Source organism: Pyxidicoccus sp. M15 (assembly GCF_056858435.1).
Genome location: NZ_CM166495.1, coordinates 7,793,639 through 7,850,430, shown reverse-complemented (window position 1 = coordinate 7,850,430; position 56,792 = coordinate 7,793,639). Strand labels below are relative to the sequence as shown.

Annotated in this window: 44 protein-coding genes (2 of these 44 running past the window's edge); 21 read left to right on the top strand and 23 right to left on the bottom strand. The window is 70.3% G+C overall.

Annotation, left to right across the window (positions count from 1 at the left end; genetic code table 11):
- The 3 genes from ACX9TP_RS28865 to ACX9TP_RS28855 all read left to right on the top strand — a co-directional run.
- Positions 1–146 carry the final stretch of an SDR family NAD(P)-dependent oxidoreductase gene (locus tag ACX9TP_RS28865; RefSeq protein ID WP_482973852.1) on the top strand. It extends 631 nt beyond the left edge of the window, so only the last 146 of its 777 coding nucleotides appear in the window; the start codon falls outside the window, past its left edge; the stop codon is at positions 144–146.
- Positions 136–921, top strand: a complete 786-nt coding sequence (locus tag ACX9TP_RS28860) for a class I SAM-dependent methyltransferase (RefSeq protein WP_482973851.1) — start codon at positions 136–138, stop codon at positions 919–921. The genes ACX9TP_RS28865 and ACX9TP_RS28860 overlap by 11 nt, the downstream gene beginning before the upstream one ends.
- 165 nt (positions 922–1,086) lie before the next feature.
- Positions 1,087–1,491 (top strand): hypothetical protein, encoded by a 405-nt coding sequence (locus ACX9TP_RS28855; RefSeq protein WP_482973850.1) that lies wholly within the window; start codon positions 1,087–1,089, stop codon positions 1,489–1,491.
- Positions 1,492–1,515: 24 nt separating this feature from the next.
- Here ACX9TP_RS28855 and ACX9TP_RS28850 read toward each other — a convergent pair whose 3' ends face one another.
- The 3 genes from ACX9TP_RS28850 to ACX9TP_RS28840 all read right to left on the bottom strand — a co-directional run bounded on the left by ACX9TP_RS28850 (position 1,516) and on the right by ACX9TP_RS28840 (position 3,709).
- Positions 1,516–3,072 carry a ChaN family lipoprotein gene (locus ACX9TP_RS28850; protein ID WP_482973849.1) on the bottom strand — a complete coding sequence of 519 codons (1,557 nt, stop codon included), beginning with the start codon at positions 3,070–3,072 and terminating at the stop codon, positions 1,516–1,518.
- Between the two features lie 150 nt (positions 3,073–3,222).
- Entirely contained in the window at positions 3,223–3,498 is a 276-nt protein-coding gene (locus ACX9TP_RS28845; RefSeq protein ID WP_482973848.1) for a TIGR04563 family protein, read from the bottom strand.
- A gap of 7 nt (positions 3,499–3,505) precedes the next feature.
- On the bottom strand, positions 3,506–3,709 hold the full coding sequence (locus ACX9TP_RS28840; RefSeq protein WP_002638649.1) for a TIGR04563 family protein: 204 nt from the start codon (positions 3,707–3,709) through the stop codon (positions 3,506–3,508).
- 452 nt (positions 3,710–4,161) lie between these two features.
- On the opposite strand from ACX9TP_RS28840, the gene tilS reads away from it, so the two are divergent.
- Together tilS and ftsH are read left to right on the top strand one after the other, a co-directional pair.
- Positions 4,162–5,517: a tRNA lysidine(34) synthetase TilS gene (gene tilS, locus ACX9TP_RS28835; RefSeq protein WP_482973847.1), complete on the top strand. Its 1,356-nt coding sequence runs from the start codon at positions 4,162–4,164 to the stop codon at positions 5,515–5,517.
- A 181-nt stretch (positions 5,518–5,698) separates the two neighbouring features.
- A complete protein-coding gene (ftsH, locus tag ACX9TP_RS28830) occupies positions 5,699–7,615 on the top strand; it encodes an ATP-dependent zinc metalloprotease FtsH (protein WP_482973846.1) in 1,917 nt (638 codons plus the stop codon).
- A gap of 94 nt (positions 7,616–7,709) precedes the next feature.
- On the opposite strand, the gene ACX9TP_RS28825 is transcribed toward ftsH, so the two are convergent.
- Together ACX9TP_RS28825 and ACX9TP_RS28820 are read right to left on the bottom strand one after the other, a co-directional pair.
- Positions 7,710–8,405 (bottom strand): pirin family protein, encoded by a 696-nt coding sequence (locus tag ACX9TP_RS28825; RefSeq protein WP_482973845.1) that lies wholly within the window; start codon positions 8,403–8,405, stop codon positions 7,710–7,712.
- 142 nt (positions 8,406–8,547) lie between these two features.
- Positions 8,548–9,435, bottom strand: coding sequence for a LysR family transcriptional regulator (locus ACX9TP_RS28820; RefSeq protein ID WP_482973844.1), 888 nt, complete (start codon positions 9,433–9,435; stop codon positions 8,548–8,550).
- Between the two features lie 106 nt (positions 9,436–9,541).
- Between ACX9TP_RS28820 and folP the strand changes: the two genes are divergently transcribed.
- The 6 genes from folP to tsaE all read left to right on the top strand — a co-directional run bounded on the left by folP (position 9,542) and on the right by tsaE (position 15,704).
- Entirely contained in the window at positions 9,542–10,765 is a 1,224-nt protein-coding gene (gene folP, locus ACX9TP_RS28815; RefSeq protein ID WP_482973843.1) for a dihydropteroate synthase, read from the top strand.
- A 251-nt stretch (positions 10,766–11,016) separates the two neighbouring features.
- Positions 11,017–12,411 carry a phosphoglucosamine mutase gene (gene glmM / locus ACX9TP_RS28810; protein ID WP_482973842.1) on the top strand — a complete coding sequence of 465 codons (1,395 nt, stop codon included), beginning with the start codon at positions 11,017–11,019 and terminating at the stop codon, positions 12,409–12,411.
- 165 nt (positions 12,412–12,576) lie between these two features.
- Positions 12,577–13,302, top strand: a complete 726-nt coding sequence (locus tag ACX9TP_RS28805) for a pyridoxine 5'-phosphate synthase (protein ID WP_482973841.1) — start codon at positions 12,577–12,579, stop codon at positions 13,300–13,302.
- A gap of 6 nt (positions 13,303–13,308) precedes the next feature.
- Positions 13,309–13,689, top strand: coding sequence for a holo-ACP synthase (locus ACX9TP_RS28800; protein ID WP_482973840.1), 381 nt, complete (start codon positions 13,309–13,311; stop codon positions 13,687–13,689).
- A gap of 3 nt (positions 13,690–13,692) precedes the next feature.
- A complete protein-coding gene (locus tag ACX9TP_RS28795; protein ID WP_482973839.1) occupies positions 13,693–15,228 on the top strand; it encodes an NAD(P)H-hydrate dehydratase in 1,536 nt (511 codons plus the stop codon).
- Positions 15,225–15,704, top strand: coding sequence for a tRNA (adenosine(37)-N6)-threonylcarbamoyltransferase complex ATPase subunit type 1 TsaE (gene tsaE, locus ACX9TP_RS28790; protein WP_482973838.1), 480 nt, complete (start codon positions 15,225–15,227; stop codon positions 15,702–15,704). The genes ACX9TP_RS28795 and tsaE overlap by 4 nt, the downstream gene beginning before the upstream one ends.
- An 11-nt stretch (positions 15,705–15,715) precedes the next feature.
- Here the strand turns inward: tsaE and ACX9TP_RS28785 are convergent, their stop codons facing one another.
- From ACX9TP_RS28785 to ACX9TP_RS28750, 8 genes are all read right to left on the bottom strand, one after another.
- A complete protein-coding gene (locus ACX9TP_RS28785) occupies positions 15,716–17,191 on the bottom strand; it encodes a TolC family protein (protein ID WP_482973837.1) in 1,476 nt (491 codons plus the stop codon).
- Positions 17,188–18,519 carry an HlyD family secretion protein gene (locus tag ACX9TP_RS28780; RefSeq protein ID WP_482973836.1) on the bottom strand — a complete coding sequence of 444 codons (1,332 nt, stop codon included), beginning with the start codon at positions 18,517–18,519 and terminating at the stop codon, positions 17,188–17,190. Before ACX9TP_RS28780 ends, ACX9TP_RS28785 begins: the two co-directional genes overlap by 4 nt.
- Positions 18,520–18,521: 2 nt before the next feature.
- Entirely contained in the window at positions 18,522–20,762 is a 2,241-nt protein-coding gene (locus tag ACX9TP_RS28775) for a peptidase domain-containing ABC transporter (RefSeq protein WP_482973835.1), read from the bottom strand.
- A 398-nt stretch (positions 20,763–21,160) separates the two neighbouring features.
- Positions 21,161–22,027 carry a class II glutamine amidotransferase gene (locus ACX9TP_RS28770; protein WP_482973834.1) on the bottom strand — a complete coding sequence of 289 codons (867 nt, stop codon included), beginning with the start codon at positions 22,025–22,027 and terminating at the stop codon, positions 21,161–21,163.
- Between the two features lie 88 nt (positions 22,028–22,115).
- The gene (gene hutI, locus ACX9TP_RS28765; RefSeq protein ID WP_482973833.1) at positions 22,116–23,381 is read right to left on the bottom strand and encodes an imidazolonepropionase; all 1,266 of its coding nucleotides are present in this window, start codon (positions 23,379–23,381) and stop codon (positions 22,116–22,118) included.
- Between the two features lie 3 nt (positions 23,382–23,384).
- Complete coding sequence (locus ACX9TP_RS28760) at positions 23,385–24,122, bottom strand: hypothetical protein (RefSeq protein WP_482973832.1); 738 nt, start codon at positions 24,120–24,122, stop codon at positions 23,385–23,387.
- 17 nt (positions 24,123–24,139) lie between these two features.
- Positions 24,140–25,795 carry a urocanate hydratase gene (hutU, locus tag ACX9TP_RS28755; protein WP_482973831.1) on the bottom strand — a complete coding sequence of 552 codons (1,656 nt, stop codon included), beginning with the start codon at positions 25,793–25,795 and terminating at the stop codon, positions 24,140–24,142.
- Between the two features lie 165 nt (positions 25,796–25,960).
- Complete coding sequence (locus tag ACX9TP_RS28750; RefSeq protein ID WP_482973830.1) at positions 25,961–27,256, bottom strand: BON domain-containing protein; 1,296 nt, start codon at positions 27,254–27,256, stop codon at positions 25,961–25,963.
- A 346-nt stretch (positions 27,257–27,602) separates the two neighbouring features.
- On the opposite strand from ACX9TP_RS28750, the gene ACX9TP_RS28745 reads away from it, so the two are divergent.
- From ACX9TP_RS28745 to ACX9TP_RS28730, 4 genes are all read left to right on the top strand, one after another.
- A complete protein-coding gene (locus ACX9TP_RS28745) occupies positions 27,603–29,954 on the top strand; it encodes an FdhF/YdeP family oxidoreductase (protein WP_482973829.1) in 2,352 nt (783 codons plus the stop codon).
- Positions 29,955–30,160: 206 nt separating this feature from the next.
- Positions 30,161–31,201 carry a ParA family protein gene (locus ACX9TP_RS28740; RefSeq protein WP_482973828.1) on the top strand — a complete coding sequence of 347 codons (1,041 nt, stop codon included), beginning with the start codon at positions 30,161–30,163 and terminating at the stop codon, positions 31,199–31,201.
- A gap of 5 nt (positions 31,202–31,206) precedes the next feature.
- The gene (locus ACX9TP_RS28735) at positions 31,207–32,067 is read left to right on the top strand and encodes an SIR2 family protein (RefSeq protein ID WP_482973827.1); all 861 of its coding nucleotides are present in this window, start codon (positions 31,207–31,209) and stop codon (positions 32,065–32,067) included.
- A 161-nt stretch (positions 32,068–32,228) separates the two neighbouring features.
- The gene (locus tag ACX9TP_RS28730; RefSeq protein WP_482973826.1) at positions 32,229–34,727 is read left to right on the top strand and encodes a hypothetical protein; all 2,499 of its coding nucleotides are present in this window, start codon (positions 32,229–32,231) and stop codon (positions 34,725–34,727) included.
- Between the two features lie 66 nt (positions 34,728–34,793).
- On the opposite strand, the gene ACX9TP_RS28725 is transcribed toward ACX9TP_RS28730, so the two are convergent.
- Both ACX9TP_RS28725 and ACX9TP_RS28720 read right to left on the bottom strand, forming a co-directional pair.
- Complete coding sequence (locus ACX9TP_RS28725) at positions 34,794–35,708, bottom strand: peptidoglycan-binding protein (RefSeq protein ID WP_482973825.1); 915 nt, start codon at positions 35,706–35,708, stop codon at positions 34,794–34,796.
- A gap of 113 nt (positions 35,709–35,821) precedes the next feature.
- Positions 35,822–37,627: an SH3 domain-containing protein gene (locus ACX9TP_RS28720; RefSeq protein WP_482973824.1), complete on the bottom strand. Its 1,806-nt coding sequence runs from the start codon at positions 37,625–37,627 to the stop codon at positions 35,822–35,824.
- Positions 37,628–37,862: 235 nt separating this feature from the next.
- Between ACX9TP_RS28720 and ACX9TP_RS28715 the strand changes: the two genes are divergently transcribed.
- The gene (locus ACX9TP_RS28715; protein WP_482973823.1) at positions 37,863–38,591 is read left to right on the top strand and encodes a BON domain-containing protein; all 729 of its coding nucleotides are present in this window, start codon (positions 37,863–37,865) and stop codon (positions 38,589–38,591) included.
- A 141-nt stretch (positions 38,592–38,732) separates the two neighbouring features.
- Here the strand turns inward: ACX9TP_RS28715 and ileS are convergent, their stop codons facing one another.
- Together ileS and ACX9TP_RS28705 are read right to left on the bottom strand one after the other, a co-directional pair.
- Positions 38,733–42,467 (bottom strand): isoleucine--tRNA ligase, encoded by a 3,735-nt coding sequence (gene ileS, locus ACX9TP_RS28710; RefSeq protein ID WP_482973822.1) that lies wholly within the window; start codon positions 42,465–42,467, stop codon positions 38,733–38,735.
- A 34-nt stretch (positions 42,468–42,501) separates the two neighbouring features.
- Positions 42,502–43,893 carry an MBL fold metallo-hydrolase RNA specificity domain-containing protein gene (locus ACX9TP_RS28705; protein WP_482973821.1) on the bottom strand — a complete coding sequence of 464 codons (1,392 nt, stop codon included), beginning with the start codon at positions 43,891–43,893 and terminating at the stop codon, positions 42,502–42,504.
- Positions 43,894–43,926: 33 nt separating this feature from the next.
- On the opposite strand from ACX9TP_RS28705, the gene ACX9TP_RS28700 reads away from it, so the two are divergent.
- On the top strand, positions 43,927–45,306 hold the full coding sequence (locus tag ACX9TP_RS28700; protein WP_482973820.1) for a sigma 54-interacting transcriptional regulator: 1,380 nt from the start codon (positions 43,927–43,929) through the stop codon (positions 45,304–45,306).
- A 124-nt stretch (positions 45,307–45,430) separates the two neighbouring features.
- Here the strand turns inward: ACX9TP_RS28700 and ACX9TP_RS28695 are convergent, their stop codons facing one another.
- Both ACX9TP_RS28695 and ACX9TP_RS28690 read right to left on the bottom strand, forming a co-directional pair.
- Positions 45,431–46,834, bottom strand: a complete 1,404-nt coding sequence (locus tag ACX9TP_RS28695; RefSeq protein ID WP_482973819.1) for a hypothetical protein — start codon at positions 46,832–46,834, stop codon at positions 45,431–45,433.
- Between the two features lie 144 nt (positions 46,835–46,978).
- Positions 46,979–49,921, bottom strand: a complete 2,943-nt coding sequence (locus tag ACX9TP_RS28690) for a serine/threonine-protein kinase (protein WP_482973818.1) — start codon at positions 49,919–49,921, stop codon at positions 46,979–46,981.
- Between the two features lie 73 nt (positions 49,922–49,994).
- Between ACX9TP_RS28690 and ACX9TP_RS28685 the strand changes: the two genes are divergently transcribed.
- From ACX9TP_RS28685 to ACX9TP_RS28675, 3 genes are all read left to right on the top strand, one after another.
- Complete coding sequence (locus ACX9TP_RS28685) at positions 49,995–50,810, top strand: sigma-70 family RNA polymerase sigma factor (RefSeq protein WP_482973817.1); 816 nt, start codon at positions 49,995–49,997, stop codon at positions 50,808–50,810.
- 253 nt (positions 50,811–51,063) lie between these two features.
- The gene (locus tag ACX9TP_RS28680) at positions 51,064–52,125 is read left to right on the top strand and encodes a peptidoglycan-binding domain-containing protein (protein WP_482973816.1); all 1,062 of its coding nucleotides are present in this window, start codon (positions 51,064–51,066) and stop codon (positions 52,123–52,125) included.
- A 122-nt stretch (positions 52,126–52,247) separates the two neighbouring features.
- On the top strand, positions 52,248–53,318 hold the full coding sequence (locus ACX9TP_RS28675) for a hypothetical protein (RefSeq protein WP_482973815.1): 1,071 nt from the start codon (positions 52,248–52,250) through the stop codon (positions 53,316–53,318).
- Positions 53,319–53,377: 59 nt separating this feature from the next.
- Here ACX9TP_RS28675 and ACX9TP_RS28670 read toward each other — a convergent pair whose 3' ends face one another.
- Entirely contained in the window at positions 53,378–53,500 is a 123-nt protein-coding gene (locus tag ACX9TP_RS28670) for a hypothetical protein (RefSeq protein ID WP_482973814.1), read from the bottom strand.
- On the opposite strand from ACX9TP_RS28670, the gene ACX9TP_RS28665 reads away from it, so the two are divergent.
- Positions 53,490–53,720 (top strand): hypothetical protein, encoded by a 231-nt coding sequence (locus ACX9TP_RS28665; RefSeq protein WP_482973813.1) that lies wholly within the window; start codon positions 53,490–53,492, stop codon positions 53,718–53,720. The two genes, ACX9TP_RS28670 and ACX9TP_RS28665, sit on opposite strands and share 11 nt — an antisense overlap.
- A 47-nt stretch (positions 53,721–53,767) precedes the next feature.
- Here ACX9TP_RS28665 and ACX9TP_RS28660 read toward each other — a convergent pair whose 3' ends face one another.
- The 3 genes from ACX9TP_RS28660 to ACX9TP_RS28650 all read right to left on the bottom strand — a co-directional run.
- The gene (locus ACX9TP_RS28660; RefSeq protein ID WP_482973812.1) at positions 53,768–54,784 is read right to left on the bottom strand and encodes an alcohol dehydrogenase; all 1,017 of its coding nucleotides are present in this window, start codon (positions 54,782–54,784) and stop codon (positions 53,768–53,770) included.
- 157 nt (positions 54,785–54,941) lie between these two features.
- A complete protein-coding gene (locus ACX9TP_RS28655; protein WP_482973811.1) occupies positions 54,942–56,288 on the bottom strand; it encodes a serine/threonine-protein kinase in 1,347 nt (448 codons plus the stop codon).
- 51 nt (positions 56,289–56,339) lie between these two features.
- Positions 56,340–56,792 carry the 3' end of a serine/threonine-protein kinase gene (locus ACX9TP_RS28650; protein WP_482973810.1) on the bottom strand. It continues 3,393 nt past the right edge of the window, so the window shows 453 of its 3,846 coding nt (coding positions 3,394–3,846); its start codon lies beyond the right edge, outside the window; the stop codon is at positions 56,340–56,342.

Below are 56,792 nucleotides of genomic sequence, written 5' to 3'. Positions count from 1 at the left end.
CCATGCCGCTGCGCAAGGTTGGTCAGCCGGAGGACGTGGCGCGCGTCGTGGTGTCGCTCGCCTCGGACCGAATCTCCGGCCACGTCACGGGCGAGGTCATCACCGTGGCTGGTGGCATGGAAGGACGGGTGCTGCATGACACTTGACGTCGACGTGAGGCAATACAACCGCGAGGCGTGGAACCGGCAGGTGGCGAAGGGGGACCGGTGGACGATACCGGTGGGCCCGGAAGTCATCGCCGCGGCGCGGCGTGGGGAGTGGAGCGTGGTGCTCACCCCCAACAAGCCCGTGCCGCGCGCGTGGTTCGGGGACCTGAAGGGCCGGGACGTGCTGTGCCTGGCGGGTGCGGGCGGGCAGCAGGCGCCGGTCTTCGCCGCGGCCGGGGCGCGGGTGACGGTGCTGGACAACTCGCCGGCGCAGCTCGGGCAGGACCGCCTGGTGGCCGAGCGTGATGGCCTGGAGCTGCGGCTGGTGGAGGGCGACATGCGCGACCTGTCCACCTTCGCGGACGCCAGCTTCGACCTCGTCTTCCACCCGTGCTCCAACTGCTTCGTGGACGCCATCCGCCCCGTGTGGCGCGAGGCGTACCGCGTGCTGCGCCCCGGAGGCGCGCTGCTGTCCGGCATCTGCAACCCGGTCATCTACCTGTTCGACCCGGCGCTGGAGCAGCAGGGCGTCATGCAGCTCAAGTACAAGATGCCGTACTCGGACTTCACCAGCCTCACGGACGAGGAGCGCGCCCGGTACAAGGACGAGCCCCTCGTCTTCGCGCACTCGCTGGAGGACCAGCTCGGCGGTCAGACGGACGCGGGCTTCGCCATCACCGGCCTCTTCGAGGACAAGCACGTTTCCGGCGACAAGCTGTCCGACTACCTCTCCGGCTTCATCGCCACGCGCGCGGTGAAGCCCGTGACGCGATAGGCCGGAGGGCGGGAGGGCGGGCTCCGGCGTCACTCTCGGAGCCCGTCTTCTTCCGGCCCAGGACGGGGCGGATTTAACCTTTTGCCGGGCGCGGGGTTCCTACAGGCAGGAGACGACGGGAGGCTGGAGTCCCGGCGTCGTCGTGAACCCGAGGAGAACCCCATCATGCGTCTGACGTCTGCCCTGCGGTCCGCTGTCGTTGCGTCGCTGCTGTTCGCCGTTCCGGTGCTGGCCGCCGAGTCCACGCCCACGCAGGCCCCCGCGGAGCAGGGCCGCCACGAGGGCCGGGACCACAAGCGCCACAAGCACGGGGGGCGGTTCTTCCACCTGGAGAAGCGGCTGGACCGGGCGGTGGCCGAGGGGCGTCTCACCCAGGCCCAGGCCGACCAGTTCAAGACCGAGGGCAAGCAGCTCCGCGAGGAGATGAAGGCCCAGCGCGAGGCGGCGGGTGGTCAGCTCACCGAGGAGCAGCGCATGCAGATGAAGGACAAGATGAAGGCCTTCAAGGCGAAGGTGAAGAGCGTCGTCAAGCCGAAGGACGGCCAGTCCGCGCCCACGCAGAAGCTGTAGCCCCACGCGCGCCGAAGTCCCGGCTCAGGCGCCCAGGCGCCCGGTCCACGTGAAGTAGGCGCCGCGCGGGTCCTCGAACGGGTCTCGGAAGAGCGCCTGCACCTCGGCCTTCGCCACGCTGCCCGCGTCGAAGGCCTGGTACAGCCTGTCGCCCAGCAGGTACCCCAGCGCGTGGCTGACGCCGTGGAAGAGCCGGTCCTTGCGCAGGGGGAGGAGCTTCACGGCCTCCTCCGGCCCTTCGGTCTCCGCGGCCTTGTGCGCGAGCACGAAGGCGGCAATCTGCCGCTCCACGCCCCGGCCTTCGCCGAAGCGCTTGGCCCACTCGGCCAGCCCCGGACACGTGCGCCGCGGATTGACCAGCTTCGAGCCGAAGAAGCCCAGCGCCTCTTCCAGGCAGCGCGCGTAGAAGGCCTCGGACGCGCGGCGCGGCGCCTCCATGGCGTCGCCCACCGCGCAGTGCCGGACGAAGTGCGCGGCTTCCTCCGCCGCGTGGTTCAGCGACATCGACGCGAGGTACGCCGTGCGCGCCCGGGGGATGTAGCCGCTCTCCCGCGACAGGATGTGCCGCCGCAGCTGCGCCAGTTCCGCGTGCGTGAAGCGCCCGCGCCGCTGGATGCGCGCCAGCACGTCGCCGTCCGCCGCCGTCGCCACGTCCACCGAGTCCAGCGCCCGCACCACCGGGACGCCCGCCAGCCGTCCAATCAGCGAGGACATCTCCCGGAACCGCTCCGCGGCGCTCCGGTCCATCAGCGGCGCGTCGCCGGCCTCCGCCTCCAGGTAGTCCAGGAAGCTCTGCTGGCACACGACGGGGGAGGCGTTCAGCAGGCACAGCGCGCCGTCCGCGAGCTCCACCGCCTCCGCCGCGCCCACGCGCCCCTCGCGCGCCAGCCGCCACCAGACGCCTTCCGCGTTCTGGTACACGGCGAGGCCCCGCCGCGAGTCCGCGCCGAGCGCGCGCTCCACCTGCGCCGGCAGGTGGCAGGGCGCCACGTGGTACTGGCCCACCAGCACCATGACCAGCGGACGGTCCTCGGCCCGGGCCGCGCGAGCGATGCGCTCGGCCGCGTAGGCGTCCCGCAGCGCCAGCGAGCGCTCGCCCTGCGCGCGCCGGTCGATGCCCACCACCTCCAGCTTGTGCCGCCGTGCGAAGGCGAGCACCGCGCGCGTGCCCGTGGCCGAGCCGAAGCCGTTGCCGCTCGCGGAGAGCCCCAGCCGCTCCAGCAGCGCGCGCTCCGGCATCCGGCCCGCGCGCCACGCGTCCAGCGCGGCCTGGTGGCGGCCCTCCACGCACTCGAGCGCGAGCACGACGCGGCGGCCCGAGGCGAGCGCGCGCTCCACCAGCGTCAGGTACGTCTGCTGCGCGAGCGGGAGCGTGTGGTAGTCGCCGACGTACACCACGTCCGCGGCCTGCACCTGCTGGTGCACGGACGGCAGCGTGACGATGCGCCGGTAGCCGGCGGTACGCCGCCGGTAGCGCGCCTCGTAGGCGCGGAAGGCTTCGGTCTGACCGTCCACCACCCGGGCGAGCTGCGCCCTCTGGCGGCGGAACAGTGCGAGGTGCAAGGCCAGCGAGTCGCGCATGGAGTGCGCAGATCCCTCGCACGGCACTGGAGGCCCGGCAAAAAAACGGCCCTCAGTAAGGCGCCGGATGGAGCACGGGCACCGCTGTCGACCCGCGCGGCCCGCCGGCTCGGGATGCCGGTGGGCCGGGCGCGGGCCCGGTTGCTGCGACTACTTCGGCTCGTCCGAGGATGAAGCCGCGGCCACCACGGGCATGGGGGCCGTGGGAGCCACCGACGGAGCCACGGGGGCCACGGCGGGACGCGGCGGCGGGCTCAGCACGTCATTCACGGAAGGCATCTTCCGGATGTCGCCGCGCGCCACCTTCCACGCCTGCTGGACAATCCAGGACAGCGAGCGGTCCTGCCGCGTCGCCTCACGCTGGATCTCCTCCAGCATGTCCTCGGGGAAGTAGAGACTCTGCTTGCGATGGTCGGTCGTGGCCATGCCCTCGCTACTCCTCCCGCGGGTCCTGGCGCTCGTCGCCAGTCACATCGTTGACGGCCGGGAACGACTTGATGCGCTCACGGGCGATCTTCCATGCCTGCTGCACGACCCAGGACAGGGAGCGGTCCTGGCGGGTCGCTTCCTCCTGGATCTCCTTCAACATCTCCTCGGGGAAGTACAGCGACTGCTTGCGCTTGTCAGTGCCTGCCATACCTGGGTCTCCGGGGCGGATTCGAGGTGACGACCTGAACACACCGGGGTCGTTATCCGACAGACTCCCAAGAGGGTCAACGGTTTCGGAGGACTCATTCCGCGACCGCACGCTCAACCCCCGGGCGCGTGCAGTCGCACGTGACGTGTGCAGCGTGGCGCGAAAAAGGAAACGCCCCGGACCTCAACGAGGAAGTCCGGGGCGCTTCGGAAAGAGGGACCGCCGGGAGTGGATCTCCTGGCGGACCCGTGGGCCCAGAGGGGGAGGGGGGGGACCCCTAGGCCCAACACCTTGAAATTCGACCGTCCTTCAACATCCCCGGCGGCAGCGTCTATTTCCGCTACCGCGACCACGCCCATCCGGTGTGACGATCATAAGAACCGCCCCCCCTACCTTCAACCGCACGCGCCTCTGTAACCCAGCCATTCGACAATCCATTCCGGCCCTGTCAGATGCCCCGCACTCGCTCCCAACCCCCGCCGCTGACGAAGACGCTGGAGGCGGCGTACCAGCGCCTCGGCCTCGAGGGCCGCTCGGTGCTGCTCGCCGTCTCGGGAGGCGCGGACTCCACCGCGCTGCTGGTGGGCACCGCGCGCGTCGCCCCCGCGCTCCGGCTGCGCGTGGAGGTCGCGACACTGAACCATGGCCTGCGACTGGAGTCCGAGGCGGAGGTCCAGGCGGTCGCCCGCCTGGCCGCCGAGCACGGCCTGCCCTGCCACGTTCGCGAGCTGCACCTGAGCTCCGGCCCCGGCCTGGAGGCGAGGGCGCGCCAGGCCCGCTACGAGGCCCTGGAGGCCCTGCGCCGCGAGCGCGGACTGGACGCGGTGGCCACCGCGCACACGACGAGCGACCAGGCGGAGACGCTGCTGATGCGGCTCGCACGCGGCACGGCGCTGCGGGGCGCGGGCGGCATCCAGGCCTCGCGCGCGGGGCTCGTCCGCCCGCTCCTGGAGCTGACCCGCGAGGAGGTGCTCGCCTTCCTCACGGCCGAAGCTGTCTCCTATTGGACAGACCCGATGAATGCCGACCCGACCTTCTTCCGCACGCGCATCCGGAAGGACGCGCTGCCGGCCCTGTCGCGGGCGGCCGGCTACGCGGTGGAGGCGCGGCTGGCGTCCTTCGCGCGGCATGCGGCGGAGGACGACGCGCTCCTGTCGCGTCTGGCGGACGAGTCGTGGGCGCGGCTCGTGCTGGAGGACGGCAGCCTGGATGCGCCCGGCGTGCGCGCGCTGGAGTCACCGCTGCGCCGCAGGGTGCTCGCCCGGCTGCTGGACGTGGCGGGCGTGCCGGCGGATGACGCCACGCTGGCGCGCGTGCTCATCGCGGTGGAGCGCGGAGGCACGGCCACGCTGGGGCGGGGGCTGGTGCTGCGCGCCGCGAGCGGGCGGGTGCGCTGCGTGGGCCCGCCGCGGCCTGACGTCGCCACCCGGTTGCAACTGGCGGGGGTGGGCGCAGAGGGGACGCTGGAGGGCACGGGCTGGCGCTTCTGCGTGGAGCAGGGGCCGCCGCCCGCGGGCGTGTGGAGCCTGTCGCTCGCGGAAGGGACGCACTGGCCGCTCACCGTGCGGACTCGCCAGGCGGGCGACCGCGTCCGGACGGACGCGGGACAACGGAAGCTCCAGGACCTGTTGGTGGACCTTCGGGTGCCGGCGGAGGCGCGTGGCGCGTGGCCGGTGGTGGTGGATGCCGGGGGGGAGGTGTTGTGGCTCCCCGGGCTGTGGGCACCCACGCTCACAGGTGTGTCTTCCGGACACTCCCTCTGGGCGGCCCCACCCGGTCCAAGCATTCAGCGGCCCCCTTCGTTATAGGGTGGGAGCAGTCCAGCGAGTGGGGATGGCCGCGCCCCCCTAAATAGTTGAGGGCTTTTTGCTGTTGCTGATACGGTCCGACGTTGGGTTGCTCGCCTGGTGTCGGCCAAATGATGGAAATAGCTGGGGTTCTTCCCAGCGCGGCCCTCATCCCGCCGAGTACCGAAAGGGCAGCTGACACGTGCGTTCGACCTACAAGACCATCGGGCTCTGGGTCATCCTGATCGTCCTCTTCGTCGCCTTCTACAACTTCTTCTCCCAGGGCAATGACCAGGTCCAGGAGCCATCCTTCACGCAGCTGCTGTCGAAGGTGGAGGAGAAGAAGGTCAAGGAAGTCGCCGTCAAGGGCAACACCTACTCTGGCAAGTTCGTCGATACGAGCGAGAAGTTCCGTACGACGGGCCCCGCGCCGGACGCGGCCATGCTCAACCAGCTCCGCGCCAACGGCGTGGACGTGAAGTACGAGCGCGAGGAGCAGAACAGCCTCTGGCTGACCATCCTCGGACAGTGGATGCCCGTCGTATTCCTGTTCCTCTTCTTCATCTTCTTCATGCGCCAGCTGCAGGGCGGTAGCGGCAAGGCCATGACCTTCGGCAAGTCGAAGGCGAAGCTCCTCAGCGAGAGCCACAACAAGGTCACCTTCGCGGACGTGGCCGGCGTGGACGAGTGCAAGGAGGAGCTGGAGGAGATCGTCGCCTTCCTCAAGGACCCGAAGAAGTTCACCAAGCTCGGCGGCCGCATCCCCAAGGGCGTGCTGATGATGGGCCCTCCGGGCACGGGCAAGACGCTGCTCGCCCGCGCGGTGGCCGGTGAGGCCGGTGTTCCGTTCTTCTCCATCTCCGGCTCGGACTTCGTGGAGATGTTCGTGGGCGTCGGCGCCAGCCGCGTGCGCGACCTCTTCGAGCAGGGCAAGAAGAACGCCCCCTGCATCATCTTCATCGACGAAATCGACGCCGTGGGTCGCCACCGTGGCGCGGGGCTGGGCGGCGGCCATGACGAGCGCGAGCAGACGCTCAACCAGCTGCTCGTGGAGATGGACGGCTTCGAGTCCAACGACGGCGTCATCCTGATTGCCGCCACCAACCGTCCGGACGTGCTGGACCCGGCGCTCCAGCGCCCCGGCCGCTTCGACCGGCGCATCGTGGTGCCGCGTCCCGACCTCAAGGGGCGCCTGGGCGTCCTCAAGGTGCACACGCGCCGCGTGCCGCTGGCTCCGGAAGTGGAGCTCGAGGTCATCGCCCGCGGTACGCCGGGCATGACGGGCGCGGACCTGGAGAACCTCGTCAACGAGTCGGCCCTCATGGCCGCGCGCCAGAACAAGGAGCGCGTGGACCTGAGCGACTTCGAGGCCGCCAAGGACAAGGTGTTCATGGGCCCGGAGCGCCGGTCCATGATCATGACCGAGAAGGAGAAGCGGAACACCGCCGTCCACGAGGCGGGCCACGCGCTGCTGGCCAAGCTCCTCCCCGGGTGTGATCCGCTCCACAAGGTCACCATCATCCCGCGCGGCCAGGCCCTGGGCGTCACCTGGAGCCTGCCCGTCGAGGACAAGGTCAACGGCTACAAGAAGCAGATGCTCGACCAGATCTCCATGGCCATGGGCGGCCGCATCGCCGAAGAGCTCATGTTCAACGAGATGAGCAGCGGCGCGGCGAACGACATCGAGCGCGCCACCGAGACGGCGCGCGCCATGGTGTGCCGCTGGGGCATGAGCGAGAAGATGGGCCCGCTGGCGTTCGGCAAGAGCGACGGTGAGGTGTTCCTGGGCCGCGACTTCAACTCGTCCAAGGACTACTCCGAGGACACCGCCCGGCAGATCGACTCCGAGGTCCGCAGCATCGTCGTGGGCTGCTACGACAACGGCAAGCGCCTGCTGACGGAGAACCTGGAGGCCCTCAAGCGCGTCTCCGAGGCGCTGGTGGAGTACGAGACGCTGGACGCCGAGGACGTGAATGTCCTCCTCCAGGGCGGCCAGCTGACCCGTGAGCGTCCGCCCCCGCGCGTCAACGCTCCGCCGAAGGCGACCGAGAAGAAGGACAAGCGGAAGATCCTCGACGCGCTCGAGGCGATTCCGACGATGGAGCCGAAGAAGGCTTAAGTCGCTTCCTCCGAAGTCCTGAAATGACGAAGGCCCTTCCCAGCGGACCGGGAAGGGCCTTTGCGCTTTGCGGGCCTTCACTCGAGCCCGGCCCTCAGGCCAGGTCGAAGAGCAGCGCCTCGACGGGCTCGGTGGCCGTGAAGACCAGCCGCGACTCGTCGGACACGGCCACGCCGTCACCGGCCTTCAGCTCCACGCCGTTGAGCGTGGCCCTGCCGCGCGCCATCTGCACCCAGGCATGGCGGCCCGGAGCGAGCGTGTACTCGGCCGACTCGCCCGCGCCCAGCAGCGTGCCGTGCAGCGACACGTCCTGGTGCACGGTGAGGCTGCCCTCGCGCGCGTCGGGGCTGACCACCACGCGCCAGCGGCCCCGGCGCTCGGCCTCGGTGAAGAGCTTCTGCTCGTAGCCGGGCTTCAGGCCCCGCTTCTCGGGGATGATCCAGATCTGCAGGAAGTGCAGCTCCTCGTCCGCGCCGTTCATCTCGCTGTGCAGCACGCCGGTGCCGGCCGTCATCCGCTGCACCTCGCCCGCGCGCAGGAGCCCGGTGCCGCCCGTGCTGTCACGGTGGGCAATGGCCCCGCTCAAGGGGTAGGTGATGATTTCCATGTCGCGGTGGGGGTGCGTGTCGAAGCCCTCGCCGGAGATGACACGGTCCTCGTTGATGACGCGCAGGGCACGGAAGCCCATGTTGTCCGGGTCGTAGTAGCCGCCGAACGAGAAGGTGTGGTGGGAGTCCAGCCAGCCGTGGTTCGCATGGCCGCGGGCTTCGGAAGGTCGAATGGTCATCATGGTGTGCTCCTTGTCTGCGGAAGGCGTTGGCCACCAGGGCCCGTCCGTCTTCGAGAAGGAAGATGCGACAGCGCCCCCCTCCCCACCAGACGAGGAACTGGGAACCATCGTTCCACCCATTGGACGACCGCGCGGCGTCGTCTCACGCCACCGGGCGGACGGGCCAGCGCTCGCGCAGGAAGTCCACGAAGGCCGTCACCTTGGGCGAGTCGTGGCGGCTGCTCGGGTAGACGGCGTGGACCGGCACCGCGGCCGAGCTCCAGTCGGGGAGGATGTGCCGCAGGCGTCCGGTGGCGAGGTCCTCCGCGTAGTTGAGGTTGGGCAAGAGGGCGATGCCAGCGCCCGCCAGCGTCACCGCGCGCAGCATGTCCGGCTCGTTCACCGCGAGCCGCGCTCGCACGGGCACCTGCACCGGCCTGCCACCCGAGGACAGCGTCCAGGTGCTCCGCTCCAGCGCCGTGCCGAAGAGGATGCAGTCGTGCTTCTCCAGCTCCTTCGGCGCCCTGGGCGTGCCGCGCTGCTTCAGGTAGCCGGGGGAGGCGACGACGATGTGCTCGATGTGGCCGACCCTGCGCGCGATGAGGGATGAGTCGGCGAGGCGCCCCGCGCGCACCGCGAGGTCGAAGCCCTCTTCCATCAGGTCCACCGCGCGCTCGGTGCACACCAGCTCCAGCTGCACCTGCGGGTGGCGCTGGAGGAACTCCGAGACGAGCGGTCCGATGCAGCCGAAGGTGAGCGGCGTGGTGACGCGCAGCAGGCCGTGGGGGGCGGACTGCAGGCGCGTGACGGCCTGTTCCGCCTGCTCGGCCTCGGAGACGATGCGCTCGGCGTGCGCGTAGTAGGCCTGCCCCGCGTCGGTGAGGCGCAGCTTGCGCGACGTGCGGTGCAGGAGCTGCGCGCCGATGCGCTCTTCCAAATCCGACACCTTCCGGCTGACGGTGGACTTGGGCATCCGCAGCAGGCGCGCCGCCGAGGTGAAGCTGCCGGCCTGCACCACCCGCGCGAAGACGAGGAGCTCGTTGAGGTCCATGGCTCCGCATCTAATGCCCGGCAGCCGTCGCTTCGGCGAGAAGTTCAGCGCCGGGGCCGCGGGGTGGGGGTAGGGTGGAGCCCGTGCGTCCAGGAGCCCGCTCCCGATGATTCGTGCCCGTCCGATTGCCGCCGACCGACCGGAGGACCTGCTGCTGGCCTTCCAGCGGATGGGGCTGCCCGCGGCCGCCCGTGAGGACCTGCTCGCGAAGCTGCCCCACCTCCAGGTGCTGCTCACCGGGCTGACGGCGGACGCGGTGCGCTTCCTCCAGGTGCGCTCCGAGGCCACCGCGAAGTACCCCGCCTGGATTCCGGGCGACGCCCAGGCGCGTCCGGGGACGGGCCTGCTCACGGGGCGCAGGGAGCAGCTGGAGCGGCTGGCGGCGGCGGCGCACGCCAAGGGCGGTCCCGTGCTGGAGCTGGCCTCCGCGCTGGAGCGCGCCCTGTCGGCGGACAGGGCCCCGGCGGCGCTGGAGCTGGGCGGGCGCACCTTCGCGTGGGGCTCGCGCACCTACGTCATGGGCGTCGTGAATGTGACGCCGGACAGCTTCTCCGACGGCGGCCGCTTCCTCGACGCGGAGGCCGCCATCGCCCACGGCGTGGCGCTGGCGGAGGCGGGCGCGGACCTGCTGGATGTAGGTGGAGAATCCACCCGTCCCGGCGCCCAGGCGGTGGGCGTGGAGGAGGAGGTGGCGCGGGTGCTGCCCGTCATCCAGGGCCTGCGCGCGCGGACGTCGGTGCCCCTGTCGGTGGACACCACCAAGGCCGCGGTGGCGCGCGAGGCCCTGAAGGCGGGCGCGCACCTCGTCAACGACATCACCGGCTTCCGCTCGGACCCGGAACTGGCCCGCGTGGTGGCCGAGGCAGGGGCGGCCTGCTGCCTCATGCACATCCAGGGCACGCCGGCCACCATGCAGCAGGCGCCGCGCTACGACGACCTGGTGGACGAGGTGCTGTCCTTCCTGGAGGAAGCCGTGGCGCGGGCGGTGACGGCGGGCGTGCCGCGCGGCCGCATCCTCCTGGACCCGGGCATCGGCTTCGGGAAGACGTTCGACCACAACCTCTTCCTGCTCCGTCGCCTGGGGGAGCTGCGTGTGCTGGGGCTGCCGCTGCTGGTGGGCACCAGCCGGAAGGGTTTCCTGGGGAAGCTCACGGGGGGCAAGCCGGCCTCCGAGCGACTGGCGGCGACGCTGGGCTCCGTGGCCGCGGTGGCCGCCCTGGGCGGCGCGGACGTGGTGCGGGTGCACGACGTGGTGGAGACGCGGGACGCCCTCACCGTGGTGGACGCCATCCGGCAAGGATTGGAGGGTGGCTTGCTGTACAGCCGGTAATTTGGTGTGGCTTTCAGTCCTCGGGGTGTGGACTTCCGGGCACTGTCGGGGGGCACGCAGGGAGGCGGCCCCCTCGGCGAAGGCGTTGGTATCGATTTCGCAATCTGAGTGAGGCTGATAAGCCTGCATGCCTGGGTGGTTGCCCAGGGAGCACCGGGTCCGTAGCTTCGGGCCCGTCTAGAGGGCGGGGTATAAGCCCCGACGTCGAGAGGCCGGCGCAGGCCCGGCGTGGGAAAGGTGGAGCGGCACACATGGCGTACAGGATGAATATGCCTCCCAAGGAGGAGCGGGCGTCGCAGAAGCTGTTCGGTACGGACGGCGTGCGCGGCAAGGCGAACGTCTACCCGATGACGGCCGAGGTCGCGATGCAGCTCGGGCGTGCGCTCGCGTACCTCATCCGCAACGGGCCGCACCGGCACCGGGTCATCATCGGCAAGGACACGCGGCTGTCGGGCTACATGCTCGAGCAGGCGCTCGCCGCCGGCCTCACCTCCATGGGCGTGGACGTGGAGCTCGTGGGCCCGCTGCCGACACCGGGCATCTCCAACCTCACCACCTCCATGCGGGCGGACGCGGGCGCGGTCATCTCCGCGTCGCACAACCCCTACGAGGACAACGGCATCAAGTTCTTCTGGCGCGACGGCTTCAAGCTGCCGGACGAGACGGAAGGCAAGATTGAAGAGCTGCTGTCCAGCGGCTCCATCGACTCCATCCGCCCCACGGCCACGAAGATTGGCCGGGCGTTCCGCATGGAGGACGCGCGCGGCCGCTACATCGTCTACCTGAAGGCCACCTTCCCGCGCGAGCTCACCCTGGAGGGGATGACCATCGTCGTCGACTGCGCCAACGGCGCGGCCTACAAGACGGCGCCCGCGGTGCTCGAGGAGCTGGGCGCCAAGGTCATCACCCTGGGCGTCAACCCGGACGGCAAGAACATCAACCACAAGTGCGGCGCGCTCTACCCGGAGAACCTGGCGCGCACGGTGGTGAAGCACGGCGCCCACCTGGGCATCGCCCTGGACGGCGACGCCGACCGCCTCATCGTCGTGGACGAGAAGGGCAAGGTGGTGGACGGCGACGCCATCATGGCCATCTGCACGGGTGAGCTGGTGGCGCGCAAGCAGCTCAAGAAGAAGACGCTCGTGTCCACGGTGATGAGCAACATCGGCCTGGAGCGCGCGGTGGCGCGCTGGGGCGTGAAGGTGGCCCGCACCCGCGTGGGTGACCGCTACGTCGTCGATGAGATGCGCCGCAACGGCTACAACCTGGGCGGCGAGCAGAGCGGCCACCTCATCTTCCTGGACCACACCACCACCGGCGACGGCACCCTCGCGGCGCTGCAGCTCTTGGCCGTCATGTGCCGCCAGGGCAAGCCGCTGAGCGAGCTGGCCTCCATCTTCGAGCCCGTTCCCCAGACGCTGGTGAACATCGTGGTGAAGCAGAAGAAGGAGCTGGGCGAGCTGCCGGAGGTGATGAAGGCCATCAAGAGCGTGGAGCAGCGGCTGGGCAACGCCGGCCGCGTGCTGGTGCGCTTCTCCGGCACCGAGCCCAAGGTGCGCGTGCTCATCGAGGGCGAGGACGCCGCTCGCAACGAGGCGTACGCCAAGGAGATCGCCGAGGCGCTCTCCAAGTCCCTCAACGGCTGAAGCCGCGACTCCGAGCAATTCCGGCTGAGCCGGAACCCCCGAGCCATTCCGGCTGAGCCGGAATTCTGAGCGGTTGACTTCGGGACGCCGGCCGCGAAATGAAGGGCCGGCGCGTACCGGGGCCATCGACAATCCCGTGCCCGCGCGCCAAGCGAGGTGCGGTCGATGGGACAGCGACTGGGTGTCAACGTGGACCACGTGGCGACGCTGCGTCAGGCGCGGCGTACCACGTACCCGGATCCGGTGACGGCGGCGGCCATGGCCGAGCTGGCCGGCGCGCAGCAGATCACCATCCACCTGCGCGAGGACCGGCGTCACATCCAGGACCGGGACTTGCGCATCCTCCGCGAGACGGTGCAGACGCTGCTCAACCTCGAGATGGCGGCCACCGCGGAGATGGTGAAGATCGCCTACGAGCACAAGCCGGACGTGGTGACGCTGGTGCCCGAGCGGCGCGAGGAGCTCACCACCGAGGGCGGCCTCGAGGTGGCGGGCCAGCGCGAGCACGTCGCGAAAATCATCAAGAACCTCAAGGACGGCGAGATTGCCGTCTCGCTGTTCATCGACCCGGACCTGGACCAGGTGCGCGCGTCGCACAAGGTGAACGCGGACCGCATCGAGCTGCACACGGGCCGCTACTGCGAGGCGCGCAACGAGAAGGAGCGCGCGCGGGAGCTGGCGCGAATCGTCGACGCGGCCAAGGCGGGCACGAAGCTGGGCATGGGCGTGGCCGCGGGCCACGGGCTCAACTACGACAACGTGCAGGCCATTGCCCGCATCGCCGAAATCGACGAGCTGAACATCGGCCACGCGATTGTCGGGCGCGCGGTGCTGGTGGGCTTCGAGCGGGCGGTGCGGGAGATGTTGGACCTGATGCGCAACCCGGGGTAGCGCGGCATGGGAATCGTCGGCCTCGGCCTCGACATCTGCTCCATCTCCCGGATTCAGCGCATCATGGAGGGCCCGCGCGCCGAGGCCTTCCTGAACCGCGTGTACACGCAGGCCGAGCGGGCGCTGTGCGGCGGGCGGCACGACGCGGCCAGCGCGTACGCGGCGCGGTGGGCCGCGAAGGAAGCGCTGGTGAAGGCGCTGGGCGCGCCTCCGGGCATCCGGTGGAAGGACATGGAGGTGCGAAGGGACGGCGGGCCGCCGTACTTCGCCCTCTCCGGCGTGGCGCTCGAGGTGATGGAGGCGCGGGGGCTGGAGGCCTTCCTCGCGCTGTCGCATGACGCCGGCGTGGCCGCGGCCACGGTGGTGCTCCAGAAGAAAGGACAGTGAGCCATGTTGCGCGTCCTCACCGCAGCCCAGATGCGTGAAGCCGAGCAGGGCGCCGAAGCGCGCCACGGGATGCCCTCCGCGCTGCTGATGGAGAACGCGGGGCGGGGACTGGCGGAGGTGGCCCGGAGCGTGGCCGGCCCGGACGGGCGCTTCACGGTGCTGTGCGGCCCGGGGAACAACGGCGGCGACGGGCTGGTGGCGGCGCGCTTCCTCCAGGAGGGCGGCGCCCGCGTCACCGTGGCGCTGGTGGGCGACGCGGCGAAGCTGACGCCCGAGGCGAAGCGGAACCTGGCGGCGCTGAAGGCCTTCGGCGTGGTGCCTCGAGCGCTGGCCTCGTTGCCGGAGCTGGGGCTGGGGGACGTGGTGGTGGACGCGCTCTTCGGCACGGGGCTGAGCCGCGCGCCGGCGGGCGAGTTCGCGGAGGCGATTGGCGCCATCTCCCGCTGGTGGAACGCGGGGGCGAAGGTGGTGGCGGCGGACGTGCCCTCGGGGTTGCAGAGCGACACGGGCGAGGCCTTCTCGCCGTGCGTGGAGGCGGATGTCACGGTGGCCTTCGGCTACCTCAAGCCGGGGCAGGTGCTGGAGCCCGGGGCCTCGCTGTGCGGCCGGGTGAAGCGCGTGGACATCGGCATGGGCGGCGAGGCGGCGAAGGAGCTGTCCGGCCCGAGCCTCTGCGTGGTGGAGGAGGCGGACGCGCGCGGCACGCTGCCGGTGCGCAAGGCGGACTCGCACAAGGGCACGTTCGGGCATGTGCTCGCGGTGGCGGGGAGCCGCGGCAAGTCGGGCGCGGCGGCGCTGGTGGCGAAGTCGGCGCTGCGCTCGGGGGCGGGGCTCGTCACGGTGGCGGCGCGCGGGGATGCGCTGGACACCATCCAGTCGCACTCGGCGGAAATCATGGGCACGCCCCTGGAGGGCTCGGGGCCGCTGGGGATGGGGGACCTGGACTCGCTGCTGGCCGCGGCCGAGGGCAAGGATGCGCTCGTCATCGGCCCCGGGATTCCACGCGGTCCGGAGACGGGGAAGCTGATTGGCGAGCTGCTGTCGCGGCTGGAGCTGCCCGCGGTGCTGGACGCGGATGCGCTCAACGCGGTGGCCGATGATTTGTCCGTGCTGCGGCGGGCGAAGGGGCCGGTGGTGTTGACGCCGCACCCGGGGGAGATGGCGCGGCTGACGGGGAAGCCGACGAAGGAGGTCCAGGCACGCCGGCTGGAGGTGGTGAAGCAGCTGGCGTCGGGGCTGGGGGTGACGGTGGTGCTGAAGGGGGACCGGACGCTCACGGCGCACTCGGACGGGCGCGTGTTCATCAACACCACGGGCAATCCGGGCATGGCCACGGGGGGCTCCGGGGATGTGCTGTCGGGGCTGTGCGGTGCGTTCCTCGCGCAGGGCTTCCCGGTGCCGGATGCGGTGTGGACGGCGGTGTATGCGCACGGGCTCGCGGGAGACCTGGCGGCGGCGCGGCGGGGACAGCTCGGGTTGATTGCAGGTGATTTGGTGGAGCAGGGGCTCTGTGAGGTGTGGACCCGGTGGGGGCGATGAGCACCGCGACGCGCGTCAGGACGGTGCGGCTGGCGTCACCCGAGGAGACACATGCCCTGGGCGTGCGGCTGGGCGGGCTGCTGCGGCCGGGGGACTTCGTGGGGCTGATTGGCGACCTGGGCGCGGGGAAGACGCACCTGGTGCGCGGCGTGGCGGAAGGGGCGGAGGTGCCACGCTCGGAGGTGGCCAGCCCCACGTTCGCGATTGTGTATCCGTACTCGGGAAGGATTCCGCTGTACCACGCGGACCTGTACCGGCTGACGAGCTACGACGACCTGTACTCCACCGGCTTCCTGGACATGGTGGAGACCGGGGACGGCGCCTCGCTGGTGGAGTGGCTGGACCGGATTCCCGCCGCCGCGCCCCGTGAGTTCCTGCGCGTGACGCTGCGCCACGGAGGCGGGGACGTGCGCGAGCTTACGGCGGAGGCCTTCGGCGAGCGGCCGGCCGCGTTGCTCGACGCCTGGCTGAGCTGAGGCATCCCAGGTCATCGCACGCTCGCGGAGGCGCTCCGGCGCGGCGGGCTGGCCGCCGTGTCCGGGACCGCCACCGGGATGACGGCCGCGGCGCGCAGGCTCGCCTCCGCCTTGTGGTAGTCGTTGAGCGCGTCGACCTCACGCACGGCGGCCTCGGCGGCGGCCTGCTCGCGCAGGTTGACGAAGAGCAGCGAGCTCTCGCCCAGCTCGAAACGGGCCCGCTCGGACCGCTCGAGTTCCCGCGCCAGCCGCAGCTCCCGCCGCGCCACCTCCACCCGCTCACGGGCCGCGTCCAGGGCGGAGAGGGCGTCCCGCACCTCTGCTCCAGCCCGGTCCTTCTGAAGCCGGAGCTGGGTCTCCAGCCGGGCCAGCACGGCCGCGGCCTGGCGCTCCCGGCCGTTGGCTCCGCGGTTGAGGGTGGGGAGGTCGACCAAAAGCCCCAGCTCCAGCTCGGGCTTGTCCCGCTTCGCGCTGCCCGCGCCCAGGTCCTTCGAGGCCGCCACGCTCACGTCCACTCCCGCCGCGCGTTGGTTGCGGGCGAGCCGGTGCTCCACCTGCTGCTGCCGCCTCGAGGCCTCCAGCCGCAGCACGTCCGGCCGGCGCGCGAGCACGCGCTCCAGCTCCACCGGCCCCACCGCCTGCTCGGCGGACACGGGCTCCGGGAAGCCTCCCGGCAGCCACTCTGGCTCCGGCAGCACGGGCCGGCCCTCCGCGTCCCGCAGGAAGAGGGACAGCTCGATGGCGCTCTGCTGGAGCAGCCGCCCGGCGGACACCACGTGGCCCTCTCGCTGCACCAGCGCCCGTTGATTGTCCACCTGCTCGAAGGCCGCCAGGTCACCGCTGCGCACCCGCTCCGCGAGCTGGTCATCCCGGCTGCGCGCCATCCGCCGCAGCTCCACGGCGATGGCATACCTGCGGCCGGCCGCCACCCAGTCCCAGTAGCGCCACGTGGCGGCGCGCGCGGACTCCAGCCGCGTCTGCGTCACCGCATGCGCGGCGGCGCCGGTGCCCAGCTCCGCCCGGGCGAGGGTGGCCCTGCGCCGGTCGATGGGGCCGTCGCGCCAGAGCGGCACGCTCACCCCGGCGCGCACCTCGCCCAGCGCGTTCGTCTCGTACTGCTCCGCATAGGTGGGAAACTCTCCGCCCCCGTAGCGCCAGCCGGCGAAGAGGTTCGCTCCCCACCAGGGGGTGGGCTGCTCCACGACTCCATCCAGGCGCGTGTACGGGTAGCCGCCCAGGGGTGTGCTCACCGCCCGAGCCCGCACTCGCGGGTCGAACCCGCCCTGGGCCGCCAGCAGCTCCGCGTCGGCCGCCGCCGCGTCCTGTCGCGCCGCCTCGAGGACGGGGTAGTGACGCTCCACCGCGCCAAGCACTTCCTCCAGTGACAATGGCGCCCTCTCCGCCGCAACCGCTGCCTCCGCCCGCGCCAGCCCCGGAGAGGCCAGCAGGCCCGCCAGCAGCAGGGTGCACAGCTCCACCCGCCTCATCCCTTGTCCTCCTTCTTCACCGGCGCCGGCTCCGCGCTGTCCACCACCGGCGGGAAGCCGTTGAAGCGGCGCCACAATTCGTAGCCGAGCGTCACGCTGTCGAGGAACACCCAGCCGTTGACGCGCACGCCCTGGCGCAGGTAGGCGGCCGACGGCCACGGCGCGTCCTCCGGGTCGGGGATGACGAGGACGCGGAACCTCCCCTTGCCGTCGTCGGCGGAGTCGATGAGCGCCACCCGGCCTCCGAAGGTGCCCACCGCCACCGCCGGCCAGCCGCTGAACTGCACCGCCGGCCATCCCTCGAACTGGAGGCGCACGTGCCGGTCCTCCGACAGCAGGGGCACGTCGTTGCCCTCCACCCAGAGCTCCACCGCGCGCGACTCGGTGTCCGGTACGAGCACCGCCAGCGGGTCCCCTGCCTTCAATATCTCCCCGCCCAGCCCGCCCACCAGCCGCAGCACGGTGGCATCCATGGGCGCCCGCACCTGCTGGGTGTGCTGGCGCGCGAGGCGCACGTCCATCCGGGCCAGCTCCGCCTGGTTGGCGGCCACCTCCGCCAGGGCGGACGCGCGCGAGGCGCGGGCGTCCTCCACCGATGCGCTGACGTCGTTGCCCACCCGGCCCTGGTCGGCCCGCAACGCGGCCTGCTCGCTGCGCGCCGCGCTCAGCGCGGCCCGGGCGCGCTCGACCTCGGTGGCGGCGCGCACGGTCTCCAGCTCCGCGAGCTCCACGGCGCGCGTGGAGGTGAGCCCACCGGCCACCAGCCGCTGCTGGCGCTCCTGGTTGAGCTTCGCCGTGTGGTGCGCCGCCTCGGTCGCCTCCAGCGCGCGCTCGGCCGCGGCCACCCGGTCTCCGGCCATGGCCACGCGCGCCCCGGCCGCCGAGGAGGCCTGGGTGCGCGAGCTGGAGAGCTGCTCGATGCGGGCCTCCAGCGCCTCCGCGCGTGTCTGCGCCGCCTCCATGCGGCGGACAATCGCCTCGCGCTCCAGTTGCAGGCGCTCCAGCAGCTGCGGGTCGTTGTCGGACAGCCGCGCGAGCAGGTCTCCCTTCTTCACGCGACTGCCCTCTCGCACCTCCCAGTGCTCGACGCGGCCTTCGATGGGGGCCTCCACGAACTGCTGGCGCTCCACCGGCGCGAAGGCCACCACGCGGCCGGCGCCCAGGGACGTCTGCTGCCACGGCGACAGCGCGAGCAGGAGGACGGCGGCCACCAGGGCCACCAGCACGCGCGCCAGCACATGTGCCCACCGGGGGGCCCGCACCAGGGTGAAGGCGGCGCGCTCGGCGCGCTCGCCGACGAAGGACGAAGTCTGGGGATGGGTTGCCATGTTCAACGCTCCTCCGGGGCCACGCCCGTCATCAGCTCCGACAGCGTGTGGCGCCGGGAGAGGCGCCGCACGGACTCGTCCTCCTCACTGGACAGCACCACCAGCGTCCAGGGCGCCTCGGGCGCCAGCAGCGTGTCCAACACGGCCTGACGGCCGCGCGAGCCCAGCCCCTCGAGCATCTCGTCCAGGACGATGAGCCGGGGGGCGCCCGCGAGCGCGCGCGCCACCATCAACCGCCCGAGCTGTCCGCTCGACAGGGGCGCGCCGCCGGGGCCCAGCGGGGTGTCGAGCCCCTGGGGCATCGCCAGGACGGGCTCCAGCAGGTCCACCGCGGCGAGCGCCTGGCGCGCCTCGGCCGGCCCCACCGAGGAGCGCCCCACGCGCACGTTGTCCAGCACCGAGCCCTCCAGCACCTCCACGCCGCGCACCAGCGCGACCTGGGAGCGCAGCGCGGCCAGCGACACGCGGCGCGTGTCCACTCCGCCCACCTCCACCCGGCCTCCGGTGGGGGTGCGCAGCCCGAAGAGCAGGTCCGCCAGGGTGCTCTTGCCACCGCCGCTGTCGGCGATGAGGGCCACCTTCGCCCCCTCGGGCAGGTCCAGGTTCAGGCCCCGCAGCGCAGGACGTCCGTCGCCGTGAGCGAAGTGGACGTCGCGAAGCCGCACCGGCAGCCCGCCGGGCCCGCGCGGCAGCGGCTCGCGGTGGGCGCCGTCCTCCTCCAGGGGCAGGTCCACCAGGTGCCCGAGCTTGTCCATGGCGGCCTGCAGGTCATAGAAGCTCTCCACGTGCTTGCCGAACTTGATGAACGAGGCGAGTACCGCGGTGACGATGAGCTCGGCCGCCACGAGCTGGCCCAGGGTGAGCTGCCGCTGGATGACGAGCCAACCTCCCAGGCCCAGCAGCAGCGCGCTCGCCACCACCTGCAGGCCGAGCGAACCCACCACCTGCCGGAAGACGACGCTGAAGTGCCGCCGCCGCGCCCCCAGGTAGCCCCGGGTGAGGACGTCCGCCTGCTGCTCGGCATGCGCGGCGCCCTCCCGCGAGCGGAAGGCGAGCGGATGCCGGGCAAGCTCCTCCAGCCAAGCGGCCACCGCATACTTCGCCTTCGACTCCTCGATGGCCGTCTGCGTGCCGCGCTGGCCGAGGACGAGGACGATGAAGGCCGTGGTCGCGACGAGCAGCACGTCGAAGGCGAGCAGCATCGGGTGGTAGAAGGCCAGCACCATCATCCCGATGAGGGCCTGGAGCACCAGGCTGACGCCCTCCAGCAGGAACACGGAGAACGTCTTCTGGAGGGTGAGCACGTCGAAGAAGCGGTTGACGAGCTCCGGGCCGTAGGTGCGGTCGAAGGTCTCCTGGCGCACCCGGGGGATGCGGTGCGAGGCGTCCAGCGCCACCCGCACGAACATGCGCTGCTGGATGACCTCCACCACGTGGGTGTTGAGCGCCCGCAGCACGGCCGCGAAGGCCAGCGCCGCCATCACCAGGATGGAGAGCACCAGCAGCGGCTGCAGCAGGGTGCCGAACGTCACCGTGTTCACCAGGGCCTGCACGGCGACGGGCGTGGCCAGCGACAGCAGGCCCGCGGCGACGGCGTAGACGAGCACCACCTTCAGGTCGTCACGCTCCAGCCACAGCAGTGAGCGCAGGCGCTGCATGGGCGTGGAGTGGCCCTGATGGCCGTCATGTCCACCGCTGCCCAGCCGCTCCAGCGGCGCGACAGGCACCGCCGTCACCCAGTCCAGCGGCAGGGTCGCGTCCTCCGCGCCCACCATGGCCATCAGCGCCGACGCGTCCAGCCAGCCCGGCGGATGCCCGGCCTTCCCGGGCACCTGGGCGTGAACCTGCCCGAGCCGGCGCGCGGTGACGACGCACCAGCCTTCCGGGCCGAGGACGGCGGCGGGTAGCGCGACGCCCCCGGCGAGCACCTCCTTCACCGGCGCGCGCTGCCTCACCCCGTGGAGGCCTACCGCCGCGCAGGCGGACTCCAGGCGCTCCGGCCAATCCCCCGGGGGCCTCTGCGTCCGGGCATGGCTCCAGCGATGGAGGGCCTGGGCATCCACCGTGACTCCCGCGGGCTCGCCCAGCATCACCAGGACGGGGAGCAGCGACTCCAGGGAGAAGCCGTCGGGCGTGGGCACCTGCGGCTCGGGCACGCGGGGCCCGGTCACCGTCACTTCGGTGTCGCCATTCGTCATCGGGAGGGCGCCAGACGGCTGGGGCCCGAGCAGCGTGTGAGCCATGGAGTGTCTTTCTCCACGAGGGCCGGTACCTCCAGGGCCTGGAGGTCCTCGGCGCGTGGGGGAAGGCAGATTTTCGAGGCCACAAGGTAGCTGCGGTTAAATGAATTCCAAGCGAAAGTGATTAGAGAAAACCGAAGACTCGGTTCCTGAAAACCTCTGTCACGGACCTGCAACGCGGCGCACGCGGAGGCCGGACGATGGCTTCGATTCACATCCATTCACAGACAGCGCGGTGACACCGTCCCGGCGCAACGCCGGGCGGGCAGTCCACGGGCGGTGCCACCGGCTCACGAGGCCCTTCACCCGCGCAGCGTCGTGGTCAACGACTGCTTCGCCGTCGAGCTCGACGGCGATGACGAGGGTGTGCTCCAGCGCGCGGCGAGCTTCCGCGCGCGAGCTCACGCCGCGTTGAGCGGGGCTCCCGGATTCACGGGCGGGAACAAGTCGCCCCCGGCCAGTTCCTGCACGCGCCAGCGGTGGAAGACGAGGCGTGCGTCCACGCCGATGACGTCATCCTCCTCCACGTGCGCCCAGTACGGCCCGCCGCACAGCGACTCGCTGGCGACGATGAACTGCGGCACCTGCGTGCCTGGCTTCGGCAGCGCCGCCGTCCCCCCGCACGTCGGCCCCGTGGACACGAGGAGCGTGCGGTTGCGGCGCGAGGCCACCATCACCTCGCCATTGGTGACGAGGAAGTTCATCGCCGAGGGCCCACCCTCCACGCCGGGCCTGTCGGTAAGAGCCGCCACCAGCGACATCGTCTCCGCCACCGCGCGGGCCACGGCCTCCACGGGGACCGGGTGCTCGAGCGTGTGCCTGGCCGCCAGGCGGGTGAGGAAGAGGTAGAAGCAGCGCTCGCTGTCCGTCGTCCCCTTGATGTGGGCGCGGAAGGCCGGGCTGATGAGCGCTTCCACGGCGGCCCGGTGCTTCGCGAACTCGCGCAGCGTTCCGTTGTGACCGAAGGACCAGCGGCCATGGTGGAAGGGGTGCGAGTTGCGCAACTCCACCGCGCCCACCGACGCGAGGCGGATGTGCGCCACCACCGTGTGCGAGGACACACGGCTGCTCACCCGCTCGAAGTCAGGGTCGCTGTGTGCGGGCCCCACACCGTGGGCCACCAGCGGCAGCGGCTCCGCGCCGTAGGCGGCGATGCCCCACCCATCCTTGTGCTCGCGCGACTGGATGAGCAGCGAGTTCTTCTCCGTCACCAGAGCGGGGTGAACGGCAGCGGGCGTCGATGAACGGAATCCAAAGAGTCGGCACATGGCAAGCGGCAGGTATTTATACAGCCCGGCCCCGACGAGAAGTTCTCGTGTCGCACCGGAATACGCCGCCTGTCAGAGCGACGTCAATTCACGCGCAGGAATTCATCTCCTGCCGGACGACGACACGCCCGGTTTTCACCACCACACGCGCGTGACCTACCCCTAGATGGTAGGGCAGATGCCGGTACGAGGCACAGTTGAAGACCACCAGGTCGCCTGGGTCTCCGACTGCCAGCCGTCCATGTGATTGAAGCCCCAAGGAATGCGCGGCTCCGCGGGTGGCCGCCCAGTACGCCTCCGCGGCGGTGAGCCCGTTCTCCAGACACGCCAGGCCCAGCACCAAGGCCACGTTTTCACTCATGGCCGAGCCAGGATTCACGTTTGAACCCAAAGCAACGTTGATACCCGCGTCACGCAACCTGCGCCCGGGGGCATAGGGGCGCATGCGCAGGAACAGCGTGGAGGTGGGGACGAGTACGGCGCTGACGTTGGCCTCCGCGAGCGCGCGCAGGCCCGAGTCCGTCACCTGCTCCAGGTGGTCGGCCGTTGCGGCTCCAAGTTCCGCCGCGAGCTCCGAGGCGCCGCAGGCGGTGAGCTGGTCCGCGTGGAGGCGGGGCACCATGCCCAGCGCGCGGGCGGCGGTGAGGATGCGGCGGGCCTCGTCCACGGTGAAGGCGCTCTCCTCCGCGAAGACGTCGCAGAAGCGCGCCAGGCCCTCGCGCGCCACGGCGGGGATGATTTCGTCGATGCACAGCCGGACGTAGTCCTCGCGCCGCCCGCGGTACTCCTCCGGAATCGCATGCGCGCACAGCAGCGTGGGCACCAACTCCACCGGCGTCAGCCCCGCCAGCCGGCGCACCACGCGCAGCATCTTCAGCTCGTTCTCCAAATCCAACCCGTAGCCGCTCTTCACCTCCGCCACCGTCACGCCATGCGCCATCAGCCGGTGGAGGCGGGGCAGGGCGAGCTTCACCAACTCGTCCTCGCTGGCGGCGCGCGTGGCGCGCACCGTGCTGACGATGCCGCCGCCCGCCTTGGCGATTTCCAGGTACGTGGCGCCCTGGTTGCGCAGGTCGAACTCCGCGGAGCGCTCGCCGGCGAAGACGAGGTGCGTGTGCGGGTCCACGAAGCCGGGGCCCACGAAGCCGCCGCGGGCGTCGACGACTTCCGTGCCGCCGTCCACCGCGCCCTCGGGCAGCCCGGACTCCGGCCCCACGTATGCGACGCGGCCCGCGCGCAGGCCCACGCAGGCGTGGGGGCGAGGGGTGAGGGCCGTCTCGGCCTTCTCGCGGTGGGTGCCCTCCAGCGTGAGCACCTCGGAGGTGTTGCGGACCAGCAGCTCCAACGGACCCATGTGTCAGCGACCTCCGCGCACGCCCAGGATGGGGACGTTCCAGCTCGCCCCCTTGTGAATCTTCGCCCGGCCGAAGCCGCCGGACAGCTCCACGTTGTCCAGCCAGCCCCAGGTGAAGCGCGCCGCCACCACGCCGCCGTAATACACGGCCGTGTCCGTCTGCCCGTGCGAGGACAGCGCGTGCCACGAGAAGAAGGGCACCAGCCCCAGCGACACGCCCTTCTCCGGCTGCATCGTGAAGGCGCACGACGCCTCCGCGCCGAACATGCTCCCGGGGCCTCCCCGGGTGTTGAGCCCGAAGTCCGAGGCCCCGCGCAGCGCCACCGCGGGGCCCAGGCCCAGCTGCTCCGAGCCCACGTAGTACGAGGCCCCCGCGTATAGCCCGTAGCCGGGAATGGGCAGCGGCAGGAAGAACTCGCCCTGGAGGCCGGTGTGCAGCTGCAGCCGCTCCGACAGGGGCCACGTCACCGCCGCATCCAGCGCCATGCCCCACTGCTGGGTGGAGAAGCTGGCGTCGTCCCCGTGGAAGCGGTCCGATTGGCTGATGAACGGCTGCGAGCCGGCGGTGGGCGCGCTCAGCCGGGGGCCGGTGCGCACCCCCAGCTGGGCGAGGTTCTTGTCCGGCGAACCGGGCCCCAGGCGCATCACCATGGGGCCCATGGCCGTGGGGGCACACCCCGCCAGCGCACCGAGCGCGGTGGCCAGCAGCAGGAGGAGGGACCTCGAGCGCGTGCGGTGCATGGCGGGCTCCGGGCGGCTCAGGTGGTGATGCCGGGAATCTTCACGCCGCGCTCTTTCGCCACCTCGATGGCCTCCGGGTAGCCCGCGTCCGCGTGGCGCAGCACCCCCATGCCGGGGTCGCTCGTCAGCACGCGCTCGATGCGGCGCGCGGCCTCGGGCGTGCCGTCCGCGACGATGACCTGTCCGGCGTGCAGCGAGTAGCCCATGCCCACGCCGCCGCCATGGTGGAAGGACACCCACGAGGCGCCATTCACGGCGTTCACCAGCGCATTGAGGATGGGCCAGTCCGCCACCGCGTCCGTGCCGTCCTTCATCGCCTCCGTCTCGCGGTTGGGCGACGCCACCGAGCCGCAGTCCAGGTGGTCTCGTCCGATGACGATGGGGGCCTTCACCTCGCCCTTGCGCACCAGCTCGTTGAAGGCGAGGCCCGCCTTCGCGCGCTCGCCGTAGCCGAGCCAGCAGATGCGCGCCGGCAGGCCCTGGAAGGCGATGCGCTCGCCGGCCATGTCCAGCCAGCGCTGGAGCGAGGCCTTCTGGGGGAACAGCTCGCGCACCACGCGGTCCGTGCGGCGGATGTCCTCCGGGTCTCCGGAGAGCGCCACCCAGCGGAACGGGCCCATGCCCTCGCAGAACAGCGGGCGGATGTACGCGGGGACGAAGCCGGGGAACTCGAAGGCGTTCTCCATGCCGCCCAGCTGCGCCTGGCCGCGCAGGTTGTTGCCGTAGTCGAACACGTGGCTGCCGGCGCGCTGGAAGTCGTTCATCGCCTCCACGTGCATGATCATCGACTCGCGGGCGCGGCGGACGTAGCCCTCCGGGTCTCTCTTGCGCAGCTCGGCGGCCGCTTCCAGGGACAGGTCCGTGGGGATGTAGCCGTTGAGCGGGTCATGCGCGCTCGTCTGGTCGGTGACGAGGTCGGGCTTGATTCCGCGGCGGTACAGCTCGCGGAAGATGGAGGCCGCGTTGCCGATGACGGCGATGGAGCGGCCGATGCGCTTCTGCTGGGCGTCCTTCACCAGCGCGAGCGCCTCGTCCAGGTCCTTGGCGATGACGTCCAGGTAGCGCGTCTCCACGCGGCGCTGCGCGCGGGTACGGTCGATTTCCACGCCGAGGAACACGGCGTTGTTCATGGTGGCGGCCAGCGGCTGCGCGCCGCCCATGCCGCCCAGGCCACCGGAGAGCACGAGGCGGCCGGCCAGGTCCTCGCTGCCGAAGTGGAAGCGGCCGGCGGCGGCGAACGTCTCGTAGGTGCCCTGGAGGATGCCCTGCGTGCCGATGTAGATCCACGAGCCCGCGGTCATCTGGCCGTACATCATCAGGCCCTTCTTCTCCAGCTCGTGGAAGTGCTCCCAGTTGGCCCAGCGGCCCACGAGGTTGGAGTTGGCGATGAGCACGCGGGGCGCGTCCGGGTGCGTCCGGAAGATGCCCACCGGCTTGCCGGACTGGACGAGCAGCGTCTCCTCTTCCCCGAGGCTCTGGAGGCTGGAGACGATGCGGTCGAACGAAGGCCAGTCGCGGGCGGCCTTGCCGGTGCCGCCATAGACGACGAGGTCCTCGGGATTCTCGGCGACGTCCGGGTCGAGGTTGTTCATCAACATCCGGAGCGCCGCCTCCTGCACCCAGCCCTTGCACGAGAGGGTGGAACCACGGGCGGCACGGATGACGCGGGACATGAACAGGCTCCTGGTGAGGCGGAAAACGGAAGGCCCGGCACACTACCCGAACCCGCGCGGCGGGGGCACAGCGCGGTGAGCCCCCGTCGCAGGATGTCGTCCCCCACTCGGAACCACCCCGTCCCGGGAGGGGCGTCCCCCCGGGACGGCGCGCGGTGCGTCACCTCAGGAGTGCAGCCCGCGGTCGTCGCCCGTGTCGGCTCCGGGCTGCTGGATGGGCTCCTGCGAGGCCTGCCGGTGCACGGCGCCCTCGGCCCGGTTGAGGCGGATGTTGTTGACGACCTCCTTCACGCCGAGCACCTCCTCGGCCAGGTCCTCGATGGCGCGCTTCTCGTCGCGGCTGCGCACCGTGCCGGACAGCGTCACCAGGCCGTCCTTCACCTTCACGTCCACGTCCTCGGCGTTCATCCACCCCTGCATCAGCGTGTCACAGAGGTCCGCGCGGATGCGGTCGTCCCCGCGCTGGTAGCTCCGGGGGCCCCGGCCTGTCGCCGTGGGGCGCGTGGAGACGTCCCGCCGGTTCGACGTGGCGGAGCGCGCCGCGCCGCCCATGTAGCCGCCATGGCCCATCTCGTGGTCATCCCGGCGTGACGGGCTGGTTCCGTAGCCCACGCTGGGCGGGGCCATGTTCTCCACGCCCGGGCCATGGCCTCCGGGCTCGGTGCCGCCGAAGTAGGTGTCCTCCTCGGCCACGCGGTCGGTGCCGCGCCGCACGCCGCGCTCGCCGTAGCCGAGGTCGCGCCCGGCAGGACGCCGTGTGTCGCGGAGGTCGTCCATGCCGGGGCCGCGCGTGCCCTGGCCGTAGCGACCGCGGTCCTGACCGCGCCGCCCCACGTCGCCGCCGTAGCGGACCTCCTCGCCCAATCCGCCGTACTGGCCGTAGCCCGAGCGGTCCGTGTCGCCTTGCATGCTCGGGGGCCGGGGACGGTCTCCCTGGCGGCGCGGCCGCTCGCGGTCCTCGTCCTGGAGGGCCCTGAAGTTGCCGCTCGGGCTGTACCCGGGACGGCGGGCGATGCGCTCGGGGTCGAAGTCACGTGCGCGGCGGTCCAGCTCGCGGTCTCGGTTGAAGTCCTGGCCATACTCCCGCGCACGGTCCAGCTCGCGGGCCGCGCGGCCGAAGTCGCGGTCCTGCTCGTAGTCGCGCCGCTCCCTGTCACCCTCCAGGGTGCGGAAGTCCCGGTCCCATTCGAAGTCACGGTTCGGGTGCACGGAGTCGGTCTCGTCCTCGTCGGAGGCGTCGCGGCGGAAGCTGCGGCGTACGTTCTCCGCCATGCTCCGCACATCGCGCTCGCTCACGCCCATCCGCTCGGGGCCGCGCTCGTAGCCGTGCTCGTCCCAGTCCCGCTGGCGGTCTCTGTCATATTCTCCGCGCCGGCCTGCCTGGTACTCCTCCGCCTGCCCCCTGCGCAGCTCCCTGTCCCCCGGCCGCCGCCCGCGGTCATCGTCACGCCTGCCGTTCATCGCGTCGCCTCCTTACGTGTCGCGTTCGCCTTGGCTTCGACTCCAGACGTTTTTGACCCTGAGTGGTCCCGGCAATGCGCCCCTGCCATGCCCGCAGCCCCGACAGGCATGCACCTCGCCGCGGCGCGCTGGAGCCCTCTGGGAATGGCGGGAGGCACACCCTGGAGACCAGGCTCCCGGCGCCCCCGGAACCGCCGATGGGACGCCTGTCGCGGGCCGCACCCCGGGTATGGGCCCGGAGTCCAGGGGAGGGTGATGCCTCATGCACTCGTTCAAGCCCGGGAGGGGTAGACTCGCGCGCGCCACGGCCGGGCAGCCGGCCGTCGGGCGCCTGGGAGGGCGTGACATGGCCGACGGACATCGGAACGAGCAGGAGCCGCGAGAGGCCACGGGCGCGACACTCGCCCCCGTGCCGCCGAGCGCCCAGCCGCCCGAGGAGCCGCATCCTCCCCGCGTGGGCCCGATGTCCGAGGTGGCCGGCGGTATTCCCGCCGTGGTGTCCACGATGAAGCACGCCTGGGGCGAGATGGGCCCGGTGCGGGGCACGAAGCTGCTGCTCAAGGTGAACCAGCAGCACGGCTTCGACTGCCCGGGCTGCGCGTGGCCGGACCCGGCGCACCGCTCCGTGGCCGAGTTCTGTGAGAACGGCGCGAAGGCGGTGGCCGAGGAGGGGACGACGGCGCGCGTGACGCCGGGCTTCTTCCAGCAGTGGAGCGTGGCCGCGCTGTCCCAGCAGACGGACCACTGGCTGGGCAAGCAGGGACGCCTCACGCACCCCATGGTGCTGCGCGAGGGAGCCACGCACTACACGCCCATCTCCTGGGACGACGCCTTCGCGCTGGTGGCCGAGGAGCTGAACGCGCTCGGCACTCCGGATGCGGCGTGCTTCTACACGTCGGGGCGCACGAGCAACGAGGCCGCGTTCCTCTACCAGCTCTTCGTGCGGCAGTTCGGCACCAACAACCTGCCGGACTGCTCCAACATGTGCCACGAGTCCAGCGGCACGGCGCTCAACGAGACGGTGGGCATCGGCAAGGGCACCGTCACGCTGGAGGACTTCGACCAGGCCGACGCCATCTTCGTCATCGGCCAGAATCCGGGCACCAACCACCCGCGCATGCTGTCGTCGCTCCAGGCCGCCGCGCGCCGGGGCTGTGAAATCGTCAGCATCAATCCGCTGCCGGAGACAGGGCTCAACCGCTTCAAGCACCCGCAGGAGGTGCTGCACCTCTTCGGCCCCGGCACGGCGCTCAACACCCTGTTCCTCCAGGTGCGCATCAACGGCGACGTGGCCCTGTTGCAGGGACTGGGCAAGGCGCTGCTGGAGATGGAGGACGCGAAGCCGGGCACGGTGGTGGCGCGGGCGTTCATCGAGGAGAAGACGCTCGGGTTCGACGCGTGGGCGGCCGGGCTGCGCGCGGTGAAGTGGGAGGACGTGGTGGAGGGGAGCGGGGTGCCGCGCGAGCAGATTGTCGCGGCGGCGGAGGTCCTCGCGCGCTCGGAGCGCACCATCTACTGCTGGGCCATGGGGCTCACGCAGCACAAGAACGCGGTGGCCAACATCCAGGAGGTCGTCAACCTGGCGCTGCTGCGCGGGAGCATCGGCAGGCCCGGCGCGGGGCTGTGCCCGGTGCGAGGCCACAGCAACGTGCAGGGCGACCGCACCATGGGCATCTGGGAGCGGCCGAAGGCCGCGTTCCTCGACGCGCTGTCGCGGGAGTTCGGCTTCGAGCCCCCGCGCCACCATGGCATGGACACGGTGGACACCCTCCGCGCGATGCACGACGGGCGGGTGAAGGTGTTCTTCGCGCTGGGCGGCAACTTCCTCTCCGCGACACCGGACACGGAGTTCACCGCCGAGGCGCTGCGCCGCACGCGGCTCACCGTGCACGTGTCCACCAAGCTCAACCGCGCGCACCTGGTCCATGGGCGGCGGGCGCTCATCCTCCCGTGCCTGGGCCGCACCGAGCGCGACGTGCAGGCGGGTGGCGAGCAGTTCGTCACGGTGGAGAACTCCATGGGCGTCGTCACCGCGTCGCGCGGCGCGGTGGCCCCGGCGTCGGAGCACCTGCTCAGCGAGCCCGCCATCGTCGCGAGGCTGGCGGCGGCGGTGCTCGGGGGGCGCTCGGCGGTGCGGTGGTCGTGGCTGGCGGAGGACTATGACCGCGTGCGCGAGCTCATCTCCCGCGTCATCCCCGGCTTCGAGGACTTCAACCGGCGCGTGCGGGAGCCCGCGGGCTTCTCCCTGCCCAACGGCCCCCGCGAGGGACGGTTCACCACGGCGAGCGGCAAGGCGCACTTCACGGTGCATGCGTTGCCGAAGCTGGAGCTGTTGCCCGGGCAGTTGCTGATGATGACGATTCGCACCCACGACCAGTTCAACACCACGGTGTACGGACTGGATGACCGCTACCGGGGCATCCGCAACGGGCGGCGCGTGGTGCTGCTGCACCCGGCGGACATCAAGGAGCAGGGCCTGAAGGAAGGGCAGGTGGTGGACCTGACCAGTCACTTCCAGGGCGAGACGCGCGTGGCGCTGCGGTTCCGGGTGGTGCCGTACAACATTCCCCGCCGCTGTGCGGCCACGTACTTCCCGGAGGCCAACGTGCTGGTCCCCGTGGACAGCTTCGCGGAGAAGAGCCGCACGCCCACGTCGAAGTCGGTGGTCATCACCCTGTCCCTATGTGGGGATGGTTGAGGCAGGGGTAGTAACAGGAATCAAAGGCGGTATGCTTGCTGCGACAAAATGGAGTTCGGCTAACTCCACGACATGGGACTTGAGTTTAGGCTTATGCGGTACTCAGCGGCAAACTAGCTGACACGCTAATTAGAAGGCGTCAATCAGCTCAGAAACGAGTTCAGAGTTCCGGGGTCAGGTGCTTTTCTTACCCGTGGAGAGCTTCAATGAAGGTTGTGAGTTTTTTCAACAACAAGGGCGGAGTTGGGAAGACAACCCTGATATGCAACGTCGCAGCCAACTTTGCCAAGCACCTTGGGCTACGGGTATTGCTGGTTGATTGTGACCCGCAGTGCAATGCCACGCTGTTGGTGCTAGGAGAGGATCAGGTAGCATCGCTTTATTGGTCGGACTTGACGAATAACAAGACCGCTAATCCTGACACCATTTTCGATGCCGTTGAGCCAATCGAGGAGGGTGATCCAGGAGTGAACACGAACATCACCCCTATCAAGGGGGAGGACAATCGATTCGGCTTCGACATAATCCCGGGGCATCCTCGGCTTTCGATTATTGAGGATCGCCTTAGCCAAGCATGGAGGGATACGGTTGGCGGAGACGTTGGAGGGCTGCGCAAGACGAACTGGTGCTTCACATTGATGGCAGCCTTCAAGGAGGACTACGACTACATCTTCCTTGATCTAGGCCCCAGCCTTGGCGCGGTAAACAGAACAGCACTTCTTGGCTCCGACTTCTTTGTTGCCCCGATGGGGGCGGATATCTTTAGCATTGTCGGAATTAAGAATATCGCCGATTGGCTCAAGGATTGGTTGGAAGTCTATAAGGGAGGGGTTGCGAGCTGCAGACGAAGCACCCCGGCGGCGTTTAACAAATACGAACTCTGTGAGGATCCGTCAGTGGCTCACGGCTTCGCCGGCTATACCATCCAATCATACATTGCGAAGTATTCGAAGGGGATTCGGCGGCCAACAAAGGCATACGAGCGAATAATTGACAGCTTTCCGGATGTGATTAGGGAGAATCTGAGGCCGTTCTATGCGCCGGGAGTCACCACAAAGAGCGCCAACCTTGGCGAAGTGCCAAATATGTACAGTTTGGTGCCACTGGCCCAGAGTGTCAGTGCTCCGATTATGGAACTTAAGGCCGGGGACGGATTGGTGGGCTCTCACTTCCAGCAGGCTGGAAAGTATGCTGAGATCCTCCAGTCTGTATCCGAGACTCTGCTCAACAATCTGACCAAGGAGTAAGTGCAATGTCTCTTTGGTCTAGTTCGCTAGTTCCTGAGTTGGCTCAACGTAGATGCATTGTTTTCCTAGGAGCCGGCGCATCCGCAGCCTGCAAGGATCCTGCAGGAAAAAGTCCACCCGACTGGCCAACCTTCCTTAACGATTCCCTTCAATTCGTCAAAACCGCTTCCGACAAAGCAGTGGCTGACGATTTGGTGAAGCGCAAAGAGTACCTTGATGCTGCGGAGGTGATTTTCAGCAACGTCGACCCACCGGAAGCTCGCACATACTTCCGCGACAAATTCATGCTGCCAAACTATCAACCATCTCCGATTCATGAGCTTGTCCTTGAGATGGATCCAAAAATTGTCATAACCACGAACTACGATCAGATATACGACAAGTTCTGCCAAAAAGGCGGCGCCCAAAGCGGGTATAGCATTGTCAGATATCATGACGACAACGTGCTTGAGGAAATTCGATCGACGGCGCGACTTGTCATCAAAGCACATGGGTGCGTAACCCAGCCTATCCAGATCGTTCTATCTCGGTCCCAGTACTTTCAGGCCAGAAAGGAACATCCGGGCTTTTACTCTGTGCTTGATAGTCTGTTCTTGACGAATACAATTCTGTTTATCGGGTGCGGACTGAGAGACCCAGACATTCAGATGGTTCTGGAGAATGTAAACATCGCCGTTCCGTGTGCCCATTCCCACTATGCGCTCATGCCTGCCGGAAGTCCGCCAGCGCTCTCGGCTGCCATTCAGAGGGCTCACAATATTCGTATTGTTGAGTATGACAATGCAACGGGAGACCACTCGAAGGCTGTCGATGCCCTGAAAGAATTGCGTGATGCGGTGATATCCTATCGGGCAACCTATCCATAGCGCAAGGCAGTCGAAACGATCAGGCTTTAGAATTGGAAAGAGAGCATGGGAGATGCGGACGCTTCCTCTTTTTTTGCTGATACCGGTGCGTAGGTGTTTGGACGGCTGTGGTGCCCGGTATTAACCAATGGCCGGATTCGCTCCGGCCGCTCTACGAAAGGGTGACGGGAACTCCGGCCTCGGAGGCCCTGGGCGCGTCCGCGCAGTGGCGTGAGTCCTTCGCGTTGTGGGTGCGCGGGGCCTCGCTGGAGGAGCGCACCCTGGCCGGGTCCGCCGCCTGGGCGTGGCTGGATGCCGGTGAGCGGACGCCCGCGGAGTTGCTGTTCCTGCTGTCGTCGTGCGGTGAACTGCTGTGGCCCTATGAGGCCCCACCGTCCGGCCTGCTACCCCGCTTGCGGCGGCGGCAGGAGTCGATGCTGGGGGCGTTGCAGGAGGCGGGAGATTCCGAGGGCGCAACGCGGGTGCGGAAGGAGACGGATGCCATCGTTTCCACCGTGCTCACGCGCTACCTGAAGCGGCATCCGGAGTCGCTGCTGTCGCTGGTCGGTGACACGCCGTGCACGTTCGACGGGCGGGCGCTGCGTTTCGAGCAGTCGGTGGAGGTGGACCTCAAGCAGGTGCTTGGGTCGGGTGCGAAGTCGATTGGCCTGCTGGAGCAATTGCGGGCGCTGCTGCCCACGACGCCCGAGGAGGGCCGGACGCGACTGGCGGAGTTCATCCGCACGCGGGCCGCCCGCATTCCGTGGCGCGAGGCCTCGGACGTGCTGGCCGAGCGCCTGTTCTCCCTGGCCACGTCACCCGAGGGCCGCAGCGGAATGGGCGGCTTCCTGGCGTGCTACCCGAGTGGGCGCAGGGAGCCGGACTGGTGCGCGCGCGCGGGGCTGCTGCTGTCGCGGACGCTGGAGGTCGGCGGGCCGCCGGAGGTGGTGGAGAACCTCTGCGAGCTGCTGGCACGCTTCGATGCGCCGCCGGTGGATGGCCTGCGCGGAGCCCTGGGCGCGCTGGTGGGCGGAGACTTCGAGTCCGCGGCGAACCTGGAGCCCGTGCGCTTCGTGCTCGACCACTGCCACGCCACGCTGCGCAAGGGTGAGCCCGGCCTGGTGCTGGCGCTGCTGTGGTTGGAGGAACGGTTGTTCCGCGCGGCGGTGCGCCGAGGGCTGCCGGATGCCTTCGAGCGCCGGAGCCGCGTGCGCGTGAAGCTGAAGCCGTGGGCCTCGGAGTTCGACCACCTGGGCTGGCTGGCGGAGGAGTGCGCGGAGCTGTGGCCTCGCTTCGGCGCGGGCGGTGTGCGGCCCGGAATGGATGAGCTGGCGGCGTGGCGGCAGGAGGTGGCCGCGCGCATGGGCCGCAAGCCGGTGCTGCGCAAGGCGGCGATTGAGTTCTTCCTGTGGTGCGCGCCGGATGCGGCGTCGTCCGAGGCGGAGCTCACGGTGCTGGCGCTGGTGCGCACGGAGACGGACCGGCGGCTGGTGCGGAAGCTGAAGGAGCATCCGTCGGCTCGCGTGCGGTTCCGCGTGCGCACGTTGCAGGCGTGGTTGCAGGGGAGCGGGAAGGGTGGGGCGGCGCCTTCCGCGGAGTCCTCGGGAGGCTCTGGGCCGGCCACGCTGACGGAGGCGCTGCGGCATCTGCATGTCACGCGAGCCGTGCCGCTCGGTGGGCGGACGTGGCTGCGCGACAGGGATTTGGAGGAGCTGTTGTTCGGGGCCGTGTCGCGGGTGGAAGCGGAGTTCGCCTCGCGCTACCCGGAGCGGTTCCGTGAGGACACGGAGGAGCTGGTCGCTGGCTTGCTGGAGGGGCTGCGCGTCGAGCTGGAGCGCGTGAAGGCGGACCTGTCCGCGATGTTGGCCCAGGGGCAGCCAGCTCCGCTGGAGCTGGGATTCACGGTGCGGCGGATACGGCAGGCACCGGATGGGGAAGTGGTAGCCATTGAGGACGCCGTTCCTCCGTCCCTCGCGGAGGCGGACGCTGGGGCTGTTGTCCCGAGCGTGCCGGAGTTGGAGGTCCCTCCCATCACGGTTTCGGACCTGGCAACAGCTCCCGCGACGACGCTGGATGCCGCCGTCCCAGCCGTAGTCGGCGGCGAAGGGGCGGCCGCCTCCGTCGGTGCCATGACGTCACCTCAAAGCGAGCACGTCGAGGTGAAGACGCCTGCCATTGCAGCGCCGCGTGGAGCGGTCCGAGCTGCGTGGGAGGCGACGCCGCCCTCCGTGCCGCGCCCGCCGGGCGTGGAAGTGGCCTTCATTCTCAAGGTGAACGTGGACGGCTTCATCCGTACGGAGCGGGTGGCCTTCGTGCAGGTGGTGAAGCTGGAGCAGCGAGGGGAAGGGCAGTGGCTGCCAGCGTTCCGGCTCGGGCGCGAGCACCTGGACGCGCTGTTGCTGCGGACCGATGCGGCGTTCTGCCTGTTCCTGACGCCTCCGTTTCCCCGGGCAGAATGCTGGATGGTGCCGGCACGGCTGGCGCGTGGCTTGACGGAGTCACACCGCTCCCTGTCCGGCGTCCCACGCGACGGTGTTCAGCGGGTGGCCCGTTCGTTGTCGCAGTGGTTGGTGGGCGAGCTGCTGGGACTGTGGTCAGGCGATGAGCGTCCCGAAGTTCTGGCCAGGGCCAGGGCGGAGCAGGGGGGCCCGGACTTCGCCGTGGAATGGGTCCTCGGCTGAGCCGCCCGGACAAGACCAACCAGGACTGCCTTGTCTCGGCGCAGCCCTGGTCCTATCTCCCACGGCTCAGCGGCGGAACTCCCAGTGCCACGGCTCGGAAGGCACGGTGCGCGCGAAGCCGTACTTGCTCGCGTTCGCCGCCAGCCAGCGGTACGTGGAGGTGCCGGTGCCGCCCACGTTGATGTCCACCGCGATGCCGCCCTGGTGGTTGGAGTAGCCAGGCTTCGCCGCGAGGTTGCCCGTGCCGTTCTGGTACGCGCGGTACAGCGCCTGCTGCTCCGCCATGGTGCGGAAGCCGCTGTTCACCTTCAGGGTGATTCCCGCGGCCTTCGCATCCGCATACATGCGGTTGTACGCGGCCGCCGCATCCGAGCGCATCACCTTCCCGTTGGGAATGGAGGCGACGGTGATGTTCCGGGGCGTGCCATTCACATAGCCCGTGACGACCTTGCCGCCACCGCCCGGGCCCTGCGTCACGGGGCCCGACACCTTGATGCCCAGCTTGTCCCACGTCTTCGGGCCCACGACGCCGTCGGCCGTCAGGCCCTTCGCCCGCTGGAACGCCTTCACCGCGGACTCCGTCTTGGGACCGAAGGAGCCGTCTGCCGTGCCCGCATTGAAGCCCAGTGCATTGAGGCGCTTCTGCAGCGCGCGCACCGGCTCGCCCCTCGCGCCCTCGCGCAGCGTGGGGCCGGAGCCACCGGAGGACGCGGGCGGCTTGTTGAGCGCCGCCCACGTCTTCGGTCCCACGACGCCGTCAGCAGTGAGCCCACGGGCCCGCTGGAAGGACTTCACCGCGGCCTCCGTCTTCGGACCGAACGAGCCGTCCGCGGCGCCGGGGTTGAAGCCCGCGGCCTTCAGCTTGTTCTGCAGCGTCACCACGGAGGCGCCCTTCGAGCCCTCACGGAGCGTGGGCGGAGCAGCGAGGGCCGCCGTCTGGCGGAGCGCGGTGGCGGAGGAGGCTCGGGCAATGGCGACCATGGGGGGCTGGTCCTTTCCCTGGAAAATGAGAGAACGCCCCTATTCTCTGAGACTCCACAGAAAAGTTTCCCGCGCTGCGTCAGAAAAGCGCGGAATCCATGGTGTGGCTCCCGTCACTCCGCGGGCGGCGGGGTGGCGACGAGCAGGGCGTAGGCGCTGTTGGTCCACTCCGTATTGTCGGCGTTGATGCCCCCGGTCTTGCTCCACGAGGCCTTGAACTCGTCCCAGGAATAGGCCTCCTCACGGTTCTCGAACGGGTTGTAGACGCGCACCATCCAGTCTCCGTTGGCGGTCTGCTCCACCGCGAGGACGTCCACCCAGTGCGGCACCCGCTTCTTGTCGTTGGCCTTCTTGGCCGCGGCCATCTCGTCTGGGGGAAGGTCCGTGGGCGTCCGGGTGCCGTCATAGACGCGCAGCATGCCGTCCCCGCTCCGGGTGGTGTGGATGGTCACCAACACGAGGAGCTTCTTGCCATCGGCAAGGAGCTTCGCCAGGTCCTCGGGGGGCTGCTGGCCCGGGATGTATTCCGTTGACCAGCCGCCCGTGTACATCTGTTGCAACTGGGCGTTGTTGGTCGCCCCGCTGCCTCGGAGCACGTCTTCACCGCCCTCCACCAGGTCCTTGAAGGTGGTGAGCGCTTCCTCGGGCGACATTCCGAGAGAAGCCCCCGCGGCCAGCGGACCGCACAGGTTGGTGTGAATGGGCTGCCAGTCCTCGCCGAAGACCTTCTGCATGTTGAAGTACTGCGCGGCGAACTCCGGAGCCTCGTTCGCTGCGAGCGCGAGCCACTCGCCCACCTTGCCCCAGCCCGTGTCGCTCCCCACGCCGAGGAACGGATGCTCCATGCGCACTCCGCCGTCAGGCACACCGTCGGGGTTGAAGAGCAGCTCCGTCTGCTCGCGCACGGCCGCCTGCCATTGCTGCTGAAACACGGTCTGCCTGGCATCCACCGGCATGTGGCTCCACGACTGCCTGTCGATGAAGGGCGGCGGCGGGGCATTGACGTCGAACTCCGGCTGCGGCCAGGCCTTTGCCACGGCCTTCTCCCGCTCGGCCTGGATGTAGTCCTTCTGGCCTTGCGCTCCCAGGTCGTTCCAGGTGCTGGCGCTCATGCCGGGCGGCTGGGTGCCCTGCACCAGCCACTCGGAGAAGCGCGGGGGCGCGGGCGGCGGCGGCGGCGGAGGGGGCGGTGGCGGCGCTTCGGTCCTCGCCAGGTTGTGCTTGTACACCACGCCCTGGGTTCCATCCTCCAGCTGCACATTCAGCCAGTCGCTGTCTTCGTTCGGGCCAAGGACCTGCATCTTGGTCCCCTTCGGCAGCAAGGTCTGGATGGTCCCGTCGTCTTCGTAGGAGGGCTCGCTCCGGAGGTTGGTTCCCTTCTCCACGGACACGGCCATCCAGAGGGGCTCCTCGTCCGCCACCTTCCGGTTGGCCACGCCGGACAGCCCCAGCTGCCCGATGAGCGCGTCGCGCTTCTCTCCCGGAGGCGTGGAGAGCACCTGCTTCACCTGGGCGGCAGGCACCGTCACGGGCTGGCCGTAACGCGGGTGCAGCGCCTGCCACTGGCCCAGCGTCTCGTACCGCACCTCCGGGTGGTTGGGGTCCACCACGGAGCCATCCGGCCTGCGCACGAGCGCGTGGCCGACGCCGTCCTTCGAGTCGCTCATCAGGATGATGGAGTCCCCGGGCCGGGCCAGCCCCACCGCCTTCTCCAGACAGTTGGCGCGGCCGTCGCCCAGCTGCTCCGTGCGCAGGGTGCTGGCCACCGTGAGGTTCGGCGGCTTCGCGCCTTCGAACGTGCTCACGTTCTTCCCAGGCACCTCCGCCGGCTTCGGGGGCGGCGGCGGCGCGGCCGGGGCGGGCGTGGGCTCGCGGCGGGCGGACTGGAGCGGCGGCGGGGAGCGGAAGAACTGGATCATTGCAGGCGACCTCGGAGCGGAAACTTTCCATCCAGTTGTCGCAGGGAGTCCGAAGCGGGGTGAATTAAACCGAGTTAAATCAGCGCCTCCCGTGAAGCCGCCGGGTGCGCTTCGGGCCCGTCCACGCTGACCGAGGCCCCGGTCGCCTGTCGGCGCCATCCTCCTCTGGAGGTCGTCGCTACCTTTGGCGCGAGGGCCCGCGGACGGTGGGCCCTCCGACCTCAGGAGGTGGAGAGTGGCCACGCCCGAAGAGCTCACCCGGACGGTTCACGACGCACTGAGCGGCGAGCCGCGCATCGACCTGCGGCGTCACCCCATCCGCCTCGGAATCGAGTGGGGTGACCTCCTCATGGAGGGCGAGGTCGAGGACGTGGCCGCGAAGAAGCTGGCCCTCGAGCGGGCGGCCGCCGTGCCGGGTGTGGACCGCATCATCGACAAGCTCCGCGTGAGGCCGGCCCGGCCGATGACGGATGGCGAGGTGCGCCAGCATGCCTGCGATGCGCTGCTCGGGGAGTCAGCGCTCCGGCACATCGGCGTGCGCAGCCGGGATGGTACGGAGGTGCGCGAGCTGCGCGCCCCGGTGCAGGGCTCTCGGGGCGGCGCCTTCGAGGTCCGGGTGGAGGACGGGGTGGTGACGCTCGACGGTGATGTGGGCGGGCTGGGAGCCAAGCGGCTGGCCGAGGTGCTCGTGTGGTGGATTCCCGGGGTGCGGGACGTGGTGAACGGCCTCGGCGTGGAACCGCGCGAGCAGGACAACGATGGTGAGATGGCCGAGGCGGTGCGAATTGCCCTGGAGAAGGACCCCTGCGTGGACGCGGGGAACATCCAGGTGGCCACGCGGAGCAGCGTCGTGACGCTGACGGGCGTGGTGCCGAGCCCGGAGCAGCGGCACATGGCTGAGATGGACGCCTGGTACGTCTGGGGTGTGGACCGCGTGGTCAACCAGCTCCGGGTGGTGCACTGACGCTCCGGCGCGGGGCGAACGGTGCGGAGTGCCGTCATCCGGAGCGTGGAAGCTCCGCCCCCGCGCAGGTCGCGGCCGTCGTGACGGCCTGGTCAGGAGCGGCCCGACAGCGTCGGGCCGCTCACCCTCGGGGCGCGGACCTCAGCCCCGCTCCACGCGGATGCGCGCGGGGAGGCCGTTGAGGCTGACCTCCTCCTCGTTACCGGCGAGGCCTTCGGGGCCGACGTGGATTTCAGCGGCCAGCGTCTCGCGGGAGATGAGCTCACGGGCCTCGTCCGTCACCCGCTTCACGCGGGCATCGCCGTCCACCCACACCCGGATACGGTCCGAGTAGCCGAGCTCCATGTCCTTGCGCGCGCCCTGCACACGGGCCAGCAGCTCGCGCACGAGGCCCTCGTCCACCAGCGCCTCCGTCAGCTCGGTGGCCAGCACCACCACGCCCACGCCCGCGCCCGCCGCCGCGTAGCCGGGCGTGGCCTCCACCAGCGTCTCCAGCTCCTCCGCCGGAAACACCATGTCCTCGCCGGCCACGTTCATCGCCACCCGGCCTGTCCGGAGCAGCTCGTTGTGCAGCGCGCTCCCATCCCCCGTATCGAACGCCTTGCGCACCGGCGCCAGCTTGGGCCCGAGCCGGCTGCCCACCGCGCGCAGGTTGGGCCGCACGCGGAAGCGCACCACGTCCGCCTCCTTGCTGCCCGGCTCCAGGAAGCGCACCTCGTGCACGTTCAGCTCGTCCGCGATGAGGTCGCGGTACACCGCCACGCGCTCCGTCAACTCCTTGCGCGCGAGGATGACGTCCGCGCGCGACAGCGGCTGGCGCACCTTCAGCTTGTTGTCCGTGCGCACCTTCAGGCCCAGCGACACCAATTCGCGCACCGCGCCCATCTCCGCCGCCAGCCCCTCGTCCATCAGGCTCGCGTCCACTTCCGGGAAGCGCGCGAGGTGCACGCTCTCCGGCTGGGACACCGGCCAGGGCTTGCGCACCAGGTTGCCCCACAGCTCATCCGCGAAGAAGGGGATGAAGGGGGCGGACAGCGCGGCGATGGTGGTGAGCGCCTCGTACAGCGTGAAGTACGCGTCCCGCTTGTCCTGCTCGAAGCCGGGCGCCCAGTAGCGAGGGCGGCCGCGGCGCACGTACCAGTTGGAGAGCGCATCTACCAGCGCCACCAGCCGCTGGGCGGCGTCGTAGACCTGGTAGGTGTCCAGGGACTTGGAGACCTCGCGGAGGGTGAACTGCACCTCCGAGAGAATCCACCGGTCCAGCACCGAGCGCTCCTTCACCTCGCGCCAGCCCTGGCTCTTGCGCACCGCCAGCCACGGCGCCTCCGTGGCGTCCGCGTTGCCCGCCGCCGGGTTGAAGCCGTCGATGTTCGCGTAGATGGTGAAGAACGAGTAGACGTTGCGCAGCTTGACCTGGAAGTCCTTCTGCAACAGCCGCACGTTGGCCAGCGAGTGGCGCGTGTTGGACCACGACGGGCTCGCCGCGAAGAAGAACCAGCGGAACGCGTCCGCGCCGGGTGCGCGGGTGGAAGGGTCCTTCAGCACCACGCGCTCGGAGGGCGCCAGCCGGGGCACCTCCACCGGCATGACGTCCGCTCCGCGCTTGGAGGGCGCCACGCCGAGCGCCTGCAGCTCAGCGGGGGCGAGCAGCGCGACGCGGCGCTTGAGCTTCTTGTGCACCTTCAGCGTGACGGTGACGGCGGTGTCCGGCCGGTCTGGACGGAAGAGCTGCACCTTCGCACCCTCCAGCAGGTCCAGCCCCTCCAGGTCCTCGCGGGCGATGAGCGCCACGCCGGCCTCGCCGGGCATGCCGGCCTCCGCGGCGGTCAGCACCGCGAAATCCATGCGCACCTCGTCGAGGATGATCTCCGGCGGGGTGTAGTTGCCCTTGGACTTGGACTCCTTCTTGCCGTCCTTGTCCGAGACGTGCCCGAGCACGATGCAGTTCTTGTACGGGTGCGGCCAGCCGCGTGGCGGCGTGAGGCCCATGCGGGCTTGCGTCTCCTCGTCGAAGACGAGCGTGCTCACCATCAGCAGCGAGTAGAACCAGCCGCGCGTCTGGTCGATGGCCTCGGAGATGAAGTCCGCGGGGAAGGTGCGGTTGAAGACCTCGCGCGAGCCCGGCGCATGCGGGAAGCCCCACTGCGCGAAGGGCATGCAGCCCGAGTCGAACCACACGTCCACCACCTCGGGCACGCGTGCGAAGCGTCCCGAGCTGCCGGGCTTCTGGTACGTCACCTTGTCGATCCACGGCTTGTGGACGATGAGGTGCTCGGCGTTGGCCTCGTGCGGCTTGCCGGCGAGGAAGGCCGCCAGCTCCGCCTCCACCGCGGCCAGGTTGCTGCCCGGCTTCTCGCGCAGGGCCTGGAGCGAGGGGACGGCCTCCACCTCGCCCGTCTCCGAGTGAATCCACAGGGGCAGCGCCGTGCCCCAGTAGCGCTCGCGCGACAGGGCCCAGTCCACGTTGTTGGCGAGGAAGTCGCCGAAGCGGCCTTCCTTGATGTGCTCGGGCACCCAGTTGACGGCGCGGTTGTTGGCGATGGCCTGGTCCTTCACCGAGGTGGTGCGGATGTACCAGGCGGGCCGGGCGTACTGGATGAGCGGGTCGTTGTCCGCGCGCCAGCAGAAAGGGTACTCGTGCTTGTACTGCTCGGCGACGAGCAGCAGGCCGCGCTCCTTGAGGTTGCGCTGGATGTCCTTGTCCGCGTCCTTCACGAAGCGGCCGGCGACGAGGGGAACTTCGTCGACGAAGGTGCCGTCCGGCTTCACCGCGCAGAAGATTTCGAGCGCGTCCGGGTTGGCGAAGCGCGGCCTGTCCTTGCGGAACGTCTCGTAGTCGTCCTCACCGAAGGCCGGCGCGGTGTGGACGATGCCCGTGCCGCTGTCGAGTGTGACGTAGTCCGCGCCCACCACGCGCCAGGCCTGCGCGTCCGTGCCGCCGGCCTTGAGCGGCAGCTCCACGTCCGAGGCGCGCTTGAAGTAGGTGTCGAAGGGTGGGGTGTAGCGCTTGCCCACCAGTGCGCTGCCCTTCTGCGTGGCCAGCACGGGCAGGTCCTTCTTGAGCTTCTTGGCCAGCTCCTCGCGCAGCGCGGCGGCGAGGATGAGCTTGCGGTCGCCTGTGTCCACGGTGACGTAGTCCACGGACGGGTTGACGGCCGCGTACATGTTGGACGGCAGCGTCCAGGGGGTGGTGGTCCAGATGAGGAGCGCGGTGTCCGGCGTGTCGCGCAGCGGGAAGGCGACGTAGACGCTGGGGTCGTCCACCGTCTTGTAGCCGAGGCCCACCTCGGCGGCGCTCAGCGCGGTGCCGCCCTGGGGCCACCACCACACCACCTTGTGGCCCTGGTAGAGCAGGCCCTTGCGGAACAGCTCGGCGAGGGCCCACCAGACGCTCTCCACGAAGCTGCGGTGGTAGGTGACATAGGCCGTCTTGAGGTCGACCCAGAAGCCGATGCGCTCGGTGAGGCGCTCCCACTCGGTGGTGTAGCGGAAGACGGACTCGATGCAGCGCTCGGTGAAGGGCTCCACGCCGTAGCGCTCGATTTCCGCCTTGCCGTGGATGCGGAGCTCCTTCTCGACTTCCACCTCCACGGGCAGGCCGTGGGTGTCCCAGCCGGCCTTGCGGGGGACGTAGTGCCCGCGCATCGTCTGATAGCGGGGGAACAGGTCCTTGATGACGCGGGTGAGGACGTGGCCGTTGTGGGGCAGGCCGTTGGCGGTGGGCGGCCCCTCGTAGAAGACGAAGCTGGGGGCGCCCTCGCGGCCCTCGAGCGTGCGCTCGAAGATGCGGCGCTCCTTCCAGAAGGACAGGATGCGGCGCTCGTCGGCGGGGAAGTCGAGTTCGGTGGAGACCGTGGAGAACAGGGGCTGAGCCATGGCGCGCGGAAGATAGCACCGGGCTCACGGCGCACTACGCAACCAATTCCAGCTCCACCTTCTCCAGGTACCCCGGCACGTACGCCTTCCAACCCTTCGCCCGTACTTTCTGCCGGAGGCCCTCCAGCGCCTCCGGCTCTCCGTGGACCAGCAGCGTCTGCCGGGGAGGCGACTCGAAGCCCTCCATCCAGCGCATGGTCTCCGTCCAGTCCGCGTGCGCGGAGAAGCCGCTCACCGTCTTGATGTCCGCCGCCACCGGCACCATCTGCCCGTGGATGCGGACCTCCTTCTCGCCGTCCAACATCCGCCGCCCGCGCGAGCCCACCGACTGGTAGCCCACGAACAGCACCGTGTTGCGCGGGTCCGGCAGCCGGTGCTTCAGGTGGTGCAGCACCCGCCCACCCGTGGCCATGCCCGACGCGGAGATGATGACCGCCGGCCCTTCGTGCATGTTCAGCCGCTTGCTCTCGTTCGGCGACGTCACGAACTTCGTGCGCCGCGTGGCCAGCGGAGACGCCCCGCGCTCCACCAGCGACTTCATCACCAGGTCGTGCTCCTCCGGGTGCGCCAGGTAGATGGGCGTCGCGTCGCACGCCATCGGCGAGTCCACGAACACGTCCACCACGGGGATGCGCTTCTCGTCCTCCAACTGGCGCAGGTGGTAGAGCAGCTCCTGCGTCCGTCCAATCGCGAAGGCGGGAATCACCACCACGCCGCCGCGGTCGAACGCGCCCTTCACCGCGTCGCACAGGGCATCCATCGGCTTCGTCTCGCGGTGCTGCCGGTCGCCGTAGGTGCTCTCCACCACCAGCGTCGTCGCCGAGGCCACGCTCTGCGGGTCTCTCAGGATGGGCGCCTGGTAGCGCCCCAGGTCTCCACTGAACACCACCCGCTGCCGCGTGCTCTTCAAATCGAACACGCACACCGCTGAGCCGAGGATGTGGCCCGCCCGGTAGAAGGTGAGGGTGATGCCAGGGAGGATTTCCTTCGGCCGCTCGTAGCCGAACGTCTCCATCAGCCCCACCGCCCGCTCCGCGTCCGGCACCGTGTACAGCGGCAGCGCGGGACGGTGCTTGGAGAAACCCTCCTTGTTCGCGTAGCGCGCCTCCTCCTCGTGCAGGTGTGCCGAGTCCGGCAGCAGCAGCGCCGCCAGGTCTCTCGTCCCGGGGGTGGAATACACGGGGCCGTCGTAGCCCTCGCGCACCACCCTGGGCAGGCCGCCCGTGTGGTCGATGTGAGCGTGCGTCAGGACGATTGCGTCCAGGCTGGAGGGCGGGAGGGGAAGCGGCTGCCAGTTCCGCTGGCGGAGGTCCTTCTGTCCCTGGAAGAGGCCGCAGTCCACGAGCACCTTCCGACCATCGTGCTCGAGGAGGAACTTGGAGCCAGTCACGGTGCCGGCGGCGCCGAGGAAGTGGAGAGAGGCCATGCGCTCACTCTAGCGTGATAACGTCCAGCGCCCATGAGCATCTCCGAGCGACCGCCGGGCGCGGGCCGTCCACCCGAGGGCCCCGAGGACGTCCAGCAGACACGGCCTGTCGGCGAGGGCCGGCCGGGCTTCTCCGGCGCCGTCCGCCGCTTCCGCTTCACCGTCCTCGAGGGGCCCCAGCCGGGCCTCGTCAAGGACTCCAACGCGGACACCTTCTCCATCGGCTCGCACGCGCTCAACGACCTCGTGCTCGAAGAGCCCACCGTGTCGCGCTTCCACTGCGAGGTGAAGATCGACCGTGACGGCGCCCGCGTGAGGGACCTCGACAGCCGCAACGGCACGGTGCTCGACGGTGTCCACGTGCGCGAGGCCTACCTGCGCGGCGGCAGCGTGCTCCGCCTGGGCCGCGTCAGCGTGCGATTCGACTTCAGCTCCGAGAGCAACCGGCTCCTCATCTCCGAGCGCACCACCTTCGGTGAATTGGTGGGGCACGCCGCGGTGACGCGCGCCAGCTTCGCCCTCATGGAGCGCGCCGCGGCCAGCGACGCCACCGTGCTGCTGGAGGGCGAGACGGGCACCGGCAAGAGCCGCGCGGCCCTCGCCATCCACCGTGCGAGCGCCCGTGCTTCGGGGCCGTTCCTCACCGTGGACTGCGGCGCCATCCCCGGCAACCTCCTGGAGAGCGAGCTGTTCGGCCACGAGAAGGGCTCGTTCACCGGCGCGCTCCAGCGCCGCGTGGGCGCCTTCGAGGAGGCGGACGGCGGCACCATCTTCCTGGACGAGATTGGCGAGCTGCCCGCGGAGCTGCAGCCCAAGCTCTTGCGCGTGCTGGAGGACCGGGAGATTCGCCGGCTCGGCTCCAACACGTACCAGCCCGTCAACGTGCGCGTCATTGCCGCCACGCACCGGGACCTGCGCGCCGAGGTGAATGCGGGCCGCTTCCGGCCGGACCTCTTCTTCCGGCTCGCCGTGGTGCGCATCCTCATCCCCGCGCTGCGCGAGCGCCCCGAGGACATCCCCTTCATCGCCCAGCGCATCCTCGCGACCTTCGGCGCGGACGCCGCCCAGATGGAGTCGCTGAGCACGCCCGAGTTCATCTCCCTGCTCCAGCACGCGGCGTGGCCCGGCAATGTGCGTGAGCTGCGCAACCACCTGGAGCGCTGCCTCGTCTTCCAGGACGCCATGTCGCCCGCCACCGAGGACGTGAGTCCCCAGGGTGTGCTGCGCAGCCTGGTGGACCCGAAGCAGCCCTACGCCGATGCCCGCCGCCGCGCCCTGGAGGCGTTCGAGCGCGAGTACCTGGACGCGCTCCTCAAGCTCCACGGCGGCAAGGTGTCCCAGGCCGCCACCGCCGCGGACATGGACCGCGTGTACCTGTACCGGCTGCTGCGCCGGCACGGGCTGCGGACCTGAGCCGCCGGGCCCACCCGCGCCGCGAGGCGGCGTTCGCAAGCGCGCCGCGGGCAGGAGCTCGGCACGCGGCGCACCCTTGCTTGCCGCGGATGCCCGCCGCCCCCGGCGCACACGGGAGCGGCCGCTAGCAGGGCTCGCTGGTGAAGGTGATGGCGCCGGGCGACGAGATGAGGCCGGGCACGCCGAACTGGAACTGGAAGGTCGTGGTCTGTCCCCCTTCGATGCGCCGACGCTCGATGCCGTCACGGATGGACGGGGGAATCCTGCCCGCCAGCGCGGGGTCGCTGCTCGCCGTGGGCCAGACGATGGCGTCCTCCACCGGCGACCAGGCCGCTGGCGTCACCGTGCTGTTGTAGTAGCGGATGGGACCATTCCAGAACACGGACAGCGTGCCGTTCCTGGCGAAGGTGTCGTAGGTCGGCCGCTCGGTCGAGCCCACCAGCGCGTAGCCGACGAACTCGGCCCGCACGTACATGCAGGTGGTGCTGCTGTTCGTCACCGTGAAGGCCTGGTCGTAGAAGACGCCGTAGTTGCCGAAGTTGAGCTGCGCGGAGTCCAGGTAGCGGAACTTCGCGCCGAAGCTCTGCGCCGCGTTGGACACGATGTAGCCGCGCGCGAAGTTGGGCCCGGGCAGCGAGAAGGACTGGCTGCCCGCGTATTTGTCACCCGAGAACACGCTGGACCCGCGTCCATAGCCCGCCCCCCCGTTCCAGCCCACCCAGGCCACGTTGCCGCGCGCGGGGAAGGTGGGCAGCTGCGTGGCCGCCGTCGTCGACGACTGGGCCACCGTGTGGACCCAGAAGCAGGCGGCGGGAGCGCCCTGGGCGATGCGGATGTTCAGCCGCCCGTCGATGTAGTTCCCGGAGCCGCCGGCCACGGCGACCTGGTTGTAGCGGCCGGACGTGACGGCGACATTCACACGCCGCATCCCCGTGGGGTTGAAGAAGTACTCCTGGGCGACCCAGTTGGACACGAAGTCCGGGCTCTGCGTGTCCCACGGGCCAATGGCCAGGTTGCCCGCGACCTCGACGGTGGTGTTCACCGTGGGGGTGACGCCCAGGCTCACGTAGCCGTTGTTGGCCATGATGTGCGCGATGTACACGCCAATGTCTCGCACCGCCCCCAGCGGACAGGTGGGGTCCAGGTTCCGGTCCCCCGTGAAGGTGGCCTGCGGCGCGTTCACCGTGTACGCCCAGGGCTTCACGTTGTTCCCATTGACGAAGTTCGGGTCACCGCGCTGGGCGGCGAAGTCCACCTGGGTGCTGAACAGCACGCCGTTCTGCGACACCGTCTCCGGGTTGTTGCTGCTGAAGAGGATCTTGCCCGGCGTGGCCGAGTTGAAGCTGAGCGGCTGCAGCTGCGACAGCGTGGGCAGCCCCAACGTGCCGTCGGCGACCTGCGCCGCTTCCCGCGTCTCGAGCGTGTCGGCGGCCTCCGGGGCCTCCTGGGAGCCGCAACCCATCAGCGCCAGGGCGCTGGCGAACGCCAGCCCCTTGGCGAACATCCCATGCTTCGAATCACCAGACATGAAGGATTCCTGTGTTTGTGAAAGGCAAAGGCTGCGCTTTCATGCGCTGCCACAGGACTGGATGGAAATCCGAGGTCCCGGTTGCGTTGAAAACGCGCAACGCCAGGCCTTTCACCGAGAGCGATTGGGTTTGAACCCAAAGCGTTACTTCGAGGCGGGCGGCGCCAGCCGGGCCAGCAGGGCCTCCAGCGCCGCCTTCTCCTCCCTGTCCCAGGGGTGGCGCACGTAGAACTCCAGCGCCTGCCGCGCCAGCTCCCGCGCCCGCTCGTGTTGGTCCGGGCGCGCTTCCAGCATCTTCGCCACGGTGAAGCGCGCCTCGGCGAGGATGGGCTCGTACTGCTCGATGCCCTGGAGCCGCAGAACCCGCTCGAAGCTCGCGAGGGCCGGGGTGGGGCGGCCCATCGCGAGCTGGACGTTGCCCAGCCGCAGGAGCGTGTTGCCCAGCGTGAAGTGCTCCGGCCCGAGTCCCTGGACCTGCTGCTCCAGGGCCCGCTGCATGGAGAGCAGCGCCTCGGCGTTGCGCCCCTGGGCCGAGAGGACCTCTCCCCGGCCCGTGAGGATGTCGGCGAGGTCCGGCGAGGTGGGGCCGAACACGCGCTCTCCGACGGCCAGGGCCTTCTCCATCTCCTGAAGCGCCGGTGCATGCTCCTTGCGCAGCAGGTGGGCGTGGCCCAGGAACATCCTCGCGCGGCTCTCTCCCGGGCTCTCCTGGCCCGAGGCCTCGTAGGTCCGCACCGCCTCGCGAGCCAGTGGGAGCGCTTCGTCCGCCCGCTTCTGCTGGAGCAGCAACGTCGCCAGGTTGTTCTGGATGTGCGCCACCCGGGGATGGCGGGGCCCCAGCCACTTCAGCCCCAGCTCCAGCGCATGGCGGACCGCCTCGGTGGCCTCCTCGAAGCGGCCCAGGGCGCTCAGCCCCATGCCGCAGTTGGCCCACATGCCCGCCATCCGCGGGTGGTCCTCGCCCAGCACCGCGCCGGCCTGCTCGCGTGCCTTCAGGAAGTGCTCGGTGGCCTCCGCGTACCGGCCCTGGTCGTACAGCGCGCCGCCCAGGCTCCGGTGGAGCAGGTACTGGAGGTGGGAGGCGCCCCCCAGTCGCTCCAGGGTCGCCTGCGCCTGCTGGCCCCACGCCCGGGCGGGCTCCAGCTGGTGGCGAAGCAGGCCGTGCACCCAGACCAGCTCTATCTGCGCGCGGGCCTTCAGCTCGTCCATCCCCAGCGCCTCGGCCGCGAGGGCTGCCTGCGTCAACAGCCGCTCCGCCTCCGCCTCCTCATTGAGCCCCAGGTGCATCAGCCCCTGCCAGAAGAGGCCCTCGGCCTCGAGCGCTCGCGCGCCCAGCTCCCGCGCGCGGGCGTGGACCGCCCGGGCGTGCTCCAACCCCTCCCGCTCCTTGCGGGCCGCCTGGAGCGCCTCGATGCGCGCCAGCCGCGTGCGGAGCACCTCCAGCTCCGGGGAGGCCCGCGGCGCCTGCGTCATGGGCGCCCCGGCGGGCTGCACACCCCGGGCGGTGCAGGCCTCCAGGCCGGGCAGCGTCCCCAGCAGGTTGGCGGCCTCGCGCACCTCGCTGGCGGAGGCCTGGACCCACAGGTCCGAGAGGGCCCGCACCTTGTCCCGGCGCCCGTCCAGGCACTGGTTGCGTTGGTGCAGCACCTCCCGCGGCTGCCGCCGCTCCACCCACGTGGCCTCGCACGCCTCCGTCCACTCGCGCGTCCAGCGCGCCGTGTAGTCGTCCAGCGTGCGCTCCACCCGGGCCCAGGCGTCCCGCGCATAGGGCTGCCTGGTGGCCAGGAAGACCTCGGAGAGGGTCCGCTTGCGCTCCGCGTCCCAGATGCCCGCGAACCGCGTGCCCGCGTCCTGGCATCGCTCCCGCCGCTGATGGAGGTCCTGGTAGCCCGCGACGCCGGTGCCCAGCAGCAGCAGCACCGCGCCCACCGCCGCCCGCCGCCGCCGCACGGCCCGCGGACCGCGCTCCAGCTCCGACAGCAGCGCGTCCATGGAGGGGAAGCGCGCGCCAGGCTCCCGGCTCAGGCCGCGCAGCACCACCCCGCGCAGCCAGCGCGGGACGCTCACCCCCCTGGGCGCGGCGCGCACCTCATGGCCGAGGATGCTCTGGCGCAGGGCCTCCCATGTCTCGCCGGCGAAGGGCCGCTCACCGTGGAGCGCCTCGTACAGCGCCACGCAGAAGCTGAACTGGTCCGTCCGGGCATCCACCGCGTCGCCGCGCACCTGCTCCGGGGCCATGTAGGCCGGGGTGCCGAGCAGCGCGCCGGTGCGCGTCAGCTGCGCCGCGTCCGTCACCTCCATGGGGCCCGGGGCGGGCAGGGCGGCGGCGCTGGCTGCGCCCAGCTCCCGGGCGAGGCCGAAGTCGGTGACGCACACGCGCCCGTCCTTGCGGATGAGGACGTTGTCCGGCTTGAAATCCCGGTGGACCAGGCCCGCGGCGTGGGCGGCCGCCAGCCCGCGCCCGGCGCCGAGGAAGGTGTCCAGCACCTGCCGCCAGGAGCGCCGAGCGGACCTCAGCCACTGCGTGAGGGTGCTGCCGTCCACCAGCTCCATGGCGATGAAGACCTCGTCGCCGAAGGTGCCCGCGTCGAAGACGGCCAGCACGTTGGGGTGCTGGAGCCGCGCCATGGCCTGGGCCTCGCGCAGCAGGCGGGCCTGGCCCTCCCGGCTGTGCGCCGTGCCCACGCGCAGCAGCTTCACCGCCACCTTCCGATTCAACTCCGGGTCATACGCGCTGAAGACGACGCCCATGCCGCCCACGCCCAGCCTGTCCAGCAGCAGGTAGCGGCCCACCAGGCGCCCTCGCTCCAGCCGCGCCTCCAGCAGCTGCTCCTCGGAGGAGGCCGGGGGCTCGGCCAGGGGACTCCGGAGGCCGGAGGGCCCGGGGGCAGGGGCGACGACGCTGTCGCGGGCCAGCGCGGACAGCAGCTGTCGGCAGGCGACGCACCCATCCACGTGGCGCTCGATGGCCTCCACCTGCTGGGGTGTGCACAGCCCCTCCACGAACTCGATGGCCGTGTTGTCGTCCAGACAGCCCGACTCCGGCGCCAGGGGACCAGACCCGGAGGAGGGGGGCGCGGATGGCATGGCAGGATTCTAGAGAGAACGGTACTTCATGTAAAAATGGTGCGGCCATCCGGCCGGAACGGGGAGGCGCTGAGTGAGCGCAGAGCAGGACGCGCAGCTGGCGGGGCTGGTGGAGGCGGCGCGGAGCGCCTGGCCTGACGTCGCCGTGGCCCCCGCGGACTTCCTGCGCTGGCTGGCGGGGCGGCTGCCGCCGGCGGGCCAGGGCACGGAGGCGCTGAAGGTGGCGGACCTCTACCTGGTCTTCGCCTGTACCCGGGGGGACGCCGCGGCGCTGAGGGGCTTCGAGAAGCACTACGTGCCCGAGCTGGGGGCGGCCCTGGTGCGCCTGCGGCTGTCCGCCACGCAACGGGACGAGCTGCTGCAGGAGCTGCGGCGCAAGCTGCTGGTGTCGGAGGACGGAGCCGAGCCGCGCATCGGCCTGTATGGGGGAAGGGGAGAGCTGCGGCGGTGGGTGCGGGCGGTGGCGACGCGCGAGGGCCTGATGCTGCTGCGCCAGCAGTCGCCCGAGGTGGGCGTGGACGAGGAGCTGTTCGACAGCTTCCCGGCGGCCGCGGAGGACGTGGAGCTGCAGCACGCCCGGCGTGAGTACCAGGTGGAGTTCAAGCGCGCCTTCGAGGAGGCGCTGGCGTCGCTGGAGCCCGCGGAGCGCAACCTCCTGCGGCGGCACTTCATCGACGGGCTCAGTACGCCCCAGCTGGCGGCGCTCCATGGCATCCACCGGGTGTCGATGTTCCGGCGGCTGCGCCAGGTCTGCGAGGCGCTGGTGGGGCGGACGCGGACGCTGCTCCTGCAGCGGCTGCCGGTGTCCGAGGCGGAGCTGTCCAGCCTGAACCGGCTCATCCGCAGCCACCTGGACATGAGCCTGGAGCGCCTGCTCCCACCCGAGTAGCGGCCGCCGGAAGGCGCGCGCGCAAATGCAACCGGAAATCCGGGGTTGCATCCTCGGGGACAGCCGCCCGCGCTCGTGCCCTGACTCCCATTCTCCCCCCGGCCCGAACGCGGTGCGGCCCCTCTGAAGTAGCAGCGGGCCACGGCCACGGCCTGCCCCAAGGACGCCACCCGTATCGCCATTTCATGGCCGGCAAGGGCGTGTGCCCGGGGGGGCGAGCCTTGCACGGCGGAGCTGCGACCTGGATTCGAACATGGAGAGCACGATGCGCACGATGATGCAGGGATGGCTGCCTTCTTCCGGTAGGGGCCTCGTCTCCGGACTGCTGGCGGCGATGCTGGCGGCGGGCTGTGGTGAGGACGCCGGTGACCTGCCCGTGGAGGCGCTGGCGGAGACGCCGGTCAGCCAGGTGGAGCAGTCGGTGTCGGGGCTGTCCTGGCCGGTGGTCCGCCAGGGCAACAGCGGCCGTGACGTGGTGACGGCCCAGTACCTGCTGCGGCACAACGGGAGGACGCTGAGCGTCAACGGCTCGTTCGACAGCGCGACCTACTCGGCGACCGTGGCCTTCCAGCAATCCAAGGGACTCGTCGCCGACGGCATCATCGGCCCCGCCACCTGGGAGGCGCTCATCGTCACCGTGTTCCAGGGCAACTCGAACAACGCGGTGCGCGCCGTGCAGGACCAGCTGCGCAACCGCTACAGCTACACCGCCATCACCGTGGACGGCGTCTTCGCCACGGCCACGGACACGGCGGTGCGCGACTTCCAGACGAAGAAGTGCCTGACTCCCGTGGACGGCGTCGTGGGGCTGAACACCTGGAACGCCCTGGTGGCGCAGACAACGCGCTGTGGCGGCGGCAACAGCGCCACCGCGCAGAGCATCCTCAACGCCCACAACGCCGGCACCATCACCCTGTGGGACCAGACGTTCGGCCGCTTCGACGGCGCGGACCCGCTCAACAACATCAAGGACGCGGCCGCCGGCCGGGCGTCGAAGACGAGCTGCTACGGCAACGCGCCGTGCACCACCGTCTTCCTCACCGGCAACCTGCTCAATGGAATGAAGAACCTCATCTCCAGCCGCAACTACCGCTACTTCGTCACGGCCATCGCTGGCGCGGACCACAGCCCCGGTTCGCTGCACTTCCAGGGGCGCGCCTTCGACGTGGACGAGGTGAACGGTGTGCGCATCTACGGGGACAGCGCGACGGCGCGCGCCTTCATGGATGCGTGCCGCGCCCTGGGCGCCACCGAGGTGTTCGGCCCCAGCAACGACCCGGCCGGCCACTACGACCACCTGCACTGCGGCTGGTAGCCGCCCTCGCGGCGCCGAAAATCCGCTCGAAAGGCAACCGATATTCCCAGGCTGCATCTTGCCGGCAGTGACAGCCGCGGACACCCGGGTCGGTGCCGTGCCCACCCTTTGAGGGCCCCCCCATGAGCGTTTCGAATGTTGGCAATGCCGGCAGCGTGCGGACTCCCACCCTCCCCACGGAGCCTCCCAAGCCGAAGCCTCCAGCGCCGGAGGTCAAGGCGCGCACCCCGGGCTTCTCCGGGGACAGCAGCTTCCAGGTGGCGGATGCCCGGGCCAAGGGCGCCGAGAAGGCGGAGCAGAAGACCCCGCTGCAGCAGGCCTCGGAGGTGAGCAGCACCCTCAACTCGTGGGGAGGGGCCGCCGGCAGCCTGTTCTACGCCCTGGACAAGAAGCTCCACATCGGGGCGAAGCTCCAGAATACCCAGCAGGGCGTGAACACGGCCCTCAACAACCGCGCCAACATCGCCGTTGGCCGCGCGCTGGTGGCGCGCGGGTTCGACAAGACCATCGGGCAGATCAACAACCTGCTCAAGAACCCCACCGTCCAGAAGCACCCCGAGGTGGTGGCCCGGCTGCGCAGCCAGCTGCAGGTCGCCACGCAGCTCAAGGCGGACAAGCTGAAGCCGTTCGACTCGGCGCTGCGGCGGGCGGACGACTTCCTCGCCGCCAACAAGTCCAAGCTGGCCAACCTGACGAAGCAGACCCGGGCGCTGGGCGCGATTGGCGACGCGCTGACCGCGGCCGGCGCGGCGACCAACGGCTTCAGCGTGGCGGCCAACAGCCCGGCCCAGACGAAGGCGGGCAAGGTCGTGGACGGCGTGCTGGCGGGCGTCACCAACTATCTGTTCGGCAAGGGGGCGGGCCTGGCGGGCCTGGGCGCGGTGGATGCCGTGACGGGCCAGCACGTCTCCAACGCGCTCAACGGCGTCGTCGGCACGGCGGTGACGCTGGCCGAGGCCGCCATCACCGGGGACACCCAGGGCCTGGAGGCGCTGGCCCAGAAGTCCCAGAACGGCGACTACGGCATCTTCCTCCAGTCGGGCAATGCGGCGGGCAACGCCATCGCCAGCCTGGGCGACCCCGACGCCCGGGAGCGCTTCGTGGAGGATGCGGCGTCGGGCAAGTACGGCATCGTCGGACAGTTCGGCAACGCGCTGGGCGAAGGCCTGGGCCGCCTGTTCTTCGGACCCTAGGAAGGGCGCCTGCCCGCGACGCCTTCCAGCCCCTTCACGCAGCTTCATTCCCTCAACCGTCAGACGGCGCTGGACACGTCCAGCACCCGCAGCCGGCGCAGGCGAGGTGGGGGAAGGGCGAGCGCGTCCGCGTCAAACGACGACAGGTCGAACGCGAACAGCGAGAGCGTGATGGGCGTCATCGCCGCGGCGCGCGCGGGGCTGGGCGCCGCCATCCTCCCGGAGAGCGCCATGACGGGACTGCGGGCCCTCACCGTCGAGGAGGGCTTCCCGGACCTCGGGGAGATAGAGCTGGCCATCTTCGGAGAGGAGCGCGCGGAGCGGAAGCGGCTGATGGCCACGCTCGTGCGCTTCATCGAGGAGAGCCTGCGTCCGCTGGACTCGCCCCGCCTCGTCGGGTGACCCGGCGCGGGACGGGGCGCCCCCCCGTCCCGTCGCACGTGTGCGGCTCAGCGCATCTTGAGCACCACCCGGAAGCGGGCGTGGTTGCTCATCATGCGCTCGTAGGCCTCTGCGGCGCGCTCGAGGGGGAACACCTCGTTGCGTGAGCGCACGTCGGCGAGCTTGCTGAAGGCCATGGTGTCCTGTGAGTCCTGCGGGACGCCGCTCGGCCAGCCCTGCACGCGCTGGCGCTTCGAGAGCAATTGCAGGCCGCTGACCTGGATGGGTTCACTGCCCGCACCCAGAATCAGCAACGTGCCGTTGCGCCCCAGACCCCCAACCAGCTCACCCGCGAGGCTGCTGCTTGACGCCGTCACCATGATGACGCGCGCCCCGCCGAGCTTCTGCAGGGCCTCGGCCGCCGAGCCCTTCTCCGTGTCGATGTACTCGTGCGCTCCGAGCTCGAGGGCGAGCTGCCGTTTGTCCCCACCACGTGAGATGGCGACGGTGCGGTAGCCGAGCTTGCGGGAGTACTGGATGCCCAGGTGTCCGAGCCCGCCGATGCCCTGCACCGCGACCAGGTCTCCCGGCCGCACTTCCATGTTGCGCAGGGAGTTGAACGTGGTGACGCCCGCGCAGAGCAGGGGCGCGGCGTCCTCCGAGCTCATGCCCTCGGGCACCCGGGCGAGTGCATCCTGCGGAGCCACCATGTACTCGGCGTAGCCGCCGTCGTAGCTGATGCCGCACACCTGCTGCGCCACACAGGTGACGAAGTCGCCGACGCGGCAGGCGTCACACTGGCCGCAGTGGCCGCCGTGCCAGCCCACGCCCACGTGCTGGCCCTCCTTCCAGGCAGTTACCCCGGGGCCCACCCGGTCGATGCGCCCCACCACCTCGTGGCCCGGTATCCGCGGGTACTGGACGGGCATCCAGCCCTCCTTGGTGATGGCATCACTGTGGCAGATGCCACACGCCTCCACCGCGAGGCGGACCTGCCCCGGGCCGGGCTCGGGCACGTCCCGCTCGACGATTTCAAGTGGACCTCGGGCCTGCCGCACCTGAACCGCCTTCATCTTCCTGGCCATCGCGTCTCCCTGTGGGTGGGTGGAACGTGAGTGAATATGGGCAGGGACGCGGAGCGCGACTGAAAACGCCGGGGTAGGAACCGGGCAGTTGGGCGGATGCCACTCCTTCGCGCATCGTGCGGCGGCACGAGCGTCTGTCGCTGGGGAGCCGCCGCCCTCAGCGGGGCAGGGTGCTGTCGGCCCACGTCACCGTTCCGGGCGCGCCTCCCGTGGTCCAGAGGTCCAGCCGCAGCAGGTCCCCGCTGGCGAGCCTCGGCCGGCCCTGGGCGTCTCGCGTGACTTCGCCCGTCGCCGTGTGCGCGTAGACGCGGACGTGGACCCTGGAGCCAGCCACCTCGCACGCTCGGATGAGGACTTCTTCCGCGAGCGCCCTTGCGGCGGTCAGCGCCTGGGCCCGGGCCTGTGACTCCGCCGGGAGCGCATTCCAGGCGAGCAGGACGTTGCCGCCGTCCACCGCGAAGCTCCACCCCGCTGCCTCCAGCGCGGCGCGGGCCGCATCCAGCGCCGCTTCCTTCGCGTCGAAGTCCTCGTCCGTGAGCTCTTCGTGGGACTCGGGGAAGCGCACGTCCACGTAGAGGCCCGCGGCCCACGGGGGCGATGTGACAGGCGCCAGCGCCGCGCGCAGGGCTTCGAGAAACGCGGGCACGTCCGGCCACCGGTCTTCGGGGCGCTTCGCGAGACAGCGCTGCACCACGGCCTCCAGCACGGGAGGTGCCTGCACCCGCTCGCCCAGGCGCGGGGGCGGGGCGTGCAGGTGCTGCTCCTCCACCTCCACCGCGCTCGTGCCTTCGAAGGGGAGCCGTCCGGTGAGGATTTGGTAGAGCAGGACGCCGAGCGCATACAGGTCCGTGCGCGCGTCCACGGCCTGTCCGCGAATCTGCTCCGGCGCCATCGCCACCGGGGTGCCGAGCACGGCGCCCGCGCTCGTCAGGCCGGAAAGTCCCTCGGGCGCCTGGACTCGCGCGATGCCGAAGTCCACGAGCTTCACCGTGAAGCCCTCCGCGCGCGGGAGGACCATCACGTTCTGCGCCTTGAGGTCGCGGTGCAGCACGCCCCGGTCGTGCGCGAAGTGCAGCGCTCCGCCCAGTTCCTCCATCACCGTGAGCGCCTCGGCGACGGAGAAGGGGCCCCGGTGCGCGAGCCACCGGTCCATGCTCTCTCCCTCCAGCCACTCCATGGCGAGCCACGGCCGGCCATCGCGCAGCTCGCCGTATTCCAGCACCTCCACGATGTGCGGATGGCGGAGCGCCTGGAGCGTGTCCGCCTCCTGCTTGAAGCGGCGGAGCACTTCGCTCACGTGGTTGTACTGCTCGCGCACCACCTTCAGCGCGGCGGGCGCGCGGGTGGAGAGATGGCTCGCGCGGTAGAGCCACGCGGTGACGCCGGGATGGACGCGGGCCTCCACCACCCAGAGGCCTACCAGCGCTCCGGGCTCCAGCTCGTCGCCGTAGAGGGACAGCTCCGCTCCGGGCGCTGTGTCGTCACGTGGGGGTGCTCCGGCCATGGACCCTCCGGCTGCGCGTCGTCTCCCCACTGCTAGCACGGGCCGGGCTGCTCAGGAGGGCCCGCGTGCTTCCCGCACCAGCGCTCGCACCCGCTCCGTCCAGAGGGGCGCCTCATGCGCCGTGGCCTCGACTTCCTGTACGCGGGACAGCACCGTCGCGTCGTCTCCAGCGGCCCGTGCCGCTCGCGCCGCCCAGACGAGGATTTCCAAGCGCTCGTCCGGCGTGGACTGCTGTCGCGCCGCTTCCACCAGCGCGGCCCATTCCGGCGCGGCATAGGAATGCGTGCCCCGGGCTTCGTCCACCACGCGGCGGACCACCGACAACATCAGCCGGTCCCCGGGCAGCAGCCGCGTCTGTGTGGAGGGCTCTTCCAGCCACGTGAGCTGGCGCGCGGCTTCCGGCAGGTCGCCCAGCTCGCAGCACAGGCGCGCCACGAGCAGCGCGTCCTGCGCCATGGAGCTCGGGAAGAAGCGCTGGCTGAGCACTCCCGCGCGGCGGGCCAG

What these genes read in the sequence shown, in the direction of transcription:
- ACX9TP_RS28655 (WP_482973811.1), bottom strand. Translation starts at nt 56,288, where the DNA reads ATGGCCGGAGCACCCCCACGTGACGACACAGCGCCCGGAGCGGAGCTG.
- hutI (WP_482973833.1), bottom strand. Translation starts at nt 23,381, where the DNA reads ATGGGTCCGTTGGAGCTGCTGGTCCGCAACACCTCCGAGGTGCTCACG.
- ACX9TP_RS28860 (WP_482973851.1), top strand. Translation starts at nt 136, where the DNA reads ATGACACTTGACGTCGACGTGAGGCAATACAACCGCGAGGCGTGGAAC.
- ACX9TP_RS28680 (WP_482973816.1), top strand. Translation starts at nt 51,064, where the DNA reads ATGGAGAGCACGATGCGCACGATGATGCAGGGATGGCTGCCTTCTTCC.
- ACX9TP_RS28795 (WP_482973839.1), top strand. Translation starts at nt 13,693, where the DNA reads ATGTTGCGCGTCCTCACCGCAGCCCAGATGCGTGAAGCCGAGCAGGGC.
- tilS (WP_482973847.1), top strand. Translation starts at nt 4,162, where the DNA reads ATGCCCCGCACTCGCTCCCAACCCCCGCCGCTGACGAAGACGCTGGAG.
- ACX9TP_RS28820 (WP_482973844.1), bottom strand. Translation starts at nt 9,435, where the DNA reads ATGGACCTCAACGAGCTCCTCGTCTTCGCGCGGGTGGTGCAGGCCGGC.
- ACX9TP_RS28750 (WP_482973830.1), bottom strand. Translation starts at nt 27,256, where the DNA reads ATGAACGGCAGGCGTGACGATGACCGCGGGCGGCGGCCGGGGGACAGG.
- ACX9TP_RS28675 (WP_482973815.1), top strand. Translation starts at nt 52,248, where the DNA reads ATGAGCGTTTCGAATGTTGGCAATGCCGGCAGCGTGCGGACTCCCACC.
- ACX9TP_RS28825 (WP_482973845.1), bottom strand. Translation starts at nt 8,405, where the DNA reads ATGATGACCATTCGACCTTCCGAAGCCCGCGGCCATGCGAACCACGGC.
- ACX9TP_RS28800 (WP_482973840.1), top strand. Translation starts at nt 13,309, where the DNA reads ATGGGAATCGTCGGCCTCGGCCTCGACATCTGCTCCATCTCCCGGATT.
- ACX9TP_RS28660 (WP_482973812.1), bottom strand. Translation starts at nt 54,784, where the DNA reads ATGGCCAGGAAGATGAAGGCGGTTCAGGTGCGGCAGGCCCGAGGTCCA.
- ACX9TP_RS28700 (WP_482973820.1), top strand. Translation starts at nt 43,927, where the DNA reads ATGAGCATCTCCGAGCGACCGCCGGGCGCGGGCCGTCCACCCGAGGGC.
- ACX9TP_RS28720 (WP_482973824.1), bottom strand. Translation starts at nt 37,627, where the DNA reads ATGATCCAGTTCTTCCGCTCCCCGCCGCCGCTCCAGTCCGCCCGCCGC.
- ACX9TP_RS28735 (WP_482973827.1), top strand. Translation starts at nt 31,207, where the DNA reads ATGTCTCTTTGGTCTAGTTCGCTAGTTCCTGAGTTGGCTCAACGTAGA.
- ACX9TP_RS28780 (WP_482973836.1), bottom strand. Translation starts at nt 18,519, where the DNA reads ATGGCAACCCATCCCCAGACTTCGTCCTTCGTCGGCGAGCGCGCCGAG.
- ACX9TP_RS28805 (WP_482973841.1), top strand. Translation starts at nt 12,577, where the DNA reads ATGGGACAGCGACTGGGTGTCAACGTGGACCACGTGGCGACGCTGCGT.
- ACX9TP_RS28845 (WP_482973848.1), bottom strand. Translation starts at nt 3,498, where the DNA reads ATGGCCACGACCGACCATCGCAAGCAGAGTCTCTACTTCCCCGAGGAC.
- ACX9TP_RS28770 (WP_482973834.1), bottom strand. Translation starts at nt 22,027, where the DNA reads ATGTGCCGACTCTTTGGATTCCGTTCATCGACGCCCGCTGCCGTTCAC.
- ileS (WP_482973822.1), bottom strand. Translation starts at nt 42,467, where the DNA reads ATGGCTCAGCCCCTGTTCTCCACGGTCTCCACCGAACTCGACTTCCCC.
- ACX9TP_RS28850 (WP_482973849.1), bottom strand. Translation starts at nt 3,072, where the DNA reads ATGCGCGACTCGCTGGCCTTGCACCTCGCACTGTTCCGCCGCCAGAGG.
- ACX9TP_RS28740 (WP_482973828.1), top strand. Translation starts at nt 30,161, where the DNA reads ATGAAGGTTGTGAGTTTTTTCAACAACAAGGGCGGAGTTGGGAAGACA.
- ACX9TP_RS28855 (WP_482973850.1), top strand. Translation starts at nt 1,087, where the DNA reads ATGCGTCTGACGTCTGCCCTGCGGTCCGCTGTCGTTGCGTCGCTGCTG.
- ACX9TP_RS28690 (WP_482973818.1), bottom strand. Translation starts at nt 49,921, where the DNA reads ATGCCATCCGCGCCCCCCTCCTCCGGGTCTGGTCCCCTGGCGCCGGAG.
- ACX9TP_RS28665 (WP_482973813.1), top strand. Translation starts at nt 53,490, where the DNA reads ATGGGCGTCATCGCCGCGGCGCGCGCGGGGCTGGGCGCCGCCATCCTC.
- ACX9TP_RS28840 (WP_002638649.1), bottom strand. Translation starts at nt 3,709, where the DNA reads ATGGCAGGCACTGACAAGCGCAAGCAGTCGCTGTACTTCCCCGAGGAG.
- tsaE (WP_482973838.1), top strand. Translation starts at nt 15,225, where the DNA reads ATGAGCACCGCGACGCGCGTCAGGACGGTGCGGCTGGCGTCACCCGAG.
- hutU (WP_482973831.1), bottom strand. Translation starts at nt 25,795, where the DNA reads ATGTCCCGCGTCATCCGTGCCGCCCGTGGTTCCACCCTCTCGTGCAAG.
- ACX9TP_RS28695 (WP_482973819.1), bottom strand. Translation starts at nt 46,834, where the DNA reads ATGTCTGGTGATTCGAAGCATGGGATGTTCGCCAAGGGGCTGGCGTTC.
- ACX9TP_RS28785 (WP_482973837.1), bottom strand. Translation starts at nt 17,191, where the DNA reads ATGAGGCGGGTGGAGCTGTGCACCCTGCTGCTGGCGGGCCTGCTGGCC.
- ACX9TP_RS28775 (WP_482973835.1), bottom strand. Translation starts at nt 20,762, where the DNA reads ATGGCTCACACGCTGCTCGGGCCCCAGCCGTCTGGCGCCCTCCCGATG.
- ACX9TP_RS28725 (WP_482973825.1), bottom strand. Translation starts at nt 35,708, where the DNA reads ATGGTCGCCATTGCCCGAGCCTCCTCCGCCACCGCGCTCCGCCAGACG.
- folP (WP_482973843.1), top strand. Translation starts at nt 9,542, where the DNA reads ATGATTCGTGCCCGTCCGATTGCCGCCGACCGACCGGAGGACCTGCTG.
- ACX9TP_RS28670 (WP_482973814.1), bottom strand. Translation starts at nt 53,500, where the DNA reads ATGACGCCCATCACGCTCTCGCTGTTCGCGTTCGACCTGTCGTCGTTT.
- ACX9TP_RS28760 (WP_482973832.1), bottom strand. Translation starts at nt 24,122, where the DNA reads ATGCACCGCACGCGCTCGAGGTCCCTCCTCCTGCTGCTGGCCACCGCG.
- ACX9TP_RS28745 (WP_482973829.1), top strand. Translation starts at nt 27,603, where the DNA reads ATGGCCGACGGACATCGGAACGAGCAGGAGCCGCGAGAGGCCACGGGC.
- ACX9TP_RS28705 (WP_482973821.1), bottom strand. Translation starts at nt 43,893, where the DNA reads ATGGCCTCTCTCCACTTCCTCGGCGCCGCCGGCACCGTGACTGGCTCC.
- glmM (WP_482973842.1), top strand. Translation starts at nt 11,017, where the DNA reads ATGGCGTACAGGATGAATATGCCTCCCAAGGAGGAGCGGGCGTCGCAG.